We start from the raw sequence: 56,108 nt of genomic DNA on the forward strand, positions 1-56,108 counted from the left end.
GTGCAGGTCGGTCGGGCGCACGCCGAAGTCGGCCTCGATCTCATCGAGCGAGCCGTAGACATCCGTTCTGGGAAAGTTCGCGTCGTCGCTCTTCCAGACCGGGATCGGGGAACCCCAGTAGCGGTTGCGGCTGATCGACCAGTCGCGGGCGTTGCCGATCCACTTGCCGAACTGGCCGTGCTTGACGTTCTCGGGTACCCAGTTGATCTGCTCGTTGAGGTCGACCATGCGGTCACGGAATTCGGGCACGCGGATGAACCAGCTCGATACGGCCTTGTAGATCAGCGGGTTGCGGCAGCGCCAGCAGTGCGGGTAGGAGTGCTCGTAGCTGGCCTGGCGCAGCAGGCGCCCTTCGGCCTTGATCACCTGGGTGAGCGGCTTGTTCGCGTCTGACCAGAGCAGGCCGGCCACGTCGGTGACCTCGGGCAGGAACTTGCCGCCCTCGTCGACCGAGATGATCACCGGGATGCCTGCGGCCTCACAGATCCTCTGGTCTTCCTCACCGTATGCCGGTGACTGGTGCACGATACCCGTGCCGTCCTCGAGGGTCACGTAGTCGGCGACGAGGATTCTCCAGGCGTCCTGCATGCCGAACGCGTCGACATCCGAGTAGTAGTCGAACAGGCGGTCGTAGGACACGCCCTCGAGGTCGCGGCCGGAGACGGTGCGGCTGATCGCGGCGGTCGCGTCGGCGGCGCTCTCGTAGCCGAGGTCCTTGGCGTAGTTGCCGACGAGGGCCGTCGCGAGCAGGTATTCCCCGCCGAGCACCTCTGTGGTGCCGCCGGTGCCGTGCTTCTCACGCAGCACCGTGGCATCCGGTGTGCCGTGCGGGCCCGCTGGGATGACGGCGTATTCGATCTCGGGGCCGACCGCAAGGGCGGCGTTGGTGGGCAGCGTCCACGGCGTCGTCGTCCAGGCCAGCGCACGGACGGCGGTGAGGCCGAGCGCCTCGGCTTTCAAACCGGTCAGCGGGAAGGTGACGGTGACGGTCTGGTCCTGGCGCATCTTGTAGACGTCGTCGTCCATGCGCAGTTCGTGGTTGGACAGCGGGGTCTGGTCGCGCCAGCAGTACGGCAGCACGCGGTAGCCCTCGTAGGCGAGCCCCTTGGAGTGCAGCTGCTTGAACGCCCAGATGACGCTCTCCATGAAGGTGATGTCGAGGGTCTTGTAGTCGTTCTCGAAGTCGACCCAGCGGGCCTGGCGGGTGACGTAGCGCTCCCAGTCCTCGGTGTACGTGAGCACCGAGTCCTTCGCGGCAGCGTTGAAGGCGGCGATGCCCATCTCTTCGATCTGGCTCTTGTCGGTGATGCCCAGCTGACGCTCGGCTTCAAGCTCGGCCGGAAGCCCGTGGGTGTCCCAGCCGAAGCGGCGGTGCACCTGCTTGCCGCGCATACTCTGGTAGCGCGGGAACACATCCTTCGCATAACCGGTGAGCAGGTGACCGTAGTGCGGCAGGCCGTTCGCGAACGGGGGCCCGTCGTAGAAGACCCATTCGTCGGCGCCTTCACGCTGCGAGACGGATGCCTCGAAGGTCGCGTCGTTCTTCCAGAACGCGAGGACGTCGTTCTCGATCTCCGGGAACTTCGGCGACGGCGTCACGCCGAACGCGGCTCCGGTCTGGGGCGAGTCGTCGTGGGACTTGGGGTACGGCATATTTCTCCCGGCAGGTTTCGATGTTCACCTGCGAGGGCGGATCAGGTTCGATCCGCGGTACCACCTCGCTTGCCGCACGGAGCGGCCGCTCATTCTTTGGCTGTGACGGGCCAGACCCGCCCGGTTCTACTGGGCGACGAGAGTGCATGTCGCTGTTCTTCCGGAGACTCCCCGGTGATGGCCGGATCGCAGTCGTTGGTTCAAGGATAGCGGCTCGGCCGAGCCCGCGCCGCGACTTGCTGGACTTGGGGTGGTGCAAAGCCGCCAGTGACACCCCCTCAGAGTCGGCAACTCGCGGTCAGGAGAGGGCGGCAGCGAAGCCAGCGCAGACCGGAGCGACCGCCTCCGCCACATAGTCGGCCAGCGGCCGCCGAGCCAGGCCCGCGTTCGCCCACGCACCGGCTGCTGCGGCGGCAGCACCGAGGACGGCAAATGCCACGGCCTGCGGCAGGACATCGCCCGCTCCGGCACCCAGTCGCTGTGCGACGAACATCCGCACGACGGCGGCCTGCTTCATGAAACGCCTCAGCCCGGATGCCTCCAGGTCCTCGCGAGTGCCCATCAGGTCGACCTGGGTCAGCGCCCACGGCACCCGGTCGTCGGGGTGGGATGCGGCCACCCGCACGAGAGCGTCCCGGACGGCATCCATCACCGGCCCGTCCTGACCGGCGGCGGCGAGCTCGTCGGCGAGCCGCTCGATCGTCTCGTCGAAGTCGACCCAGAGCACGTCGGATTTCGAGGCGAAGTAGTTGAAGAACGTGTTTCGGCTCACGCCCGCCCGCGCGGCGATCTGGTCGACGGTCGTGCCCGCATAGGTCTGCTCGAGGAACAGCTCGGCGGCCGCCTCCTCGAGGGTGCGCTTCGACGAGCGCCGCGGACGCCCGATGTTGTGCAGGCTGTCGTTCATGTTGGCCCCTCCCCGGGAAAGCGTACCGACAGCGCCGACGGCGGCCAGGCGCTCCGGGAAGAAAATCGGGGCTAGAGTCGTTATTAGACCGCGTCCAAAAACGCACTTCGACCGCGAGCCCCCGCCACTCGCTCCCAGCCGCCAAGGAAACCGCTATGCACCTCCACGCACACTCGCGAGCCCGCCGCCGACTTGCATCCGTCGCCGCAGCAACCGGATTCGCCCTTCTCCTCGCCGGATGCCAGACCACCCCGGGCGCGTCAGGGTCTACGCCAGTCGCCGGGGGAACCCTCACCTACGCCAGCGGTGACGCCGAACCCACCTGTCTCGACCCTCACGTCGGGGGCAACTACCCGCAGGCTCTGATCGCCGGGCAGTTCCTCGACTCCCTCCTCTCGAGGGATGCCGACGGGACGATCATCCCCTGGCTCGCGACCGAGTGGTCGGTGTCGGACGACAACCTGAGCTGGGACTTCACCCTCAAGGACGACGTCACCTTCACCGACGGGACCCCGTTCGACGCCGAGGCTGTGAAAGCCAACGTCGAGCACCTGAAGGACCCAGCCACCGAGTCGTCGACCGGGTATCTCGCGCTCGGCAAGGTCGAGTCCGTCGAGGTCGTGTCTGACACCGTCGCGCGGTTCAACCTCAGCGCACCAGACAGCGCACTGCTCGAGTCCCTGTCGCAGCCATGGGTGGCCATCCAGTCCCCTGCCGGGATCGCCCGCGGCATGGAAGAGAACTGCCAGGCCCCGATCGGCACCGGCCCGTTCGTCGTTGACGAGTGGGTCAAGCAGGACCACGTCTCACTCGTCCGCAATGAGGACTACAACTCGCCCCCAGCAGACGCCAAGCATGACGGCGCCGCCTATCTCGACGCCATCGAATGGCGCTTCCTCCCGGACTCCGCATCACGGTATGCAGCGCTGCAGGGTGGTCAGGTCGACGTGATCGACAACGCCCAGCCGGACACCATCGCGGCCGCAGAGAAGACGAAGACCATCGCCCACCTCGATGCGCCACGGCCCGGCGCGTCGAACCGGATCGAGTTGAACTCCGGCACTGCGCCGTTCAACGACGTGGCCGTTCGAGAGGCGTTCCTTCGGGCTGTCGACGTCAACGACGGCATCGAGTCGCTTTTCTTCGGCTCAGCCGAACGCTCGTACTCCCCGCTGTCGAGCGTCGAAGCCACCGGGTACTCCGACGAGTCACTGTTCGGGACCGACCTCGACGCGGCGAACGCACTGCTTGACTCCGCCGGCTGGACCGAACGGGATGCCGACGGCTACCGGATGAAGGACGGCGAGCGCCTCTCGCTTGACTTCCCGGTGTCGACGAACCAGTCGATCCCGGCCGAGCAGTCTCTCTTCGAGCAGATCCAGGCGACGGCGAAGGCCGCCGGCTTCGAGGTGAACCTCAGCCTGCTTGACCTGTCGAGCTGGTACGGCGTGCTCGCCGAGAACGACTACGACCTCGTGAGCGCTCCGTACACGAAGGTCGGACCTGACGTACTCCGCATCCTGTACCACTCCGACGGCATCACGCCGGCGCCGAGCGGTTACTTCGCGAACCTCTCCCAGGTGAGCAACCCCGAGCTCGACGCCCTGCTGACCGAAGCGTCCGAGATCTCAGACGAGAACGAGCGGGCCGGCCTGTACGAGCAGGCTCAGAAGATCATCCTCGAGGGGTTCCACATCCTGCCGCTGTACGACCAGCAGAACCACTTCCTGCTCGGCACCCAGGTGAAGGACGCCCGCGCGCTTCCGACGGTCTCGACGCCAACGTTCTATGACGCCTGGCTCAGCGAAAACTAAACCCGCGCAGCGGTCGAGGAGCTTCCGGGCATCCCGGTGGCTCCTCGTCCGGCTGGGCGGCGCGGTTTTCGTGATGTGGGCGGTGGCCACGCTGACCTTCTTCGCGATCCGGCTGATCCCAGGCGACGCGGCCGAAGCGGTGCTCGGCGGGCCCGGCTCCCAAGCCTCACAGGAGACGCTCGACCAGGTCCGCCGGGACTACGGGCTCGACCTTCCCCTCGGCGTGCAGTACCTGAACGCGCTCGGCAGACTGCTCACCGGGGACCTCGGCAGCTCGTACGCCCTCAAGGTCCCGGTAGCCGACCTGCTCGGCGCCCAGGTCGGCGGCACTCTCGCCCTCGCCCTCGCGGCACTCGCGCTGGCCTGGCTCATCGCGCTCCTCCTCTCCCTCTGGTCCACCGGCGGCAGCCGCATCGCCGCCTCCCTCGGGCAGGGCATCGAACTGACGAGCGCAGCCCTCCCCCATTTCTGGCTCGCCACCGTGCTGATCGCGGTCTTCAGCAGCGCCCTCGGCTGGCTGCCCCCGGTCTCCACCGGCGGCCTCGCTGGTCTCGTACTCCCCACGATCACCCTGGCCATTCCCCTCGCCGGATTCCTGGCGCAGGTGATGCGCGAAACCCTGCTCGACACGCTCGACGCACCGTTCATCGTCTCGGCGAGGGCGAGAGGCGAGTCCGAGCGCGGCATCCGTCTTCGCCACGCACTCCGCCACGCGAGCCTGCCGGCGATCAGCCTCTCCGGCTGGGCACTCGGTTACCTGATCTCCGGTGCCGTCGTCGTCGAGACGATCTTCGCCCGCCCCGGCCTCGGCCGGACCCTGCTGCAGGCGGTCACTCTCCGCGACGTGCCCATCGTCACCGGGGTCGTTCTCCTCGTCGCCCTCGTCTACATCGTCATGACCATCGTCACGGATGCCGCGTCGCGGCTCGCCGACCCGCGACTGCGGAGTGCGGAGGCAGGACGATGAGCGAACTCGACCTGCGGACGGCTGCGGCGAGCGCGGCACCGGTCCGACGCGCGCGCCCGAGTCTCGGCGAGATCCTGTCCCTGGGCTTCGTCCTCTTCCTCCTGATCGCCACGGTTGCCCCCGGGGTCCTCTCCACGATCGACCCCAACGCGATCGCCGCTCGAGACGCCTTCCAGGGGCCGTCGCCCAGGCACTGGTTCGGCACCGACGAATCCGGAAGGGACATTTACAGCCGCGTCGTCGCCGGCACTTCGACTTCCCTGATGATCGGCGTCTCGGCGACGGCGATCGGGCTGCTGCTCGGCTTGATCCTCGGGGCGCTCGCCGGATTCGGCGGCCGGGTGCTCGACTTCACGGTGAACCGCACCATCGAAGTCCTCTTCGCTTTCCCCGGCCTGCTGTTGGCTCTCCTCGTGATCGTGATCGCCGGCCCGGGCCCGGTGACCGCGACCGTCGCCGTCGGTTTGTCGACCGCCCCCGGGTACGCGCGGATCATCCGCGGCCAGCTGGTCGGCATCCGCTCATCGGCGTACGTCGAATCCGCCCGTGTGCTCGGTCATGGACCCTGGCGGATCCTCACCCGTCACATCCTGCCCAACGCGCTCGCCCCGCTGATGGTGCTCGCGACACTCGGTATCGGGCAGGCCGTGGTGTGGGCTGCTGCACTGAGTTACCTCGGCCTCGGCGCGCAGCCACCGGCCGCCGAGTGGGGCGCGATGCTCTCAGCCGGGCGCACCTATCTCGGCTCGGCCTGGTGGCTGACGGTGTTCCCCGGCCTCATGATCGTGCTCACGACGATCGCGACGACCGTCCTCGGCCGCAGCCTCACCCGTCGAACGGCAGGACAGCGATGAACGCAGAGGATGCCCTCCTTGACGTCGACAAGCTCTCTGTTAGGTTCGGCACCAGCCAGGTGGTTCGGGACCTTTCCTTCCAGGTCGCCCGCGGTGAGTGCGTCGCGATCGTCGGAGAGTCCGGGTCGGGCAAGAGCGTCACGGCCCGGTCCCTTCTCGGCCTTGCCGGGCGAAGATCCACCGTCACCTCCTCCACGCTCAGCCTCGCAGGCCTCGACCTCCGCTCCGCTACCGAACGCGATTGGCGCACCATCCGGGGTTCCCGGATCGGCCTCGTGCTGCAGGACGCCCTCGTCTCCCTCGACCCGCTCCGACCCATCGGCAGGGAGATCGGCGATGCCCTGCGCCTGCACTCACCCCTGTCGGCGGATGACGCGCGGGCCCGCGTGCTCGCCCTCCTCGCCAGCGTCGGCATGCCGAACCCGGAGCGGGCCATCGGCCAGCGCTCAGGCGAACTCAGCGGCGGGCTGCGGCAGCGGGCGCTCATCGCCTCGGCGATCGCGCTCGACCCGCCCCTCCTCATCGCCGACGAACCGACCACCGCGCTCGACGTCACCATCCAGGCGCGCATTCTCGATCTGCTCACCGACGTGAAAAGGCGGGGAACCGGCATCCTGCTCATCAGCCACGACCTCGCCGTGGTGAGCGCCATCGCCGACCGGGTCCTGGTGATGAAGGGCGGCCGCGTCGTTGAGTCGGGCAACACGCAGGAACTCCTCGCCGACCCGCGTGAGGAATACACCCGCCGGCTGATCGCTGCCGTTCCCACCGACAAACCGCGTCACACGGCGCTGGTTCCAGGCACGATGCCGGTTCCCGCGACTCAGGCCACGTCAGCACCGGATGCCTCGGCGCCGGTCGTCCTCGAGGCTCGCGGTCTCGGAAAAACGTTCCCGTCGCCGACGGGCCGGTTCCGCGCCGTCGATGACGTCTCCTTCATACTTCGGCGGGGTGAGACCCTCGGGCTCGTCGGCGAATCCGGGTCAGGGAAAACAACGGTGGCGCGACTCGTCCTCGCCCTGGTCACAGCCGACGACGGAGACGTCCTGCTCGACGGCGGCAGGTTTTCGGAGCTTCGGGAACGCGACCGTCGGCCCGTTCGCCGGAGGATCGGCGCGATCTATCAGGACAGTCTGAGCTCGTTCGACCCGCGGCTGAGCGTTCGTCGCATCCTGGCCGATGCGAGCGCACTCGCCCCGGAATCCGATCGCTCGAGCGTCAGCGAACTGCTCGACGCGGTTGGGTTGTCGCCGGCCGTCGCCGGCTCGCGCCCGTTGCACCTCTCCGGAGGGCAGCGACAGCGCGTGTCGATCGCCCGCGCGTTGGCCGCACGTCCGGAGGTGATCGTCTGTGACGAGCCGGTGTCAGCTCTCGACGTCACCATTCAGGCGCAGGTCCTCGACCTCCTCGACCGGTTGCAGGCCGAACACGGCCTGAGCTACCTGTTCATCTCTCACGACCTCGGGGTGATCCGGCACATGAGTGACAGGATCGCGGTCATGAAGGACGGCCGGATCGTGGAGACCGGGGACGCGGCGAGCGTGTTCGACGACCCGCAGCATCCGTACACCGCTCGACTCGTCGCCGACGCCCCGCGGCTGGCGATCGCACAATAGCCCGCGAATTGCTGGGCACGACGCGAAGCGTCGTGGAAGGCGGCAGCCCTGACTCAGGCAATCTCGGAAACGAGACGGCGACCCGCAACCATCTTGCGTGGTTAGAACACCGCGTCGATCTCCTCGGCGAGGAAGGGCACGAGAGTGCTCGCGTACACCCAGCTGATGTGGTGAGAATCCCGATACGCCAGCACACCCCCGATCACCGGCCGGCACCACCCGTCAGGGCAGAAATATTCGGTGAGGTCGATGAGCCCAACCCTCGGGTCGGCGGAACCCGAAGCGGCCTCGGCCGCAGCATCCCTCTCGATCGCCGCGGACAACTCCACGGCGCAGCTCTCGGCCGCGTCCTCCCCTGATTCGGCGAGGCAGGGCAGGTAGTCGTCGTTCATGCGAGGAGTGTCGCGGAGAACGACGACCCGCTCGATGCTCGACGGCAGTCCGGCCCACCGCTGCCGATACTGCCGGATCGCGGTGTCCCGCCAGTCGGCATCCGTTTTTCCCGCGACGACGGCGTTCCTCGCCCGAGTCGCGGTGAACACGACGCTCACCTCGGGATGCTCAGCGAGCCAGCCGAGTGTCTGTTCGTTCCAGGCTGCGCAACTGTCGTTCATAACCGCGAGGACTTCGGCCGACATGTCCTCCTCGACTCTCTGATCGGGACCGAACGGGCATGAGCTCTTGGCGATGACCACGAGCGCCCAATTGCGCCGGGTGGCCAGTTCGGCGAACGCCGGCAGCCATTGTTCGGCGTGCGAGTCTCCGACGAGGGCGATGGTGCGGGTTGCGCGGTCAGGTGGGGCGCCGAAAGAGCACACCTTCAGTTCAGCGGAACGGATGCCGGCGATGCAACGTTCGGGGGACGCGTCGGCCAGCGACGGGTCGGGAATCACCGCCGCAACCGGTTCGATCGGCTCACAACCGTCACCCTCCAGCGCCGCCGCGCCGAGACACTCAGGGTCCGCGTCCACGAGAGCCTCGATCCGCTGCTGCTCCGCCTCGAGACGATCCTGGGCGTATCCGAGGGTCGACAACGGAAGGACCACTGCCACAGCCATCGCCGCCGCAACAGCAGCGAACGTGTCCCTGGGTTTGCGGGCAGCAAGAGCGCCGTTGCGGATCGGATTCTCCACCCAGCGCTCCGTCGCCGCGGCGAGCGCGATGCTCGCCACCCCGAGAACCAAGGAGTCGACGAACGAGAGACCGCGACCGAGCCACAACGGGGTGAGAACGATCAGCGGCCAGTGCCACAGGTAGGTCCCGTAGGACAGGTCACCGAGCCGCTGCACCGGGCCGAGAGCCAGCATCCGGGTGGGCGCGAATCGCCCGGCCGGCTCCGCTGCGACGATCACGGCAAGGGTGCCGAGAACGGGCAGCAGCGCCGCCGCCCCGGGGAAAGGCGTCGAAGGCCCGTACGCCACCGACGCCAGCACGATCGACGCCAATCCGCCCCACGCGGCGGCACAACGCACCACACGGGAGCCGGGCAGGGCCAGCCAACCGGTCAACGCCGGCGCCGCCACCGCCAGCAATCCACCGGCGCCGAACTCCCACGCCCTCGTCGTGGCGAGGAAGTAGGCGGGAGCCGGGTCGCGCGCCGTATAGATCACCGACCAGGCCAGGGAAGCGACAACCACGACGCCCAGAGCGAGAGCGATGACGCGACGCGGCGATTCACCGTCTGCCGCCCGAGGGAACCGCTTCCAGAGCACCACGGCACCGACGATCAGCACCGGCCACACCAGGTAAAACTGTTCCTCCGCCGACAACGACCAGAAGTGCTGCACCGGAGATGGGGCGGCCTCGGCTGCCAGGTAGTCGACCGAACTTCCGGCAAGGGCGATGTTTTCCACATATCCAGCGGATGCCATCACCTCACCGAGAAAGCGGCCGACGGCACCGGCCGGGGCCACGAGCCAGATGCCACACGTCGTGACCAGGAGTACCGTGAGCGACGCCGGAAGCAGCCGTCTGGCCCGGCGTGCCCAGAACCCCGGGAGCGACACCGACCCGGTGCGTTCGACCTCACGGACGAGGTGTGTCGTGATCAGGAAGCCGGAGAGCACGAAGAAGACGTCGACGCCCACATAACCACCGGGCAGAACGTGCGGCCACAGGTGGAAGAGGACGACGAGGGAAACGGCGAGCGCACGGAGGCCCTGGATGTCGGTGCGATGACCGGCATCCGTTCCGGGTCGTGCTGTCGTTGTCATGAGGAGCCCTCCACGGCGTCAGTTTAAGCAGGGCCCTCCCGCCTGTCAGGGGCTTGCGCCCGGTGCGTTTCCCAGCCCTGCCGCCTGGCTGTCCGATTTCTCGCCCGCCCGGCTCCGCTACCATTGAGGGACCCAGGACACTCAGGCACGTTCACACGGTGCCGCCTATATCGAAACCGGAGTACCCCATGACCGCGCACGTTCCAGACAAGCCGGCACTCGAAGGCCTCGAAGCCAAATGGGGTCCCGCCTGGGAGAATGCGGGCACCTACCGGTTCAACCGTGCCGCAGCCCTCGAGGGTGGACGCGACTGCGTCTACTCGATCGACACTCCGCCGCCGACCGCCTCCGGTTCACTGCACATCGGCCATGTCTTCAGCTACACCCACACGGATGTCGTCGCGCGGTTCCAGCGGATGTCGGGCAAGCAGGTCTTCTACCCGATGGGCTGGGACGACAACGGCCTGCCCACCGAACGTCGGGTGCAGAACTACTACGGAGTGCGCTGCGACCCGACACTCCCCTACGACACGGAGTTCGAGCCGCCGTTCGAGGGTGGAGACGGAAAGAGCTCCAAAGCCGCCGACCAGAAGCCGATCTCTCGCCGCAACTTCATCGAGCTGTGCGAACGCCTCACCGCTGAGGACGAGAAGCAGTTCGAGGCGCTCTGGCGCACGCTGGGGCTGTCCGTTGACTGGTCCCAGTCGTACCGCACCATCGGCGACGATTCCATCCGCATCAGCCAGCTCGCCTTCCTCCGGAACATCGAGCGCGGTGAGGCATACCAGGCCATGGCGCCGACGCTGTGGGATGTCACCTTCCGCACTGCGGTCGCACAGGCTGAGCTCGAAGACAAGGAACAGCCGGCCTCCTATCACCGGCTGGCCTTCGCCAAGCCAGACGGCGGAACGATAGAAATCGAGACCACCCGGCCCGAGCTGCTGCCCGCCTGCGTCGCCCTCGTGGCCCACCCCGACGACGAGCGTTTTCAGCCGTACTTCGGCACCACGGTGACGACGCCGCTCTTCGGTGTCGAGGTTCCCGTGCTCGCGCACCACCTGGCTCAGCCGGACAAGGGTGCCGGCATCGCCATGATCTGCACCTTCGGCGACGTCACCGACGTCGTCTGGTGGCGGGAACTGGACCTGCCCAACCGCACCATCATGGGCCGCGACGGTCGCATCATCCATGAAGCACCGGATGTCATCACCTCCGAGTCCGGTCTCGCCGCCTATCGTGAGCTGGCCGGCAAGACCGTGTTCAGCGCGAAGCAGGCTGTCGTGCAACTGCTGACCGACTCCGGCGACCTCATCGGCGACCCGAAACCGACCACCCACCAGGTCAAGTACTACGAGAAGGGCGACAAGCCGCTCGAGATCGTGTCCACCCGCCAGTGGTACATCAGGAACGGCGCCCGCGACGAGCAGCTCCGCGCTCGACTGATCGAGCTGGGCAAAGAACTCCAGTGGCACCCCGACTTCATGCGGGTGCGCTACGAGAATTGGGTCGGGGGCTTGACCGGCGACTGGCTGATCTCGCGCCAGCGTTTCTTCGGTGTGCCGATTCCCCTCTGGTATCCGCTCGACGGCCACGGTGAACCGATCCACGAGTCCCCCATTCTGCCCGATGCTGCGTCGCTCCCGGTCGACCCCTCGAGTGACACCGCGCCGGGCTATGACGAATCCCAGCGCAACGCGCCCGGCGGTTTCGTCGGCGAACTCGACATCATGGACACCTGGGCCACGTCCTCACTCACCCCGCAGCTCGCGGGCGGCTGGGAACGCGATGCCGAACTGTGGAACCTCGTCTTCCCGTTCTCCGTGCGTCCCCAGGGCCAGGACATCATCCGCACCTGGCTGTTCTCGACGATGCTCCGCTCAGCCCTCGAGTACAACGAGAAGCCCTGGGAGCATGCCGCTCTCTCCGGCTGGATCCTCGACCCCGACCGCAAGAAGATGTCGAAGTCGAAGGGCAACGTCGTCACCCCCGCCGACATCCTGGAGAAACACGGATCGGATGCCGTCCGGTATTGGGCCGCGTCGAGCCGCCTCGGAACGGACGCCGGTTTCGACCCGCAGAACCCGACCCAGATCAAGATCGGACGCCGCCTCGCCATCAAGGTGCTCAACGCGTCGAAGTTCATCCTCAGCTTCGAAGCGGCCGCGAACGCTCCGGTGACGGAGCCGGTCGACCTCAGCATGCTCGCCACGCTGCGGACCGTCGTCGCCGAGGCAACCGCCGCGTTCGAGGCGTACGACCACGCCCGCGCGCTCGAGACGACGGAGTCATTCTTCTGGACGTTCTGCGACGACTACCTCGAACTCGTGAAGGAACGCGCCTATGACGCGGAGCACCCCGGCCAGGCCTCAGCCGTCGCCGCGCTCCGTGAGGCGCTCAGCGTCCTGCTTCGACTTTTCGCTCCCTTCATCCCATTCGCGGCCGATGAATCGTGGTCCTGGTGGAACGAAGGATCCGTACACGCCGCCGCCTGGCCGACGAGTGACGAACTCACCGGCGCGGGCAACCCGGAACTCCTTGTGCTCACCGGGCAGGCGCTGACCAGCATCCGTCGCGCGAAAACCGACGCGAAAGCGTCACAGAAATCCACACTGAACGAGGCGACCATCACCGGAACCCCGGAACAGATCGCCCTTCTGACCCTCGCGGAAGGCGACCTCAAGGCCGTCGGTCGTATCGTTAGACTCAGTTTCACTCCGGCCGACGAATTGACCGTCACCGGAGTGGACTTCGCCCCGGTCGACGCCCCGACGTCGCACCACAGTTGAGGAGAAACCATGACGTTTGAGATTCGCAACACCCGAGACCGCGACTTCTTCAACTGGCTGCCCCTGTTCGCCGACTACGGCGACTTTTACGGCACACCGGTGCCCGATGAGAAGGCGCTGCTCGTGTGGAGCTGGATCACCGAGAACACTCATGGTCTGTCAGCCCTCGTCGCGCAGAACGAGGACGGCACTCTTGTCGGCCTCGCCCACTACCGCACCTTCGCTCGCCCGCTTGCCGGCGGCACCGGAATCTTCATCGACGACCTGTTCGTCACCCCAGGCGCCAGGGGCAACGGCATCGCGACCGCCCTCATCGAGCGCGTCACCGAGATCGCCCGGGCCCAGCGGTCGGGCATCGTTCGCTGGATCACAGCGCCGGACAATGACGAAGCGCAGGTGCTTTACGACAAGGTGGCCGATCGCACCAACTGGGTCACGTACGACCGCACCGTCTGACGGAGGCATCATGCGACTCGGGACGCGGTGGAGCGTCGGTGAAACACCGGCGGAGGGGCTCCCGGAGGTTGTGCTCGCGGCGGTACGAACGGTCGAGGACGAACTGCGCGCCGAGGACGTCGACGCGCGCACCTGGCGCTGGACACTGACCTGGCTCGAAGGTCGCCCCGTTCTCGAGCTCGATGACGGTACGGTCATCACGTACAACGACGTGGCGGATACGGCGACGATCCGTCAGCACGACGCCACTATCGCCGATGACGAAGAGGACTAGCCACCGGCCGGGTTCCGGGCAGCGTGAGCCGTCGACCAGCGGATGCCGCGTCGCCGGCGGGCGCGGCGGCATCCGTTCGCTACTTGCGGGCCAGGATTTCGCCGTGAGGCATCGCGTACCAGCCGCGGGGGTCGCCGACCCACGCGGTCCAGGCCGCTGAGATCTCCTCGAGGTCGGCCTGCGTTGCGGCGCCGGTCTCGATCGACTGCGGTGCGAAGCTGGATTCGAGGGCACGGACCGCCCATGCGCTCCCCCACCAGTCCCGGTCTCGGTCGTTGGAGAAGCACCAGATCGAGGCGGTGCTCTCCACCTCAGTGAAGCCGGCGTCGAGCGCCCAGGCCTTGAGCGAGCGGCCAGCGTCGGGCTCGCCGGCGTTCGACCGTGCGACCGACTGGTACACGCGCATCCACGTGTCGAGCCCCGGGAGCAGCGGGTACCAGGACGCAGCGCCGTAGATCACGTCACGGGCGGCCACGATACCGCCCGGTTTCACGACGCGGCGCATCTCGCGCAGCACGGCGACCGGATCGCCGACATGCTGCAACACCTGATGGGCGTGGACGATGTCGAAAGTGTTGTCCGGATAGTCGAGCGCGTAGGCATCCCCGGCGACGAAGTCGACGTTCAGCACGTCGCTGTCGCGAGCGAGGGTCGACGCCTGGACGCAGACGTCAGCGGAGGCATCCATCCCGATGACACTGCCGGGGAAAACCCGTTGGGCGATGTCGATGGTGATCGTCCCAGGACCGCTGCCGACGTCGAGGACCAGGGAGCCTCGAGTCAGGTGGGGTGCAAGGTATGCCGCTGAGTTGTCCACGGTGCGCCAACTGTGCGTGCGGAGGACGCTCTCGTGGTGCCCGTGCGTGTAGCGCTCGGAGGTAGCCATAGCTCCACCCTACGGGTGTGCCGGGGGTCGCCCGGCCCACATGTCGGCCCCTATGGTGGGTTCATGTCTGAGCCGTCGAACCCGTTCCTTGCACCCAGCGGGCTGCCGTACCAGCTGCCGCCGTTCGCCGACATCCGGGACGAGCATTACGCCGGCGCCTTCGAACGGGGCATGGCCGAGCAACTGGCTGAGATCGACGCCATCGTGACGTCGACGGATGGTCCGACCTTCGAGAACACCATCCTCGCGCTCGAACGGTCCGGTCGGATCCTGGAGCGGGTCGGCAACGTGTTCTTCAACAAGAGTTCCGCGGACTCCAACCCACTGACCCTCGCCTTGGAAGAGGAACTCGCTCCGTTGCTCGCGGCGCACTCCGACGCGATCCGGCTCAACCCCGCGCTCTACGCCAGAATTTCCGCCGTCCATGATCGGCTCGACGAACTGGGGCTCGACGATGAGGCCCGCTATCTCGTCAAGCGGCACCACACGCAGTTCACCCTTGCCGGCGCCGGGCTCGGCGACTCCGACAAGGAGCAGCTCCGCGCTCTCAACGGCACCCTGTCGACTCTGACGACCCGGTTCGAGAAAAACCTGCTGGCCGACACCAACGACCTCGCCGTGGTGTTCGACGACATGGCCGAACTCGACGGACTCAGCGCAGGCGAAATCGCCGCAGCTGCCCAGGCGGCGCGCGAGCGCGGGCTCGAGAACAGTTATCTCCTCAGCCTTGTTCTTCCCACCGGGCATCCGACCCTGACCAGTCTGACTCGCCGGGATGTGCGCGAACGGATCATGCGTGCGTCGCGGACGCGTGGCATCCGTGGTGGGGAACACGACAACCGGGGCCTTGTGCTGGAGATCACCCGGCTTCGTGCCGAGCGGGCGGAGCTGCTGGGCTTTGACTCGCACGCGGCGTTCGTGACGGCGGACGAGACTGCGGGAAACCCGGAGAACGTCGCTGCAATGCTCGGGTCGCTAGCGCCGGCCGCCGCGCGCAACGCCCGCGCCGAGCAAGCCGACCTCCAGGCGCTCGTCGATGCCGGCGAGGAAACCTATGACGTTGAAAGCTGGGACTGGGCGTTCCTCACCGAGCAGGTGCGCGCCGCCCGGTTCGCCGTCGACAAGGCGGCCATGCGACCGTACTTCGGGGCCGAGCGGGTTCTCTCCGACGGGATCTTCTTCGCGGCCGAGCAGCTTTACGGTGTGCGGTTCGCCGAGCGCACCGACCTGGTCGCCTACCATTCCGAGGTGCGCGTGTTCGAGGTGACCGAGGCAGACGGGACACCCGTCGGGCTCTACCTCCTCGACCTGCACACCCGGGACTCGAAGCGAGGCGGCGCCTGGATGAACCCGCTGATCGCGCAGAACACTCTGCTGGATCAGCCCACCGTTGTCGTGAACAACCTCAACGTGCCCAGGCCGGCGCCGGGTGCGCCGACCCTGCTCAGCTTCGACGAAGTGAGAACGTTGTTCCACGAGTTCGGTCACGCGCTGCACGGCCTCTTCGCCCGCGTCAGCTACCCTCGGTTCGCGGGGACGAACGTGTACCGCGATTTCGTCGAATTCCCGAGCCAGGTCAACGAGATGTGGATGCTGTGGCCTGAGGTCCTCGCCAATTATGCGGTGCACCACGAGACCGGCGAGCGGATGCCACAGGCTCTGGTCGACAACATCCGCCGGTCGGTCTCCTTCAACGAGGGATTCCTGACGAGTGAATACCTCGCAGCGGCCATGCTCGACCAGGCCTGGCACCGGATCGACTCAGGCACGATCGTCGACGATGTCGCGGCGTTCGAAAGCGACGCGCTTGCTGCCGCCGGGCTCGACAACCCAGCCGTACCGACGCGGTATTCGAGCACCTATTTCGCCCACACCTTCTCGGGCGGCTACGACGCGGGTTATTACTCGTACATCTGGAGCGAAGTTCTCGACGCGGATGCCGTGGAGTGGTTCACCGAGAACGGCGGGCTGACACGGGACAACGGAGATCGGTTCCGTTCGCTGGTGCTCGGCGTCGGCGGCAGCAAGGACCCGCTCGAGGCATACCGGGAGTTCCGGGGCCGCGACGCACGCATCGAGCCACTGCTGGTGCGGCGGGGGCTGGCGGAGTAGTCGCGCCGCGTCGGATGCTGCGGGCCCGCCGCAGTGTCGGCGCGGCATCCGCCCGCCCCTGCGGGGGCCCTACTTGTCGCGCAGAAACCCCGCGGACGACCACAAGGGACCCCTCACCGTCGCCGAACGACAACCTCGGACCCCTCACGGCCCGCACACGATCATTCAGCACCCATCCGGTCAGGAAACGACCGTCCGGGACGTGCAGGCACCGGACGAAAGGCTACGCCGACTTCTCCTGCCGGCGCGGCTTGTGCGGAACAATCGTCGGCGCCGCATTCTCCAGCACGGACTCACGAGTGATCACGACGCGCGCGACCTCTTCGGTCGACGGCACCTCGAACATGACCGGGCCGAGAACCTCTTCGAGGATCGCGCGAAGTCCACGGGCGCCCGTCTTGCGGAGCACCGCCAGGTCGGCAATCGCCTCGAGGGCGCTCTGCTCGAATTCGAGCTCCACACCGTCAATCTCGAACATGCGCTGGTACTGGCGAACAAGGGCGTTCCTGGGAACGGTGAGGATCTCCATCAGCGCGTGCTGGTCGAGCGGCGTCACCGTGGTGACGACCGGGAGGCGGCCGATGAACTCGGGGATGAGCCCGAACTTGTGCAGGTCCTCGGGCAGAACCTCACTGAACAGGTTCATGTCGTCGCCTTTGGAGTGCAGAGGTGCACCGAAACCGATGCCCTTCTTACCTGCACGTGACGAGATGATCTCTTCGAGCCCGGCGAATGCGCCAGCGACGATGAACAGCACATTCGTCGTGTCGATCTGGATGAACTCCTGGTGCGGATGCTTGCGCCCCCCCTGCGGGGGGACGGATGCGACGGTCCCCTCCAGGATTTTCAGCAGCGCCTGCTGGACACCTTCACCGGAAACATCACGGGTGATCGACGGGTTCTCGGCCTTTCGGGCGATCTTGTCGACCTCATCGATGTAGATGATGCCCGTTTCAGCGCGCTTGACGTCGTAGTCGGCGGCCTGAATCAGCTTGAGCAGGATGTTCTCGACGTCTTCGCCCACGTATCCGGCCTCGGTCAGCGCGGTGGCGTCGGCGACGGCGAACGGAACGTTCAATCGCTTCGCCAGCGTCTGCGCGAGGTAGGTCTTGCCGCAGCCGGTCGGGCCGATCAGCAGGATGTTGCTCTTGGCGATCTCGATGTCATCGGCGATCGAGTCGGCACTGGTGAGCGTGGTGCGGGCACGGGTGCGCTTGTAGTGGTTGTAGACGGCGACGGAAAGGGCCTTCTTCGCAGGCACCTGGCCGATGACGTACTCCTCAAGGAAGTTGAAGATCTCCTTGGGTTTGGGCAGTTCGAAGTCGGGGGCGGCTGCTTCGCCGGCCTCCGCCAGGCGCTCCTCAATGATCTCGTTGCACAACTCGACGCACTCGTCGCAGATGTACACGCCTGGCCCTGCAATGAGCTGCTGAACCTGCTTCTGGCTCTTGCCACAGAAGGAGCATTTGAGCAGGTCGGCGCTCTCACCGATTCGAGCCATCTGTCCACACTCCTCTTGCTGGCTGGTTGCCTACTGTGAGCCTAACCCGAACCGGAGACATCGCGACGCAGGCGAACTGCCGGGTGTCGAAAAACTCGAGAATGTGTCAGGCAAAACGAAAGACGGAGCCGGGGATCCCCGGCTCCGTCCACGAAACTGCTCTCAGGACGCGATGGCCCCTGATGCGGTCTTGTTCAGGGTCGGCAGGTGCTTGCGGCTCGTGAGGACCTGATCGATCAGGCCGTACTCGAGTGCTTCCGACGCCGACAGGATCTTGTCACGATCGATGTCCTTGTTGACCTGTTCGACACTCCGGTTGGAGTGAGCGGACAGCGTCTCTTCGAGCCAGACGCGCATGCGCAGAATCTCAGCAGCCTGGATCTCGATGTCGGATGCCTGCCCCTGGCCGGCCTCGCCGATGGCGGGCTGGTGGATCAAAATGCGGGCATTCGGCAGAGCAAGTCGTTTGCCAGGCGTGCCGGCCGCGGTGAGCACAGCAGCAGCTGAGGCTGCCTGGCCGAGCACGACAGTCTGGATATGCGGGCGGATGTACTGCATCGTGTCGTAGATCGCCGTCATCGCCGTGAACGAGCCACCCGGTGAGTTGATGTACATGACGATGTCACGGTCGGGGTCCATGCTCTCGAGCACGAGGAGCTGCGCCATCACGTCGTCGGCTGATGCGTCATCGACCTGGACGCCGAGGAAGATGATGCGGTCCTCGAAGAGCTTGGCGTACGGGTCCTGGCGCTTGTAGCCGTAGGCGGTGCGCTCTTCGAAGCTCGGCAGGATGTAGCGGGAGTTCGGCATGGCAGCCGTCGTTGCAGCGAAGTGGCCTGCGGCGCGGAAGGTCGGGGTTTCCATATGTTCTGTCCTCTGGTTTTCTTCGGCGCTTAGTCGGATTCAGTTCCGCCGCCGCCGGTGACGTCGGTGGCCGATTCGCGGATGTGGTCGACGAACCCGTACTCCAGGGCTTCCTGCGCGCTGAACCAGCGGTCGCGGTCGCCGTCGGCGTTGATCTGCTCGACGGTCTTGCCGGTCTGGGCAGCGGTGATCTCAGCCAGGCGGCGCTTCATGTCGAGGATCAGCTGGGCCTGGGTCTGGATGTCACTCGACGTTCCGCCGAATCCACCGTGCGGCTGGTGCAGCAGGACGCGGGCGTTCGGCGTGATGTACCGCTTGCCCTTCGTGCCGGCCGTCAGCAGGAGCTGGCCCATCGATGCCGCCATGCCGATGCCGACGGTGACGATGTCGTTCGGAACGAACTGCATGGTGTCGTAGATCGCCATGCCAGCGGTGATCGACCCACCGGGCGAGTTGATGTACAGGTAGATGTCCCGCTTGGAATCCTCAGCTGCGAGCAGCAACAGCTTCGCAGCGATCTCATTCGCGTTCTCATCGCGGACCTCGGCGCCGAGCCAGATGATGCGATCCTTCAGCAGTCGGTCAAAAACACTGTTGGGCAGTGTCAGTTCGGCCATGTCGCGCTCCATTTCAGTTGTTGCGTGTAATCGAATCTATCGGAGCCAACCCACCGGAACTGCTCTGTTCGCCGTGGGCAGATATCGCGCGGCTCCACGCGTTAAACGACGGATGCCCCGGAGTCGCTTCCGGGGCATCCTTCGTGGTTTCGAAACCTACTTCTTGGTGGCGCTGTCCTCGGCCGGAGCCTCGTCAGTCGCAGCCTCGTCGGCTGGGACCTCGTCGACCGAAACGTCTTCGGCGTCATCGTCGTCAGTCGGAACGAATCCGGTGAGGTCGACCGGCTTGCCGGTGGTGTCGACGACAGTGGTCTTCGCCAGCACGACGGCAAGGGCCTTGTTGCGGGCGACCTCTCCGACCATGGCGGGGATCTGACCGTTCTCGTCGAGAACCTTGATGAACTCACCCGGCTCCATGTTGTACTGCGCAGCGCCCTGGATCAGGTACTGGGTCAGTTCGTCCTGGCTGACCTGCACGTTCTCGGCCTCGGCGATGGTGTCGAGGAGCATCTGCTGCTTGAACGTGGCCTCGCTCGAGACGGTGACCTCGGCGCGGTGTTCGTCGTCTTCGAGGCGGCCTTCGCCCTCGAGGTGACGGTGAACTTCGTCCTCGACGAGCTTCTCCGGAACGGGAATCTCGACGAGCTCGACGAGCTTCTCGAGCAGTTTGGTGCGAGCAGCGGCGCCCTGGCCGAAGGCCTTCTGGCGCGCGACCTGCTCCTTGAGGCTCTCGGTGAGCTCGGTGATGGTGTCGAACTCGCTGGCAATCTGGGCGAAGTCGTCGTCAGCCGCGGGCATTTCGCGTTCCTTGACGGCACCGACGGTGACGGTGATCTCGGCGTTCTCGCCCTCGTGCTCGCCACCGAGCAGCGGTGCGCTGAACGTGGTGATCTCACCGGCGGTGAGCGACTCGAGTGCCTCGTCGATTCCCTCGATCAGGTCGCCTGAGCCGACCTCGTAGGAGATGCCCGTCGCGTTGTCGACTTCTTCGCCGTTGATGGTGGCGACGAGGTCGATCTGCACGAAGTCGCCGGTCTTGGCGGGGCGGTCGACGGTGGCGAGCGTGCCGAAGCGGGTGCGGAGCTTGTCGAGTTCGGCCGTGACATCCTCGTCGGTGATCTCGGCTTCGTCGACCTCAATGGTGATGTCGTCGTACGACGGCAGGGTGATCTCGGGGCGCACGTCGACCTCGATGGCGAGCTGCAGGTCTCCGGAGAAGTCCTTGTCGCTGGGCCACTCGACGATGTCGGCCTGGGGGCGGCCGAGGGTGCGGATGCTGTGCTCTTCGACAGCGGCACGGTAGAAGCCGTCGAGGCCTTCGTTGACGGCGTGCTCGAGGACGGCGCCCTTGCCCATGCGCTGGTCGATGATCGCCGGCGGAACCTTGCCCTTGCGGAATCCGGGGATGTTGACCTGTTCGGCGATGTGGCCGTAGGCGTGGGTGATGCTCGGCTTCAGGTCTTCAGGCGTCACCGAAATGGCGAGCTTGACACGAGTGGGGCTGAGCTTTTCGACCGTGGATTTCACGTTGGTGTGTTCTCCTGTGTTGTGGATTTTTCCTCGAGCTGAGGAGGACGGACTTGTCGGGGCGACAGGATTCGAACCTGCGACCTCCCGGTCCCAAACCGGGCGCTCTACCAAGCTGAGCTACGCCCCGGTAGGTGACTACCGGTATGGACTCACACACCAATCGAGCAGGCGGTAATGGAAGGCCTCCGACAGTCTAATGCACGGGTGCTGGTAAAAAACCGCCGCGACGGGTGGCGGCACATCCGACCCTCAAACGTGTACTACGATATTCGGGTGCCGGTCTTCCGGTGAAAACCGAAATCCTGACGGAAACCCGCCAGATTCGGGGCTGTAGCTTAGTGGTAAAGCCTCTGTCTTCCAAACAGATGATGCGAGTTCGATTCTCGTCAGCCCCTCCAGTTCCCCGTTCACCACCGGCAGTCAAAGGGCGAAGCGATGAAGATGCTCCGCCCATACTCGCTCTGGACCACCGCCGGCGTCGCGCTTTTTCTCGCGGCCGGTATTTTTCTGGGCACAGGACGTTTCGGAGCCGGTGTCGGCCTCATGGTGGCATCCGCCGTGTGCCTCGGCGCCGGGATGACCTCGCACCGCCGGTGGATCAAGAAGAACGGTTCAGACTAAACGGACCCGGTTTTCAGCGACTCGACGTGGTGCCGGGTGTGCTCGAGGTAGATGTCGGCGTTCCGACGGATGCCGTTCACCTCGTCGTCGGTCAGCTCCCTGCGCACCTTCGCAGGCACGCCGGCGACGAGCGACCGGGGCGGGATAACGGCGCCGGAGAGCACGACCGCTCCCCCGGCAATGAGGCATTCGTCGCCGATGACCGCCCCGCTGAGGACGACGGCTCCCATCCCGACGAGCACGGTGTCGCCGATGGTGCAGCCGTGCACGACGGCATTGTGCCCGATCGACACATTGCGGCCGATGACGACCGGTGACGAGGAATCCACGTGGACGGCGACACCGTCCTGGACGTTGCTGCCCTCTCCGAGTTCGATGGAGGCGGAGTCACCTCGAAGGACGGCGTTGTACCAGACGCTCGACGCGTCTCTCAGCGTGACATTGCCGACGATCCGGGCACCCGGAGCGACGAACGCCGTCTCAGCGATCACCGGTCCTTCCATGCCCGTGAGTCGGATGATGCTTGCTGCGTCTTCACTCGTCATGCCGTCACACTATCGCCACCGGATTCTCTCCACAGGCACGCTCTCTGCCCCCGAACGGGCGAACTTCGCCCACGCGGGATGCTGCTCTGCCACAATCGGGCCATGTCTTCGACCCCGGGCTTCCCAGCACCATCGACGCCACCGAGCCCTCCTTCCGGCTCGAGCGCGATTCCCGATCGTTGGCCGCTCAAGCCCGAGTTCCTGACGGACACAACGCTGTGCCCCGCCTGCTTCTCGGAGATCGCAATCGCATCCCTGCCGACCGCGTTGGACGGATCCCTCGGGCCGGTGTGCCCCGCCTGCGGTCTCGACCTCAGCGTCCCGGGCGCCCTGGCCCTCCTCGACGCCGGGAGAGCCGTTGTCTTCGCCGAATCCCAGAGGCGCGAGCTCCTTGCCCGCATGCGCAGAGCCCAGGCCGAGCGGGAACAGATTGTCGCGCGTGCTCGCGCGGCCGCTGCCCCCGTTCCTGCGTACCAGCCGCAGGCATCCGTCGTTCCTCAACCGCTCCCCGTCGCACAGCCGGTGAACGTCGAAGGGTCGTACACGCCCGCCCAGACCTACCCAGCGGGTTCGGTGCCGGGGCACATGGTGCCGCAGCCACCTCACCCGCCGACCGCGCGGCACCCTGGCGGATTCGCGAAGCCCCGACGCTCAGGGATTCAGGTCCTCATGCTCACCGTTGGCGTGATACTCGTCTCGGTCATGGCGTTGTTCTTCGTCCTCCTCGCTTACAGCGTGGCAAGCCTCGAGGTCCGGTCTCTGCTCACCGGCGCAGCGAGCGTCGTCGTCTTCGGCATCGCCGTGCTGCTGCAACGCCGCCGGTTGCAGGGCACCGCCGAGGGTATCGCCGCGCTAGCCGTCGTCCTCTTCCTGCTCGACCTGTGGATCATCCGGGCCAATGGCGTGTTCGGCTCTGGAGGAATCGATGGCTGGCTCTACATCGGACTCTCGGTGGGTGCCGTCACCGCACTTCTTGCACTGGCCGCCCGCACGATCCCGATCCGCACGCTGTCACTCTCCGCCGTTCTCCTCGCGCCGATCGCCGCGTTCGCCCTCGTGCAGGGAGCACTCGTCGGCGTCGACGCCTCGACTCGCGCGTGGACCGCGCTCACCGCCGTCGGCCTCGGCTCACTCGTCTGGACTCGCATTGCCCGGCCTCTGGAGCGGATGATCCTCCGCGTCGGCGGCATGCTGGCCACAGTTGCCGCAGCGTTCACCGCGTTCGGAGCGTTCCCCGACCTTGCCGCCGGCGGCAGCATCGCGTTCACCGTGCTGGCCGGAGTCTGGCTCGGCACCCTCGCCGCGACTCCGTCTTCGCCATCAACGAGCGGTCGGGATGCTGCGGCGCCGGTCCGGCTGGACGCCTGGAATGTACTCGCGGCCATCGGCCTCGGCCTCGCTGCCTCCGGAGCAGGCGTGTGCCTGTTCCTCTGGGGACGCGTCGAGGACGCCGTTGTCTGGCTGCCAGCGACCGTGACCGCGCTCGCGGCTCTCGTCGTCGCCTCCCTTTCCCGCATCCAGGGGCTCGCCCGGCTGGTCCCGGCTCTCCGGCTCGCCTCAGTTCTTCCGCTCGGCATCGCCGGGCTGGCTGCCGCACCCGCCTTCGCGTTCTCCGTTGCAACCTCCGCCTGGGGTGCCACCACAATCCCGTTCAGCGTTGCGGGTTTCGGGACCCCGACGAACCCGCTCGTCCAGATGGGCATGGAACCCCCACTCGCCCTCCTGCTCGTAGCCGCGATCGCCTTCGCCACCGTGGCGATGCTTGGCCGCACTCGTCGGTGGAGCTGGATTCCAGCCGGCGTCGGTGGACTGGGCCTCGTCGCCGGGAGCGCATCGATCGGCCAGCCGGTGGCATCCGCCGTGTGTCTCGGCTTCCTCGCCGCGGCGCTGCTCGCGTCAGTGGTGGTTCTGGAGCAGACGTCGTTGCGCGTTGCGTTCGGCTGTGTGTTCGCGGCTGCGGTCTTCGTCTTCGGCACCATCGGACTCACCAGCACGGCCACGTTCCCGGTGACCGCGATTGCGTCCGTTGTGCTGCTGGTGGCGGCCCGCCAGGTGATCGTCCGCGCGACGACGGCTCCCGCGGTCGTCGCGCTGGCGCCGGTCGCGACCGGGTCGGCCGCGGTCGCGCTGGTCCTCAGCGCGAGGACGGTGCCAGCCTGGTTCGAGTCGGTCACCGGCGCGACGGCGGGCGCGGGCGCACCGGCGCTGTGGATGGCTGTCGCCGCCCTGATCCTCGGTGCTGCGATCCCCTTCTCGGTCGATCTGCTCGCCCGGCCCGAAGCGGCCGTGCTCGCCGCCGTCGCCGCAGTCGCGGCCGGAAGCGGCGTGGCCGAACTCTTCACGGTGAGCAGTCCTGTTCTTCTTCTCGTGGTGCTGGGAACGGCCGCCGTCGCGGGCATGGCCTGGCAACTCCACCCAAAGGTGAGCGAGTGGCCGGAACGGTCCGTCGCGGCAGCGGTCGTTCCGCTTTCCATCGTCGGCGCTGTTGACAGTGCCTGGCGGGATTTCGGCCCGACGATCCCGTCCGGCGCCGCGCCGGATGACACGACGGGTGTCATTCTCGCGGCGACGGTGGTGATCCTGGCCGCCATCGCCCCCGGCGTCTTCCGTTGGAGGGACGGCCGGCGAGGCTCGTCGCCCGCTCGTTTCGCCTGGGACGGAGCCCTCGCGGTTGCGGCGGTCCTTCTGCTCGTCTCGGTCGCCATCCGGCCCGAGCTGGGTTGGCTCACTCTCGTCCTGCTCGCCGTCGCCGCGGTGCTCGTCGCCAGCGGCGACGGCGACATCGTCGGGCACTCGCGGCGGCGACACCTGGCCTGGCTCGGACTGCCTCTCGCGGTTGCCGGACTGTGGCTCGGACTCGCCCGCGCCGACGCCACCGTCGTCGAGCTCTACACCCTCCCTGTTGCCGGCCTCCTCCTGGCCATCCTTGGCGTCACCCTCGTTCGCCGACCAGTGTCAGGAGGAACGGTCCTGCCGGGGCGCTCCGCTCTTCTCGCCGCAGCCCTCGCGGTGGGACTCGGGCCGAGCGCTGTCGTCGCCGTCGGAGCTGAGCCGCTCCGCGCCGGAGCCGTGCTCGGGATCTCTGCGATCCTCGTCGTCGCGGGTGCACTGTCGCCTCTCCTGTTCCGCGGTCTTCGGCTTGCTGCACTCCTCTGGCTCGCGGGAATGCCGGGGGCGATCCTCGTCGGGGCGGGCCGAGCCATCCTGAACCCCGACGGAGACAGCATCCCGTTCGAGTATTGGTCGTCGTCAGCCGCCATCATCCTCCTGGCTGCTGGCCTGCTCTGGCATGATCGACGGCAGGCGCCCGCCGTGTTCGCCACGGCAGCGGTCGTGTCCTCCGTACTCGTCCTCTCGCTGCCGACGCTCAGCGCCCTCGTCATCTCCGAGGTCGACGCGTGGCGTGGGCTTCTCGTGCTCGCCGTGGTGTGCGGCTTCGTGGTCGCCGCATCTGTTCGCGACGAGTTCTCGCCGGCTCTCCGGTGGGTCTCGGCGGCGTGCGCCGTCGTGCTCGCGGGAGCGCTTCTGGCCACCGGGACCGCCGACCCATTTGAGCTGGCGACCGTTCCCCTCGCAGTTGCGCTGATCGTCGGTGGGAGTGTTCGGCTTAGCCGTGATCCGAGCCGCGGTTCCTGGGCTGAACTGGGACCTGGCCTCATCGTCCTTCTTGTACCGTCACTGCTGGCGAATTTCGATTTCTCGAACGAGCTCTGGCGCGTGGTCGCCCTCGGCGTTGTCGCTCTGCTTGTGCTCGGCGCCGGACTCGCGCTGAAACTGCAGGCCCCGACGCTGATCGGCGCTGTCGTGGTCGTGGCCCATGGGCTGGCGCAGCTGTGGCCGTGGATCTCCGGACTGTACGGCGAGGTGCCGTGGTGGCTCTGGGCCGGTCTCGGCGGAGTGATCATCATCGTGTGGGCGACGACCCTGGAGAGACGGATTCGAGACCTCAAGGCTGTGGCCCGCGGGATTTCGTCGCTGCGCTGACGACGCGGACCGAACTGCACTAGTTCAGAGTGCGCACATCGACCTCACCGGCCCTTGTCACATCGATTTGCGCACACCGAACGGCGAATGCGGCGAATCAGTCCTGAAGTTAGACGAGCCTTCGCTTCCTTGCGGAATGCGCGTAGCTGAGTAGCGTTGTTTCCAACAGCGCATCACGCGCACAGCGAAGGGGAACACTCATGACAGATCTCACCACCGTTTCATCCACCTCCGTCAGCCCCGACGTCGCAGCGGGAGTCGCCCAGTTCCTGAGCCCCGTGGTCATCGACCTGACCGCTCTCGTTGTGAACGGAAAGCAGGCTCACTGGCACGTTCGCGGGGCCAACTTCATCGGAGTGCACGAGCTCCTCGACACCATCGTCGACCACGCCCAGGACTGGGCCGACAGCGCCGCCGAGCGCATCGTCGCCCTTGGCCTTCCCGTCGACGCCCGACTGGCTACCGTCGCCGCGAAGACGACGACCGGCCAGCTGACGGCCGGCTTCCAGCAGTCGAACACCACGATTGCGGAGTTCGTCGCACAGATCGACGCCGCCCTTACCTCGATCAAGACGGCTGTCGACGAGCTTGACTCGATCGATCTCACCAGCCAGGACATCGCCATCGAGATCGCCCGTGGCCTCGAGAAGGACCGCTGGTTCCTCGTCGCCCACGTCTCGAAGTAGCAACCACTCGAAAAAGGAGGGCCGCCCCTGCCGGGCGGCCCTCCTTTTGCGTTACGGCGAGCCGGTCAGAGCGAGGTGAAGGTGTCCCTGCCGTTGAGGATTGTGGCGGACACCGGCATCCGTCTCAGCTCGTCGGCGGTCGCGGCGTAAGGGTCCCGGTCGACGAGGACGAGGTCGGCGACCTGTCCTGCTCGCACCGTTGTGCTCCCGTCCCGGGTGGATGCCGCGATCGCCTCGGCGACGGAGATCGACTGCTCCGGATGCCACGGGGCGCGTCCGTCTCGGCTGCGTGCGACGGCGGCCGAGATGGCGAGCCACGGATCGAGTGGCGCGACGGGCGCATCCGACCCCAGGGCGAGCGTTCCGCCGGCGTCGAGAATGCTCCGCAGGGTGAAAGCGCGGTCGGTCCGGCCTGCCCAATATCGTTCCGCGACGTCTCGATCGTCCATGGCGTGTTCCGGCTGCACACTCGCGGTCACCCCGAGTGCCGCGAACCGGGCGATGTCATCGGCCGAAAGAAGTTGCGCATGCTCGACGGACCCGCGTGCGCCCGTGGCGGCGAAGGCGTCGAGAACGTGCGTATTGGCCTGATCTCCGATCGCATGGATGGCGGACTCCAGGCCGGCGTCGCGGGCGCGGGACATGAGGGAGACCAGTTCGCCCGGCGGCACATTGAGGACACCGCGGGGATGCTCAGTTGCCGCCAGGCCCGGGTATTCGTCGACGCAGTATGCGGTCCGGGTGTTGAGGGATCCGTCGGTGATCACCTTGAGCGAGCCGACCTCGAGCAGCCCGTGGGTGTGCGGCAGGATCTGGCCGCTTCGCAGCCGTTCCTCGATCGCCCGGTCGAGGTGCTGCGGATAGATACCGAAGCGGGTGCGCAGGGCGATGGCGCCCGCAGCGATGCGTCTCGACCACGACTCCAGATTCCACGCCATTTCGAAGTCGACGATGCCGACGACGCCTCGGGCGGATGCTGCGTCCGCGGCGTCCCGGACCCAGCCATCCACGACGCTCTCCGGGGCGGAATCGATGCTCTGGAGCACCGCGAATGCATCCTCTTCGCGGAGGATCCCTGTTGCGGAATCGGAATGGCCGTACCGCCAGAGCGCTGCACTGTTCAGCCACACACAGTGGAGGTCTGCGGCGATGAGGATCGCGGCACGGCCGTGCGACACCCGGTCGAAGGCGGCGAGGTCTGCGGCGTCAGGCCAGAGCGCATTCCGAAACCCGAATCCGACGGCGGGTTCATCCGGACCGGTCGGAGCGTCGGAGGTCGGCGCGGTGTGCGAGTCGACGGCGGCGAGTACCTCAGCGGCTGTCCTCGTGCCGGACAGATCGAACCGGCGGGAGGTCTGCGCCCACTGCGTGAAGTGCACGTGGAAATCCCAGAGCCCGGGCAGAATCCACCGGCCGGCAGCATCCGTCACCTCTCCCTCGACCGGACCTGTTCCGGCTGGGCGCAGATCGGCGACAAGCCCGTCTTCGAGCACGACGTCGAGGGGCCGGCCATCTCCGCCGGCGAGACGCACCTCAGCGAGGGTACGACGGATGCCGGAACCCGGCCGGGCAGCACGCAGCCGGAGCTCGCTCACCGGCGAGCCCGCCGCATCTCAGCGGCAAGGGCGGCATTAGGGTACTCGGCACCGTTCTCGAGCTGATCGAGGATCCAGTCGACGGTCTCGGCGGGGCGGTTCTGGCTGAGTTTGCGCTTCGCGGTGACGCGGGTCGGGGTGAGCCGGAAGCCGACGGTTCCGCTGCTGATGCGGCGCGCGTACTCCGCGTTCGCCGGCGTTCCCTCCATGAGGCGGGGTTCGGGCATCCGCTTCTCGAAGTGTTCGACGAGCTGGCCGAGGACCCGGTAGTTCTCCTCGTCGCTGAGAATCTCGGGGACGCCGCGCAAGTGGGCGACGACGAAGTTCCAGGTGGGCACCGCGGGTTCGTCGTCGTACCAGCCCGGTGAGATGTAGCCGTGTGGGCCCTGCACGATGACGAGCAGTTCATGGGATCCGAGCTCGTGGATCGCTTCGTCCGGGCGGCCGACGTGACCGAGGATTGTGAGGTCGTCGCGGTCAGGATCGAGCACGACGGCATAGTGGGATGCGACGAGACCGTCGGCGGTGTCGCTCACGAGGGTGACCCACGGGTTCTGCTCGATCAGACGACGGAGTTCGGCGGTGTCGCCGAGAACGAAACTGGGGTTCTGTCTCATCGGGTCCTTCTCGCTTTCGTGGGAGTCAGCTCTGGCAGACCGGGCACCAGTACAGCTTGCGGGCGCCCATCTCTTCGAGCAGGATATGGGTTCCGCAGACCCGGCAGGGCAGCCCCTCGCGTTTGTAGACCCAGTGCCGGTCATCGCGGGAGGCCATCGCCTTGCGGTAGTCCTCACCGGTGAGGTTGTCCATGGTCATCATCTGGCCCGTCTCGACGCCGATTCGCAACAGCCGGGACCAGTCCCGCCAGATCTCCCGCACGGTCTCCTCCGGAACGAGCTTGCCTGGCGTGTGCGGGCTCACCCCGGCTCGGAACAGGAGCTCCGCCCGGTAGACGTTGCCGATGCCGGAGACGACGGACTGGTCCATCAGGAGCAGCCCGACCGGCGTCGGCTTTCGGCGCACGACGGCGGTGAACCGGTCCTCCGCCTCGTCGCTGTCGTCGAGCAGCGGGTCCGGCCCCAGCCTGCCGATCACCTCGCCGACACGGGCGTCATCGATGATCTCGCACGCGGTCGGCCCACGCAGGTCGGCGACGGCGTGCTCGGCGAGAAGCCGGACCCGGACCGCTCCGACCGGCTCCGGGGGAAAGGTTTCCCATTCAGAGCCCGCGAGGCCTTTCGTCTGCTCAGACATCCGCACGCGGGTCTTCCGCGGTGCGCCGATCGAACTCAACGAGTTCTCCCCTGCGTCATCGAGGATCGCCGACGCAAGGTCCGTTCCTCTCTGGTTCGTGTGCCCCATCCGGCCGTTCGCCGAGGCGATCGTCGCATCCTGGGTGATCTCACCAGCGAAGTCCCACGCGCCGTACATTCCGAGGTGCACCCGCAGCCAGACGCTGTCGTCGAAGTCGATGAACATCTGTTTGCCGACGGCCTTCACACCCGTGACGGTGCGCCCGTCGAGCAGCGCCGCGCCCTCCACGAACCGGCCCTGCGGTGAGGTGACCCGCACACGGTGACCGGCGAAGTTCTGCCGGAACTGCCGCGCGATGCGATGGACGGAATGGCCCTCGGGCATGTCAGTCTCGTTCGGGAAGAGCGTCGACGCCCTTGCCTGAGATCGTGCCCGTCTCCTCGAACTCCGCCAGCTGGGCGATGCGGCGCACGTGGCGCTCCTCAGCGGTGAACGGTTCGGCGATGAACGCGTCGATGAAGGAGATCACCTCATCAACGGAGTGCTGGCGTGCGCCGATCGAGATGACATTGGCGTCGTTGTGTTCGCGCGCAAGCTTGGCGGTGCTGAGATTCCAGACGAGGGCCGCCCGGATGCCGCGAACCTTGTTCGCGGCGATCTGCTCACCGTTGCCAGAGCCACCGAAGACGACACCGAGTGCCTCCACCCCGGCCGACTGGTCACGCACGACCGCCGATGCGGCGTTGATGCAGAACGCCGGGTAGTCGTCGAGCGCGTCGTACTCGGTCGGGCCGTGGTCGAGGACCTCATGCCCGTTGTCGCGAAGGTGCTGTTGCAGGTGCTGGCTGAAGTCGAGGCCGGCGTGATCGGTGGCGATATGGATGCGCATGCTCCCATTCTGCCGTTTCCCAGCACCGCCGGTGCCCGACACTCAGTTGAAGATCGGGCCGACGGTGCGACTCCGCTTGATCTCAAAGAAGCCGGGGTACGCTGCGACGGCGACGACGCCATCCCAGAGCCGAGCCGCTTCATCGCCGATCGGAGCCGGGGAGATGACCGGGCCGAAGAAGGCGACCCCGTTCACGGCGATGACCGGCGTTCCGACATCCTGACCCACCCGGCCGATGCCGTCGAAGTGGCTCGCACGCATCTGCGGGTCGTACGCGTCGCTCAGGGAGTGCTCGGCGAATTCGGGTGGCAGGCCGACCTCGGCGAGCGCCTGGGCGATCACCGTGTCGGGATCGGTCGACTCGCCCGGGTGGATCTGGGTTCCCAGCGCGTCATAGAGCGGCTTGACGATGGCCTGGCCGAATTCTTCCTGCGCGGCGGCGACGAGGCGGGTGTAACGGAGTGCCCGCGGGAAGAATGCGCGGTACTCCTCGCTGACGTCCTGGTCCTCGTTGAGCACCGCCAGGCTCATCACGTGCCAGGTGATGTCGAGGTTGCGCAGCACGGCGACCTCATCCACCCAGCGGGAGGTCATCCACGCCCAGGGGCAGGAGGGGTCGAACCAGAAGTCGACGGCGGTCGGGGCGGGAGTCTGCGTATCGGTGCTCATGCTTCCAGCCAACCATGAACGGACCCCCGGGCATTCCCTGACTCCTCCCCCGGGGCTCTGAGGCGAACGACTACGCTTGCAAGTCGGACACGATCCGATCGATTCGTTTCCGCCCATCACGCACAAAGGAGTTCAGCGTTGCCTGGAGAAAACCTCACCCGCGCCGAAGCACAGGAGCGGGCATCGCTCGTTTCCACCTCGAGCTACGAGATCGCGCTCGACCTCACCACCGGGCCGGAAACCTTCCGCTCGACGACGACGGTGCGCTTCGCAGCCACCCCAGGGGCCTCGACCTTCATCGACGCCATCACCCGCACGGTGCACTCGGTGACCCTCAACGGCACCAGCCTCGACCCTGCCGTCGTGAGCGACGGCATCCGGATCGCCCTGGACAACCTGCAGGCCGACAACGAACTTATCGTCGACGCCGACATGATCTATATGAACACCGGTGAGGGCCTCCACCGCTTCGTCGACCCCGTCGACGATGAGGTGTACCTCTACAGCCAGTTCGAAGTGCCTGACTCGCGCCGCATGTACGCCGTGTTCGAGCAGCCGGACCTCAAGGCGACGTTCCAGTTCACGGTGACGGCCCCAGCCCACTGGGACATCATCTCCAACGCGCCCACCCCGGAACCCGTTGAGGCCGGTGCCGAAAGCAAGACCTGGACGTTCGAGCCGACCCAGGTGATGTCGAGCTACATCACCTGCATCATCGCCGGCCCGTACGCCGTGGAGCGCAGTGAGCTCACGTCGAGCGATGGGCGCACGATTCCGCTCGGAGTGTTCTCGCGCAGGAGCCTGTCAGAATTCCTGGACGCCGACTACATCTTCGAGAAGACGCGTCAGGGCTTCGAATACTTCGAGTCGAAGTTCGACTACCCGTACCCGTTCGAGAAGTACGACCAGCTGTTCGTGCCCGAGTACAACGCCGGGGCGATGGAGCACGCGGGAGCGGTGACTTTCACCGAGGCGTACATCTTCCGCTCCAAGGTGACGGATGCCGTCAAGGAGCGTCGTGTCGTCACCATCCTGCACGAGCTCGCCCACATGTGGTTCGGTGACCTCGTCACCATGAAGTGGTGGAACGACCTGTGGCTGAACGAGTCCTTCGCGGAGTGGGCGTCGACCATCGCCGTCGCCGAGGCCACCGAATGGACCGGCGCGTGGACGACCTTCAACGCCATGGAGAAGAGCTGGGCGTACAAGCAGGACCAGCTGCCGTCGACCCACCCGATCGTTGCGACCATCAACGACCTCGAAGATGTGCAGGTCAACTTCGACGGCATCACCTACGCCAAGGGCGGATCGGTTCTCAAGCAGCTCGTCGCCTGGGTCGGGATCGACGCGTTCTACGCGGGCGTCTCCGCCTATTTCAAGAAACACGAGTGGGGCAACACCGAGCTCGTCGACCTGCTCACCGAACTGGAGACCGCATCCGGCCGCGACCTCACCGACTGGGGCAAGCTCTGGCTCGAGACCGCGGGCGTCAACACGCTCCGTCCCGAAATCAGCGTCGACGGCTCCGGCACGATCACGGCCTTCACGGTCCTGCAGAGCGCCGTACCCGAGTACCCGACGATCCGTCCGCACCGCCTCGCGATCGGCTTCTACAACTCGGTCGATGGAAAGCTCGTTCGGGAGCACCGGATCGAACTGGACGTCGACGGCGAACGGACGGATGTTCCGGAGCTGGTCGGCCAGAAGCGCCCGGACCTCGTGCTGCTCAACGATGACGACCTCGCCTACGCCAAGATCCGCCTGGACGACGCGTCGCTCGCGGTGGCCACGAAGTCCCTCTCGACGATCGAGGACCCGCTCGCCCGTTCGCTCGTCTGGGCAGCCGCCTGGGATGCGACCCGCGACGCTGAGACGCCGGCACGGGAGTATGTGCGCCTGGTGCTCGGCAACATCGCCAGCGAGACCGAGTCCACGACCATCCGCACGACCCTCACCCAGCTCGTGCTCGCTGCGACGCAGTACGTCGCCCCCGCGGTACGCGAGGACGTGCTCGTCGAGGTCGGCGACACGCTCTGGCAACTGGCTGAAGCAGCTGAGCCTGGTTCAGATGCGCAGTTCCAGTTCGTGAAGTTCTTCGCCGGAGTCGCGTCCACCGACGTGCACTTCGACATTCTCCGCGGCTTGCGCGCCGGCGAGCTGACGCTCGAAGGCCTGACCGTCGACACCGACCTTGACTGGGAACTCCTCACCGCGCTCACCGCGGGCGGCGTCGCCGGAAATGATGAGGTCGACGCGGCCCTCGCTGACGACAACACCGCCAACGGTGCCAAGGCTGCGGCACTCGCCCGGGCTGCGATCCCGACGCTGGAAGCGAAACGCGCCGCGTGGGCATCCGTCGTCGACACCGACACGGCGCCGAACGCGATCGTGCAGTGGACGGGCATCGGATTCCAGCGCGCCCGCGACAAGGACGTGCTCGCCTCGTTCATTCCGGACTACTTCGAGATGCTCCAGCGCATCTGGGATTCGCGCAGCTACAAGATCGCCGAGTACCTGGTGATGGGCCTGTACCCGGCGCCGCTGGCGAACGAGGAACTCCGCACGGCGACGCTCGCGTGGCTCGACGCCAACCCTGAGCCGCCCGCCCTCCGCCGCATCGTCGTCGAGAACCTCGCCGGCGTCGAGCGTGCACTCACGGCGCAGAAGCGCGACGCTCAGGAGTAACCCTCGCGAGATGGTTGCGAATCGCTGTTTCGTTCTGCAGATTGCCTTGGTCAGGGCTGCCGCCTTTCACGACGCTTCGCGTCGTGCCCGCAAACCCAGCGATTCGCGCCTGTCGGCATCCGTTCAGAGCACGCCGGTACAATCGAGGCAATGAATATGACTGACTTCTGGGCGAACGTTGAGGCGTTCTTCCTGTCGCCCCTCGGCACTCTTGTTTCCATTGCGCTGATCATCCTCGGCGCGGTCATCGCAGCGTGGCTGCTTCACTTCGTCATCCGTCGTGTCGTGCACCAGATCGTCTCCGGCGTGAAGAAGAACCAGGGCGCCGAAGACACCCAGGCGCTCAACGTCTCGCCGCTCGCAGCGGTGCGACTGGTCCAGCGAACCCGCACCCTCGGCACGGTCCTCGGCAATATCGTCAACGTCACAGTGGTCATCGTCACCATCGTGCTGATCGTCAACGAGATCAACGAGAACATCATCGGCTCCCTCGCGCTGCTAACCGCCGCGCTCCGTGCCGGCCTCGGTTTCGGCGCGCCGAACATCGTCAAGGACGTGCTCAACGGCCTGTTCATGGTGATGGAGGATCAACTCGGCGTCGGCGACGTCGTGGACCTCGGCCCGGCCACCGGTGTCGTCGAACGCGTCGGCATCCGGATCACCCAGGTGCGCGACGTCAACGGAACGCTCTGGTTCGTCCGCAACGGTGAGATCCTCCGCGTCGGAAACATGTCGCAGGGCTGGGCGCGGGTCATCATCGACCTCGCCATTCCGTACGACGCCGACGTCGAAGCCGTTCAGGACCGGATGATGGAAGCGGCGTCCTCCCTTGCACAGGACCCCAAGTGGCGTAGCCGGATCCTCGAACGCCCCGAACTCTGGGGCATCGAGTCGATCTCCGAGGAAGCCCTCGTCATCCGTCTCGTCGTGAAGACCCGTCCGCCGGCCAAGGACGACGTCGCCCGCGAACTCCGCGCCCGACTCAAAGCCGGCACCGACGCCATGGGTATTCAGCTTCCGTCGCTCAACAGCGTCGTCCTCGAAGGCTTCGACGGTGCAGCATCCGTCACCGGCGCTCGCCCGCCGCGGACGAAGCCGCTCAAGGTGGTCAACGAGGCCCCGCACGCAGCGCGGAAACCGCCGAGGAAGGCACCACAGAAGCCATGAGCGATCTTCTCTCCAGCACGTTCTACGCCGAAGTCGGTGGCCGCGCGACGTTCGAAAAGCTCTGCGTGGAGTTCTACAAGGGCGTCGCAGCGGACCCGGTGCTCCAGCCGATGTACCCCGAAGAGGATCTCGGTCCCGCCACTGAGCGACTCACGATGTTCCTCGAACAGTACTGGGGCGGCCCGTCCACCTATAGTGAGCAGCGCGGTCACCCCCGGCTGCGGATGCGGCACATGCCGTTCAAGGTCAACCCGGATGCCCGCGACCGCTGGCTGCTCCACATGCGTGCCGCGGTCGACACGCTCGGGCTGTCGCCCCTGCACGAGGCGACGCTCTGGGACTACCTCGAGCGCGCCGCCCAGGCGATGGTGAACACCTTCGACGAGTAACCTGCCCAACCGCTCCGGCAGCTGAGACACGGCCCGTCACGGGAATCGACGAATTGAACCCTTGCCGTCGGGCGTCTCAGGGTGTCCAATCGAGTCATATCGTGTGAGCGGCAGGTGAAGCAGGGAGATCCTCATGTCGACGAAAGGTACCAACGGCTCAGCGAAAGCCGCAGCCCGGGGCACGTCAGAACGAGCGGATGCGTCGCCCGGCGTGTGGGCCGGGCGACCGGAGAACATCCGCAACATCGTGCTGGTCGGCCGGTCCGGGTCGGGGAAGACGATGCTGACCGAAGCGCTGCTCGCCGCCACAGGCGCTCTCACGCGCATCGGCTCGATCGTCGACGGCACCACGGTGAGCGACTCGGACCCCTCGGAGATCCACCAGCAACGGTCTGTTGCCCTGTCAGTGCTGCCCATCGCCGTCGACGACGTCAAGGTGAATCTGCTTGACGCTCCGGGATACCCGGACTTCGTCGGCGATCTGCGCGCCGGGCTGCGGGCTGCGGATGCGGCACTGTTCGTGGTTTCTGCGGTCGACGGTGTCGACGCTGCCACCACCGCCCTGTGGGGTGAATGCGACCGGGTCGGGATGCCGCGCGCTGTGGTGATCAGCAGGATCGACCATCCGCGGGCCAACTATGAGGCTGTTCTCGCCGCTTGCCAGCACGCATTCGGCAACTCGGTGCTGCCGCTCTACCTCCCTGTCCGCACGTCCGGAGCGATCACCGGCCTGCGCGGGCTGCTGTCAGGCACGGTCTCGGACTATGGCGCAGAGAACAGAGCGCCAGTTCACCGACCGGCGAACGCGGGCGAGCTATCCGACGCCGAGGCGGCGCGCGGCACGCTGATCGAGGGCATCATCGCTGAGAGCGAGGACGAGACGCTGATGGACCGATACCTCGGCGGCGAAGAGATCGAACTCGACACCCTGATCGCTGACCTGGAAACCGCGGTGGCGGGTGGGTCGTTCTACCCGGTGCTGCCGACATCCGCTGAGACCGGAGTCGGCACCGCTGAACTGCTCGAGCTGATGACCCGGGCGTTTCCGTCTCCTGTGGAACGACCGGTCCCCCCGGTGACCGACCTCGGCGGCAGAACCGTCGGACAGCGCAGCTGCGATCCCGCCGGGCCGCTCATCGGTGAGGTGGTGCGCCCCACCATCGACTCATTCCTGGGCCGCGTCTGCCTGGTGCGAATCTTCTCGGGCACGTTGCGCGAAAACTCGAACATCCACGTCGGCGGGCATGGGCTCGCAGATCGCGGTCATCAGGACCACGACAGCGACGAACGGATCACCCACCTGCAATCCCCGCTCGGTTCCGCTCTGCGCCCGGTGCCGTCCTGCGTCGCCGGCGACATCTGCGCGCTCACCAAACTGAGCAGCGTCGAAACCGGTGACACGATCTCCGACCGGGAACGGCCGCTGCTGGTGGAGGGGTGGGACATGCCGGAGCCGCTGATGCCGGTTGCGGTCCAGGGGGCTTCCCGCGCGGATGACGACGCCCTGGCCAGGAGCATGGGAAAGGTTGCCGCGGTCGACCCGACGCTGCGGGTCGAACGCAACCCTGAAACCCATCAGCTCATTCTGTGGTGCATGGGTGAAGCCCACGCCGAGGTGGTGCTCGACCGGCTCCGCAACCAGGGCGTGAAGCTGCAGACCGTCGATGTCATCACACCGCTGCGGGAAACCTTCGCGATGCCGGCATCCGCCCGCGGACGCTACGTCAAGCAGTCCGGCGGGCACGGCCAGTACGCCATCAGCGAGATCGAGGTCGAACCGCTCGAACGCGGCGGCGGGTTCGAGTTCGTGAACAACGTGGTCGGCGGCGTGGTTCCCGGGCACTACATCGGTTCGGTGGAGAAGGGCATCCGGGAACAGATGCAGAAGGGGGTCTCAGCCGGCTTCCCCGTGGTGGACATCCGGGTGAGGCTCGTCGGTGGCAAAGCGCACAGCGTCGATTCGTCGGATGCCGCATTCCAGGCGGCTGGCGCGCTGGCGCTGCGGGAGGCCGCATCCGCGTCCCGCATCCAGCTGCTTGAACCGGTCTCCTCTGTCACGATCAGCGTGCCTGACATCTATGTCGGCGCGGTCATGACGGACCTGTCCTCCCGACGGGGCCACATGACCGGAACATCGTCGGCCGGGGGTGACCGCACCGAAATCAGTGCGGAGATTCCGGATGCTGAATTGCTGCGTTACGCGGTCGAGCTGCGCGCGCTGACCGCAGGCACTGGTGATTTCGGCCGCAGCTACCTGCGCCACGAACCTGTCCCGACGAAAACGGCCGTCAACGTGTGAACTGCCGCGTCGAGAACGCGCACCGCGGCATCCTCCTTGCATACTGGGACGATGGCCACAACACCGCCCGCCGAGGTCGAGATCTCGACGGCGCTCGTCCGGCGGCTGCTGGAGGAGCAGCATCCGGACCTGGCAAGCCAGGTGATCGAGCCCTTCGCCTCGGGGTGGGACAACTCGCTGTTCCGTCTCGGCTCGGATCTTCTCGTGCGGCTCCCGCGGCGCATGGTGTCATCTGGGCTGGTGGTGAAGGAGCAGAGGTGGCTACCGGGCATCGCCGTCCGGGTACGCGTGACCGTTCCCGTCCCGGTGCGGGTCGGCCTGCCAACGGCGTACTACCCGTGGCCGTGGAGCATCAGCCGCTGGATCACCGGGGACCTGGTCGCTGACCTGCCACGGTCCGCGCGTTCCGTGTTCGCTGAACCGCTGGCGGCGTTCCTGCGAGCACTCGGCACGGAAGCACCCGCCGGTGCGCCGGCGAACCCGTACCGGGGCGTCCGCCTCGGTGAACGGGATGCCGCCATGCAGGAGCGGTTCCGGTCCGGACTGATTCCTCACCCGGACGCTGCCATGCGCCTCTGGCAGCGCGCGCTGGCGCAACCGGTCTGGGACCGAGACCCAATATGGGTGCACGGTGACCTCCACCCGGCGAACCTGCTCACGGTCAACGGCGGGCTGCACGCGGTGATCGATTTCGGTGACCTCACGGCCGGGGATCCCGCCACTGACCTGGCCGCTGCGTGGCTCATCTTCGATCACGCCGGTCGCGGCCGTTTCCGAGCGGCCGTGGATGCGCGACCGGAGATCGACGACGCGACCTGGCTACGCGCTCAGGGTTGGGCGCTGAACATGGCTTCGGCGGTGCTGGTGTCCTCGGACGACTCACCCCTGCACCGGCGGATAGGAGAAGAGACGATCGCCGAACTCCTGACCTGAATCGAGTTCAGACGCCCCGACCGGTGCGGACGAGGACGTGCCCGCGTACCGGGCTGGCCCGGAACCACTGGCCGGAGCTGTAGAGCGGGATCTCCTCCTCACCGACAAGGAAGCCCAGACTTCCCGCGGCGAAAGCGACTCCTGACGGCACATCCGCGTACCCGTCGAGCGGGCGCGACCAGACCTGGGAGCGAACGCGCTGCACCCGGAGGTCGCCGGTGTTCTCCGGCACCGCACGGGATATCTCCCCTGCCCCGTCCCGCGCCGCGAGTTCGAGCGCCACGGAGCTGAGCGAGCCGATGCGCTCCCAACCGCCCCGCGGCGGAGCGATCCCGGACCAGCTGGTCCGGACGTCGCTGTCCGGCAGCGACACGGCGCCGGCTCGCTCGGACGCGTCGAGCGCGGCAAGCCGGTCGGAGATCGCGGCAGGGGGAACGACGCGGTCGAAGCGGGCTCCGGAAGTCTCCGCGAGCGTGCGCAGACCCAGGATCGTCGGGCTCGAATCGAGCAGCCCGCGCGGGTACAGCACAGCGCAATAGACGGCGAGCACTCCCCCTCCCGCGATCAGCCGCACCGCGGTGTCATCGACGACTCGGACCCGGGCCAGGTAGGTCCGAAGGTCGGCCGCGGTGTGGGCGTCTTGAAGCTCGAATGTGTTCGTCATCTGCTGTCTAAACTACCTAACAGGGCCGTGTCGCCCGCACCCCGCCCCACCGATCGGAGAACCATGACCGACCCCCTCGATTCCCTCCTGCGCGCGCTCGACCTGTCAGACACAGGCGCCAGGACCAGTGAAGACATCTTCACGGGTGAATCGCAATGGATGCCAGGGGGTCGCGTCTACGGAGGGCAGGTGCTTGCCCAGGCGGTGATGGCGGCGTCGAGGACGACCGAGGAGCACCGGGTCGTGCACTCGATGCACGGCTACTTCCTGCGCCCGGGCGACGTGAACCAGCCGATCACGTTCAGCGTTGACCGCATCCACGACGGCCGCTCCTTCTCCACGCGGAGGACGCAGGCCTACCAGAACGGTCTTCCCATCCTGTCGATGATCGCCTCGTTCCAGGACATCGACGAGGGGCTCGACCACTTCACGCCGATGCCGGAGGGCTACCCGGAGCCGGAGGAGCTGCCGACCACCGCGGAGCTGCTCGGTCACATCGACCACCCGGTGGCGCAGGCCTGGGCCGACGGCCGGCCGTTCGACATCCGCCATGTCCCATCACCGATCTACCTGTCGGTGGAGGGCGAGCACACGGCGACGAACGCGGTCTGGATCAAAGCCATCGGGGACCTTCCCGATGACGACGGTCTGCACCGCGCCGCTCTGGCGTATGCGAGCGACTATTCCCTGCTCGAATCGATTCTTCGCCGCCACGGGCTCCCGTGGATGACCCGTGATCTGAAAGTGGCAAGTCTCGACCACGGGATGTGGTGGCACCGGCCGGTGCGCGTCGACCAGTGGCTCCTGTACGTGCAGGAATCTCCGAGCGCGTCCGGCGGACGCGGGCTCGCACAGGGACGGTTCTATTCACGGGACGGTCAGCTGGTCGCGAGTGTCGCCCAGGAGGGCATGGTGCGGGTTCCGCCGGCCCTCTCCGCCGGCGGAATCGGCTAACGCCGTTTGGTGAACGGGACCGGGTCCTCGAGGTACCGGGTCCAGGCCGTGCGTTCCTCGTCGGTGATCCGGCGCGGGCGCGACGTCTCGGCGTCGACGAGCACGATGGTGCTCGACGCACGGGCGTAGAGAGGCTGGTCCGTCCCTACCGGCCCGTACACCTCGTAGCCGACCTCAAGACTGGCACCGCCGAGGTTGCCGATCCACACCTGCACGTCCAGAGGCTGGCGCTGGTAGGGGATCGGCAGCACGTATTCGACCTCATGCCGGGCGATGAGCGTGATCGTGTTCGAGCCCGCTTCGGCTTCGATCAGGGCCATGCCCGAATCGATGTCTCCGCCTTCACTGTCGTCGCGCCAGAACACGCGCACACGCGCCTCCTCGAGGAGGCGCATGAGCTCAACGTTGTTGACGTGGTTGTACGCGTCGAGGTCGCCCCATCGAAGATGGATCGGGACGTGGACCCGCATCAGTCTCGAGTGAGTTTGCGGTACGCGGAGCGGTGAGGCTTCGCGGCATCCGGTCCGAGGCGTTCGATCTTGTTCTCCTCGTACGACTCGAAGTTGCCCTCGAACCAGTACCAGTTGCCTGGGTCTTCCTCGGTGCCCTCATAGGAGAGGATGTGAGTCGCAATGCGGTCGAGGAACCACCGGTCGTGAGTGATGACCACGGCGCAACCGGGAAATTCGAGGAGCGCGTTCTCGAGGCTTCCGAGGGTTTCGACGTCGAGGTCGTTGGTCGGTTCGTCGAGGAGGAGGAGGTTTCCGCCCTGCTTGAGCGTGAGCGCCAGGTTGAGGCGGTTCCGCTCTCCACCGGAAAGCACGCCGGCCTTCTTCTGCTGGTCCGGTCCCTTGAAACCGAACTGCGAGACGTAGGCACGTGACGGGATCTCGGTCTTGCCCACCTGGATGTAGTCCTGGCCGTCAGAGACGACCTCCCACAGGTTCTTGTTGGGGTCGATGCCGCCGCGGCTCTGGTCGACGTACGAGATATCGACCGTCTCGCCGATCTTCAGGTCGCCCTCATCAAGTGGTTCAAGTCCGACGATGGTCTTGAACAGCGTCGTCTTACCGACACCGTTGGGGCCGATCACGCCGACGATGCCGTTGCGCGGCAGTGTGAAGCTCAGGTCGCTGATGAGGATGCGCTCGCCGAAGCCCTTCTGCAGCTTCTTCGCATCGATGACCTGGGCGCCGAGGCGAGGGCCGACGGGGATGACGATCTCTTCGAAGTCGAGCTTCCGAGTGCGCTCGGCTTCGGTCACCATCTCTTCGTACCGTGCGAGACGCGCCTTCGACTTGGCCTGGCGGCCCTTGGCGTTGGAGCGGACCCAGTCGAGCTCCTCGGCGAGGCGCTTGGAAAGCTTCTGGTCCTTCTTGCCCTGGATCTGAAGTCGTTCCTGCTTCTTCTCGAGGTAGGTGGAGTAGTTGCCCTCGTAGGGGTACAGGTGGCCGCGGTCGACTTCGGCGATCCACTCGGCGACGTGGTCGAGGAAGTACCGGTCGTGGGTGACGGCGAGGACGGCGCCGGGGTACTTGGCGAGGTGCTGCTCGAGCCAGAGAACACTTTCGGCGTCGAGGTGGTTGGTGGGCTCATCGAGAAGCAACAGGTCCGGCTTCTGAAGGAGGAGCTTGCAGAGGGCGACGCGGCGCTTCTCACCACCGGAGAGGTTCGAAACTTCGAGTTCACCCGGCGGGGTGCGAAGTGCGTCCATGGCCTGCTCGAGCTGTGAGTCGAGGTCCCACGCATCGGCGTGGTCGATCTCTTCCTGCAGGGTGCCCATCTCGGCAAGCAGGGCGTCGAAGTCGGCGTCAGGCTCAGCCATCGCGGCGGAGTTTTCGTTGAACCGGTCGACCTTGGCCTTGATCGGACCGACGCCCTCCTGGACGTTCTCGAGTACCGTCTTCGACTCGTCGAGTTCCGGTTCCTGCATCAGGATGCCGACGGTGTAACCGGGGGTCAGCTTCGCTTCACCGTTGCTCGGAGTGTCGAGCCCGGCCATGATCTTCAGGATGGTCGACTTTCCGGCGCCGTTGGGACCAACGACTCCGATTTTGGCACCGGGGAAAAACGACATCGTGACGTCGTCGAGGATGAGCTTGTCTCCGACCGCTTTGCGGGCGCGCACCATGGAGTAAATGTATTCAGCCATATTGCTACCAGTCTATCGGCCGGGTGCTGCCGATGAGGCATCGGCCCGTCCCGAGCACCGGGGCGAGCGTGGAGTGGTAGCCGCCGACCGCGGAACCGTTCTGACCGATCAGGCAGTTCTCGCCCCAGCGGACCGAGAACTGGATGGAATCGGCGGCATGCCCGATGGTCGTCTGGTCGGCAGTGAGCTCCATCGTCGCCGTGTCGAAACCGGCCGCGGCCAGGCCGTCGATGAATGCGCGGCCGTCCGCGTCGGCATCCGTGACAAGAGTCGCCGTGTTGACGCTGTCGAAGAACGCCAGAGCTTCGTCCGCCGACGCGCCCGGGTCGAAGGTCGGCGCCGGTGTCGACGTCGGCGTGCCTGATGCGGAGGAGCCCGGCCCGACCGGGCCCGATTCCGCCGGAGCCGCGCATCCGGTCAGCAGGAGTGCCACCGCCATGGCCGCGGGGAGAACGCGGATGGGCGTGCCGATGCTGGAGCGCATACCGTGGTCCCCCGCCTGATCCCGGCGCAGGTCCCGCGCCCACTCCATCGTAGGCGCGCTGTGCCTGCGTGTCAGAACGGGGTGTCGGCCACGTCAGCGGACGCGCCCACCAGGTCGTCGATCTGCCGCCCGGGGGTGGTGACATCCCATGCCTCCTGCGTCGCGGGTGTAGCAGCCGGAGCTCCGCCGGGAACCGTCGTGTCGGCATCCGTCGACGGTGTCACGGGCACGTCTGGCGCCGGCGACGCGTCCCGCTGAGCCGCGCGCTCGAAGCGGGCCGTGCCCCAGACGAGGTCGTGGCCGATGCTGTCCGCCTCGACATCAACCGAGAGGCCGTTCTTCTCGCCGGCTTCCCAGCGCCGGATCTTCAACCGTCCGGTCACGAGAACGCGGTCGCCCTTGTGGACGGATGCCGCCGCGTGAATCGCGAGGGCTCGGAACGCGGTCACCGTGTACCAGTTGGTGTCACCGGCGACCCACTGGGAGGTGCGCCGGTCGAAGTACCGCTGGCTGGACGCCAGCCGGAAACTCAAAAAGGGGACCTTGTCGTCCTGATCCACCACGTAGGGAACAGTCGCGACGAGCCCGGTCAGGGTGATGGTGTCGGTCATGGGATGCTCCGTCCTCGCTGAAACACGCACGGAACCTCCGGCGTGGGTGTGGTTCCCGGGCCGGCCCTCGTGCCGGATCGCCGACTCCGGGAACCACACACCGAGTGTGTGCCCGGGGATGGTTCGGGAACCGGAGTGCGATGGGTCCGTGGACAAGCGCCACACGATCATCCGTTGTGGAGGACATTTCCGAGGGCGTGCGGCGGGGAATCCGGACGGTCCCACTCACTAGCATTGCGTCATGAGCTATGTTGCCTCCGAGAACCGCTACGACACCATGCAGTACGCCAGGACGGGGAGGAGCGGTCTGCTTCTGCCTCGCGTGAGCCTCGGCTTCTGGCACAACTTCGGCGATGCCCGAGGGCTGGACACCCAGCGAGCCATCGTCCGCCGCGCGTTCGACCTCGGCATCACCCACTTCGACCTCGCCAACAACTACGGGCCTCCTCCCGGCTCCGCCGAGAGCAACTTCGGCCGAATCCTCGCCGACGACCTCGCTTCTCACCGTGACGAGATCATCGTGTCCAGCAAAGCCGGATACGACATGGCTCCTGGACCGTATGGCGAGTGGGGTTCGCGCAAGACGCTGCTGTCCTCGCTCGATGCGAGCCTCGGTCGGCTCGGTCTCGACTATGTCGACATTTTCTATTCCCACCGCCCAGACCCGGACACCCCCATCGAGGAGACAATGGGAGCACTTGCCACCGCGGTGACGTCCGGGCGTGCGTTGTACGCTGGTATCTCCAACTACTCCCCCGAGCAGACCAGGAAGGCTGCGGCGGCGCTGGCTGAGCACCGGATCCCATTGCTCATCCACCAGCCCAGCTATTCGATGTTCAACCGTCATGTCGAAAACGGGCTCCTCGACGTGCTCGATGAGGTCGGTGCCGGGTCGATCGTCTTCTCGCCGCTCGCCCAGGGCATGCTCACGGACCGCTACCTCGACGGGAACGTCCCGGCCGGGTCTCGCGCCGCTACGAGCCACTTCCTGCCCCAGGATCGCCTGAGCGAGACCTACCTGGAGCGTGCCCGCGCACTGGACGGCATCGCCCGGGATCGTGGCCAGACTCTCGCCCAGCTCGCACTGACCTGGGTGCTGCGGCACCCGCAGGTCACGTCGGCGCTCATCGGCGCAAGCTCGGTGACACAGCTGGAGCAGAACGTCGGGGCGCTCGAAGCGCCGCCTCTCACGGAAGCCGAGCTGGCGGCTATCGAACCCTTCGCCATCGACGGCACCGGTCTGAACTGACACCGGGCGGTTCCTCCGTCTGCTGCCTCCCCGGGTGCACCAGCGCCGTCACGCCGATGTCGGTGGTGCCCTTTAGTGTGAGAGCGCAAGATCGATCCGGGGCCGGCCGCAGGCAAGGAGGAACCATGACACTCACCCATCCGACTGTGCTGCAGCCCGTCAGCGCGCTGGCGAGCGGTCCGGTCGACGTGGCACGCCACCGAACGGGACTGGACCTCGTCCGGGTGAAGGACGACCTGTGGCGGGCGACCGTGGCTGATGGCCGGATCCTCGGGCACATCGAACGCCGGGACGCCGACGATGGCACGATGTTCATCGCGAAACGCCTCGCTCCCCACTCGGCGCGATTCCAGACGCTGGGTGAGTTCTGGCGAATCGACGATGCGATGGACTGCCTTCACGCGCTGTGACCGGTCCGGCTTTCGCCGAGGGTGACAATCCGCGACACGGCGCGAATTTCGCCGGTCCTGGCTCGGTTGCCCGGTAACGTTCGGCACATGGAATGGTGGAATGAATTCGTAGCCTGGCTGACCGCACCCGACACCCGACCGGTGCTTTTCTTGGCCGCGGTCGTCGCTGTCGCAATACTCGTCTCGGCGCTTCTCGCCGCGGCCGTGACGAAAGCCGCCGTGCGTCGACTGGTCAACCAGCGAGACCGCGATCTCAAGGCATCCGCGATCGCAGCGCTTGTCGACGCGTCGACCGAGGCAGCATCGTGGAACTCGTTGAGCCCTCAGGAGCAATTGCTCGCCGACCGGGCCGCCGGGCAGGCTGACATCCAGCTTCGACTGTTACCGATCAAGGGATCGGCAGTTGCCGCGAACTGGGCTGCCCACCAGCTGGCCGAGATGAAGCGCGATTCCGCCACATTCGGTTTCGAACTCGCCGCCGTTCGGTCGGAGTTCCGCGACCGGCTCCTCGAATGGCAGGCTCGCCCGTCACGCACCCGTCGTGTTTTCGAAAGCGACCTGGAGCGGTGGAAGTTCGACGTCACCGCGTCCGAGAAGACACTCGTGGCCGAGCAGGATGCGTGGGCTGCCCGTGAACAGCGGGAGACGTTCTCGTCGACGGATGCCGGCGAACCGTCGGTGACACCGGCTGCGTTCTCCAGTGCAGACACCACCACCCAGAGACTCATCGACGACGTCGCCGCGATGGATGTCAAGCGCGCGGCCGCCGACCTCGAGGCTGAGAAGAAACTCGCCTGACAAGTTCCCGGACGACAGAGGCAGTGCCGCGTGATCGCGGCACCGCCTCTGTCGTTAACCTGGGCGCTCGGCTCAGCGCCACCAGGCGTCGACGGGAGTGACGGGAGTTGTGCGCTTGTGTCGGGTCGCAAGGAAACGGGCTTCGATGGATGCGGCGATGTCGTCCGGAACCGTCTTGCCTTCGAGGTAATCGTCGATGTCCTCGTACTCCAGGCCAAGATCCGCTTCGTCGGTCTGACCCGGTTTGCGGTCCAGCAGGTCTGCGGTCGGCGGTTTCTGGTGCAACCGGTCGGGAGCGTCGAGATGCATGAGGATTTCTCTGCCCTGCCGCTTGGACAGGCCACTCAGCGGCAGCAGATCCGCGCCGCCGTCGCCGAACTTCGTGAAGAAACCGGTGACCGCTTCCGCGGCGTGATCGGTTCCGACGACGAGGCATCCTTCTTCACCAGCGATCGCATATTGCGCGATCATCCGGGTACGGGCCTTGACGTTTCCTTTATGGAAGTCGGTGAGCTGTTTGCCGGCGACGTCCTCATATTCGTCCTCGACGGCATCCACGGCGCTGCTCACATTGAATGTGATCACCCGAGCCGGGCGGATGAAATCCAGCGCCAGCTGCGCGTCGTCTTCATCGTGCTGGACGGCATACGGCAACCGCACGGCGATGAATGTCGCTGGAGTGCCTTCATCAGCCAACTTCTCCACCGCAAGCTGGCAGAGCCGGCCGGCGAGGCTCGAATCCTGTCCCCCGCTGATGCCGAGGACGAGACCCTTGGTGGACGTGGCACGCAGGTAGTCGACCAGAAATCCGACCCTCCTGCTCACCTCGGCGGCCGGGTCGATGGTGGGCTGGACGTTCAGCTCTGCAATGATCTGTGCCTGTAGCGCTCGCATCCTCCTAACGTACCGCCGTCCGGTTACCGACATGTGTCACTGCGCGTTGCGCTACCAGCCCATCGTCCCCGGCGCACCTTTGAACGGTCCAACGATTCGGGAGGTCACCCATCCTCCATAGAAGTTCCCCTCCTGCGGCCGCACGAGCTCGTCGCCGACGTGGCACGAATCCATCAGACCGGGATAAACGGCAACCATGCCGACGAGCTGTTCGAACCCCGCGCTGGGTGCCGGGTAGTGCCAGGCGCCACGACGGACAACGGCGTTCCCAGCCGACACATCGAAATATGCGGCCTGGCCTTTGAACTCACACCAGCTCGATCCGCTTGCCGGAGCGAGGACTCCGCTCGAGAAGGATGCCTTCGGCACGTAATAGACCGGCGGATGACTTGTCTCCAGGACCCGCAGCGCCCCGCTGGTTTCCGCGATGACCTGGCCTCCAAGGCGGATGATCACGCGATCCGGACTCGCCTCCACGCGCGGCGGGCGCGGGTAGTCCCAGACAGACTCCTGACCGGGGCCTGCCGGCAGCGGAACGGGACGACGCGAGCGAGGTGATGGGGTCATCGCAACATGGTGACCGAGCCGGCTGGAGAATCGCCGAGCGCCGTCATTTTAGGATGCGAGTTACTTCCCTGGCGCGAGGGCATCGCCGGGTGAATCGGGCCGGAATGGGCGGTGACTCCCAGGGCGCACGAGCGTAATCTGCTCCTGTGACGGAGCAGTTGCGCATCTGGGCCGGCCTGCAGGGCTTCCTGAGCCTCGCGGCCCTGGTCGCGCTCGCCCTGTTTTTCGCTCTGGCCACGCCGTTCACGACTGAACAGTCCCGGTGGTCGTGGCTCGGGCCCGTCAACGACTGGCTTTCAGTCCTCGGCGCCGTGCCGTGGATCGTGGCAATGATCCTGGTCACGTTGCGCATGCAGGCGGGAGCCGCAATGTGGGTGTTCACGATCGTTGCATCCGTCGGCGTCACCGCGCTCGCGACGGTCACCTTGCTCATGCTGGCTGGTCGCGCGGACTTGCAGGCTCAGACCATCGTTGCGATTCCTGCGACGGTCATCGCCTTCGCCTGGATCGCTGGAGTGGCACCTGCGTTGCGAGCGGTCTCTGCTATTCCCCCGTGGGTGTCGGTACTGGCGATCGTCTTGTTCGTGGCCCTCCTCGTCGGCGCGGCCGCCGCCGGGGTCGGCTTTCTCGCGCCATCCGGCTCGCCCGTGCAGACGGGCTTCTACACCGCCGGAGCCGTGATCGGCGGACTGGCCTGGTTCGCTTTCCCGATCTGGTGGCTGGCTGTCGCGTCGACAGCAGCGTGAACAAAAGTGCCCCCGGCAGGATTCGAACCTGCGACCAAGAGATGAGAAGCACCACGAGATGCCTGACAAAGTGCCCCCGGCAGGATTCGAACCTGCGACCAAGAGATTAGAAGGCTCCTGCTCTATCCCCTGAGCTACGGAGGCGGGCAGAACCCAGAATACCGCAGCGACCAGAGCCTTTCCCACCGGGGAGTTCGCCGGTGGTCCGGATGCCGGGCGGGAGCGTCGCACGTCGCAAGTAGCATTAGGGCATGAGTAATGTGAGCGACCGCCTGGTATGGATCGACTGCGAAATGACCGGGCTCGACCTTGCCGTCGATGAATTGGTGGAGATAGCGGTGGTGATCACCGATTTCGACCTGAAGCCGATCGACGACGGAATCAGCATCGTCATCAAGCCCGACGCGTCCGCGCTCGAGAACATGGGCGAGTTCGTGACGAACATGCACCGCTCATCCGGACTCCTTGAGGAGATTCCTCACGGTGTCAGCCTTGCGGATGCCGAGTACCAGGCCCTCGAATACATCCTCAGCCATGTTCCCGAGGAGCAGAAAGCACCACTCGCCGGCAACTCGATCGGCACCGACCGCGCGTTCCTCGCGAAGTTCATGCCCCGTCTTGATTCGCACCTGCACTACCGCAACGTGGATGTGTCATCCATCAAGGAACTGGCTCGTCGCTGGTACCCGCGGATCTACTTCAACGCCCCCGCGAAAGACGGCGGCCACCGTGCCCTCGCTGACATCCTGGAGTCGATCCGTGAGCTGGCGTACTACCGGGAAGCCGCGTTCGTTCCGCTGCCCGGCCCGACGTCAGACGAAGCCAAGTCCGTCGCGGCGGCAGTGGTGAACAACTACACCCAGATTGTGTAATAGACTCTCATAGTCGCAATCGCACGACTCCGGTCGTACGGTGCACATGGTGGGTATAGCTCAGTTGGTAGAGCGCCTGGTTGTGGTCCAGGAGGTCGCGGGTTCAAGCCCCGTTACTCACCCCAAGTTCCCCTCTCTCGCGGAGAGATTTCAGAACGGTGTAAGCACATGGTCGACATGGATGCGGACACCTTCGAAGCTCTCGTCGGCGACGTCTTCGATGACCTCCCCGACGACATGGTCGACGGGCTCGTCAACGTCGCCATCGTGATCGAGGACCGTCCGGAGGATGGATCGCTCGACCTGCTCGGCCTGTACCACGGCGTCGCGCTCACCGACCGGGACCAGTACGGGTTCGGCGAACTGCCCGACATGATCAGCATCTACCGGGAGCCACTCCTCAATGTCGTCGAGGACGCGGCCGAACTCCGTGAACAGGTGCGCATCACCCTGGTGCACGAAATCGCTCATTTCTACGGAATCGATGATGACGAATTGCACGCTCTTGGGTGGGGCTGATGACCGATGCTTCCCCGCGGGGTTAGCCTGAGCCCGTGATAGTTTCCAGGTGCCTCCAGTGGGCGTAGCACGCGGGATCGGTATCCTCGTCGGCACCGTGGTGATCCTCGGAATCGGGATTTACGGGCCGGCGACACTTCTCGGGCCGCTTCCGGCGGCATCCGTCTCGCGGATCGCGCTCGACGAGCCGGAACCCACCACCCCTCCGGCGCTCCCGACAGCGGGAGCCAGCGCCATCACGCTCGCGGCGAGCGGTGCACCGTTCGCCGCGAGCGGAAGTGCCGAGGCTGTGCCGATGGCCAGCATCACCAAGACGATCACCGCACTCGTCGTTCTTGACAGGCACCCGCTCGGTGAGAACTCACCCGGGCAGACGGTTCCCATCACCAGCGACGATTATCTCTCTTACATCGACTACCGGGATGCCGGAACCCGCACGGTGACCGTGTACACCGCCGACGCGTGGACCGAGCGCGAGATGCTCCAGGCGATGCTGCTCGGGTCGAGCAACAACCACGCCGACACCCTCGCCCGGTGGGCTTTCGGATCCGTCGACGACTACGTCATCGCCGCGAATGCCTGGCTCGCTGAGAACGGGCTCGCCGACACCGTCGTCGTCGATGCCACCGGGCTCAGCGACCGAAGCGTCGGCACAGCCGCCGATCTGGCCCGCCTGTCAGCACTCGCGCTCGAGACACCGGCGATCGCCACGGTCCTGTCCGAGCCGGTGACGGGCCTGCCCAGCCGCCGGGGCGTGATCAACACCACGACGTACATGCCCGAAAACGGGGTTATCGGAGTTTCGCGCAGCTACACGGATGCTGCCGGCATCTGCCTCCAGTTCGGACTCGACGTGCACGTGGAGGGTGCCGAAGAACCGCTCAGGGTCTATGGCGTGTTCCTCGGCCAGCCCGACTGGGACACCCTCGACGCCGGAATGCTGGCGCTCGTGGAAAGCGCCAAAGCAGGCGTGTCGGCCCAGCCCGTCATTGCCGAAGGCACCCCTGTGGCGACCTTCACGACCGCGTGGGGTGACACGGCACGAGGAGTCGCCGGGCTGTCCCCGGAGACGGTGCGCTGGGGCCAGGTCACGCCGAAGGTCACTGTCGACACCGATCAGGTGACCACCGCAGGAGCCGGCGCCACAGTCGGGAGCATCCTCGTGGATGACGGCTCCGGGACCGAGCGGACCGTTTCACTGAAGCTGGATTCCTCGATCCACGACCCGGACTTCCTCTGGCGGTTGTCGCATCCTGTCGTACTTGTCGGCACGTGGATCGACTCGTTCTGAACCGTCACGCCCTCGTCAGGGCAACCGGATGTGGAGGTCCGCCGCTTCTCTCGGGGTTTCGGCGGCAACGAACTCGGTGAACTGCTGGTGCCAGCGGTCCCAATGGGCGTCGAAGCCGCCCTGGTCTCTGGCCAGCGCCCGCTGCTTGCGAACCTCGTCATCGGCGTCCAGCCAGATCCTGAGCGTCGCCAGCGGTGCGTTGCTGCGCGACAGCGCACCGCAACCCTCCAGGACGAGTGAGCGATCGGCCGGCACGGTATGCCACTCGGCCGCCCTGTCGGTTTCCCAGTCGTGCCTGCGCCAGCGCGAGTCCGCGCCGCGACGCCGGGGTACGAGCAGACTGTCGTGCACGTGCCGACTCGCGGCGGACAGCCCATCCCAGCCGGGATAGATGTCGTCCATCCGCACGAGGTTGACCGCGCCGGGCCATGTGGCGACGAGCGCGTCCGCGAGCGTCGACTTGCCCGCCCCGCTCGGCCCGTCGATCAGGACGGTCTCGACGGGCAGGGAACGGCACGCAACGATCCGGATCACTGCGTCGTCAAGGCTGAGCAGCTCGGGAGACCTCGAGCCGGCGGGGTCACGACCGGTCAAGGATGAAGCTCCAGGTTCCTGCGTGCACCGCGGCGGCAACGGACGCCGCCGCAATGACGACCCCGATCGCGATGAGAACGGCTTCGGCGAATCCGAACCGAGACGGCCGCGCCCAGGTCCTCGGGAGGTCGGATCCGAATCCCTTCGCTTCCATCGCCGTCGCCAGTTTGCTGCCTCGCCGAATCGCGAGGACCAGCAGAGCGAACGCCTGAGTTCCAAGGCGCACGAGCACATGGGCGTCACCGACGCCACGGGCCCGCCGAGCCTGGCCGAGCGCCCGCCAGTCGTCAAGGAACAAGCCGATCATCCGCATCCCGGCGAGACCGCCGAGAACGAACCGTGCGGGCAAGCGCAACACCTGGGCGAGGCCGTCAGCGAGGTCGGTGGGATCGGTTGTGGCGAACAGCACGATGCTCGGAAGCCCGATCGCCAGCACCCTGAGTGTGATCGCCGAGCCGAGGGTGAGGGAACCGTCCGTGACGGAGATCAGCCCCCACTCCAGCAACAGGGCACCGCTGTCCTGCCCGTACAGCACGGTCGTCAGCCCAGCAAACGGCGCCGCAAGCCACAGAGGTGCGGTCCGCATCCAGAACTGGCGGGCATCGAGCCCCGACCAGAACAGGAGGATGCCGACGAGCAGCAGCGCGACGGATGCCGAAACGACGTCGATCGAGAGCAGGAGAGTGACACTGAGGAACACAGCGACGGCGAGCTTGGCGACCGGGTTGACCCGTGCGATCGCGGAATCGCGGATCTCGGGAAGGAGTACGCTCATGCCCTCACCTCGGTCGCTGCGCCGAGGACGAGCTCTCGGTCCGCGAACGCCTCGACGAGAGCAAGGTCATGCGTCACAGTGACGATGGAACTGCCGCCGTCGACCAGTTCACCGAGCAGCGAGACGAGCTCACCCCAGGTCACGGCATCCTGGCCGAAGGTGGGCTCGTCCAGGAGGAGCACCTGCGGCCGCGTTGCCAGAACAGTCGCGACCGAGAGCCGGCGTTTCTCTCCTCCGGAGAGCGTGAACGGGTTCGCGTCGGCGAGGTGGGCCAGCCGCAGCCGCTCGAGCAGGTCGTCGACACGAGAGGAGATCTCGCTCCGCGCCAGTTTCAACGCCGTCGGCCCGATGGCGAGTTCACGGCGCACCGTCGACGCGAGGAACTGGTGCTCTGGTTCCTGGAACACGGTGCCCAACCGGGTCAGCAGCGAGCGGGACTTCCAGCGGATCGGCGAAGCGGGCAGCCCCCTGGCCAGGGCGCCCGTCGCACTCAGTGACCCGCTGACCGGCTCCAGCAGCCCGGCTAGAGTCAGGGCAAGCGTCGACTTGCCGGTTCCATTCGCTCCGGTGACGGCCGTTCCGGTGCCCTCAGCGAGAGTGAGATCGAGATCGGATGCCGCGACGGCCGGGACCTTGGAAGCGAACGGGGTCCGGCCGACGGTGAGCCCGGAAGCGTGCAGCAGGTCGAGCCCAGGGGACGCGCGGTGTGGACGGGCCGCGACCCGAGGTGGAATGCCCGGCACCCAGACACCGGCGGCAGCCAGGCGTGACCCCTCCCGCTCGAGCACGATGCCCGGGTCCCCGTCGGCGAGGACCCCGCCCGCTGGGTCCAGGACGATGACGCGGTCCACCACATCCCGCCACACCGCGACACGGTGTTCGACGACGACGAGCGTTGCCGCAGTGTCGGAAACCACACGGTCGACGACATCCCGGATTTCCCGCACGCCGCCGGGATCGAGATTCGCCGTCGGCTCGTCGAGGAGGAGCAGCCCCGGCTGCATGGCAAGGACACCCGCCAGCGCGAGCCGCTGTTTCTGGCCGCCGGACAGGTTCGATGACGAGTGGCGGAGCGGCAAGTCGAGCCCGACAGCGTCCAACGCCCACCGCACCCGTCGCCAGATCTCCTCCCGCCCGACACCCAGGTTCTCTGCCGAGAACGCGACGTCATCACCGATCCGCGCCAGGACGATCTGTGAATCGGGGTCCTGGAGGACCAGCCCGGCCCGGCCGCGCGCATCCGCCGGCCGTCGTCCGTCGAGCAGGAGGGAGCCGAACTCATCGCCCTCCTCCTCGCCCCCGAGTACCCCGGCCATCGCCTGCAGCAACGTCGATTTGCCCGCACCGGACGCCCCGAGGAGCAGCACCCGCTCCCCCGGTTCGATCTCGAGGTCGAGGGCGGAAACGGCGGGCGTGCTCCGGCCGGCGTGCCGCCATCCCCAGTTCCTGGCGCGCAGGTGTGCGCCAGGAACGGGGTGGGCTGCAAAGGCGGCGGTCATCGACCGCTGGTGTCCGGGACCGTTCGGGCCTGCCTGCCCGAGGCGAAGCGGCTGAGCGCTCCCGTGGCGGCGAGCCCCCGAACGGCGAGCCAGGAAAGGAGCCCGGCCAGGACCACACCGGACACGATGGCACTGACGACGTAGGTGGTTTTCGCTGCGACGTCGAGCGCCGCGTAGCTGGTGAATGTCGTGTCGAGAAGCCCAACCGCCAGACCGGTAGTCGCTCCGGCGAGGAGAGCGACACCGATGCGCCAGTTCGCGTAGAAGAACAGGGCGAAGACGATCTCAGCCCCGATGCCTTGCACGAGCCCCCAGATGAGGGTTTCGAAGCCCCAGACGGTTCCGATCAGCGCCGAGACCGCGGCGGCCACCAGTTCGGTGTAGATGGCGGCTCCGGGCTTGCGGATGACGAGCCCGCCGAGGACACCGGCGAACAGCCAGCCGCCGGCGAGCAGGCCGCCGAGCCCGGGGCTGAATGCCAGTGCCGCGCTGAGCGGCCCCCAGGCCAGACCCCACGCCCAGAAGATGACGCCGGCGGCGACACCGAGAACGCTGGCCACGACGATGTCGACGACCCGCCAGCGAAGGTTCCGCTTCGGTGTGACCGATTCGGGAAATGGTCGAGATGTGTTGATGGTTGAGTGCACGATACGCGCCCTTCTGTGGGCACGGGTGGTGAGATAGTCTGCCTCCCTGCGCTGGCATGACCCAGATCAGGTTCGACGGTCGAAGATTATGGAATCTTCCTCTCAGCCCGGTTCACCGGACTCCCGTGTTACTACCGCCAGTGTACTCAGTACCGTCGGACTGGGCGATTCCTACTTCTTCACTGCGCGGATGATGAGCGAGAGCGCTTTGCCGACCACCCAGATGAAGGGGATGCCGACCGTCACGAGGGAGACGATGTTCGGTTCGAATTTCAGGCCCTCGCGGGTCTTGATGTACGCGCCGATCGGCATGGCGAATCCGCCGCCACCGCCGCCGGAACCGGCACCGTTGCCGTGTACGGTGACGGACGAGGCGTCACCTTCCCCTTCGGCTTCACCGGCTCCGAAACCGTACCAGGCGAGGGCGACGGGGACGAGCTTCTCACCGTCGACGTCGACGGGGTCGCCGTAGACGGTGGTCACTCCGACAGCTTTGAATGAATCGGCCAGTTCGAGCGCAAGTTTTGTCATACCGCCACGCTATCGGGCCGGGCGGGACGAACCAAGGGGTTGCATCCGACGTCAGTCCCGCGGAGCACGGGTTCCGCCGGCGGTTTCACCGCTCGGCCGGGTGAGCATCGAGGCGCGTCTCACCGCCGCTCCCCCGAATCGCGCCCGCAGGGAGTCGATCGTCGTCTCGGCCTCGCGCCATTCCTCATCCGGATCCCAGAGGGACGCCATCTGGCCGTCTCCGTCGACGAGTTGCTCCGCGCGTACCCCGACGAGGCGCACCGGGCGTCCGTCGACCTGAAGTGCGGTGAAGAGGTCGTTCGCTTCTTCATAGAGCCGGCGGCCGACGTTGGACGGTTCGGGGAGCGTGTGGGACCGGGTGAGCGTGGTGAAATCCTCGAATCGGATTTTGATGGCTACGGTCCGGGCCAGGAAACCGGCCTTCCGCAGGCGGACAGCCACCTGGTCGGCCAGCCTCAGCAGTTCCAGGCGCAGCCGGGTTTCGTCGCTGACATCCTCGTGGAAAGTCACTTCGTGGCCGATGCTCTTCTCCGCCGTCGCGGTGACGACCGAACGCGGGTCGCGCCCGTGCGCCAGCTCGTGCAGTTTCATGCCCGTCGCATCGCCCACGGCCTTCCGCAGGGTCGCGAGCGGGGTGTCAGCGACGTCACCGACGGTGTGCAGCCCGATGCGCAGCAGCGACTCCTCGGTCTTCGCCCCGACACCCCACAGCGCCCGGATGGGAAGGGGATGAAGGAACGCGAGCGTCTCCGCGGGTGGGATGACGAGCAACCCATCCGGTTTGGCCCTGCCGGATGCCACCTTCGCTACGAACTTCGTCGCCGCCGCGCCGACGGAACAGGTGAGCCCTGTTTCGCGGTGCACACGTTCCCGGATCAGCTGCCCCACCTGGGCCGGAGAGCCGAGGAGCCTCCGCGCGCCGGACACGTCGAGGAACGCCTCATCGATGCTCAGCGCCTCAACCAGCGGCGTCGCATCCCGGAAGATGCCGATCACCTGGCGTGAGAAGTGGGAGTACCGCTCGTGATGCGGGGGCAGGACGACGGCCTGCGGGCACAACCGCATCGCCTTCGACACCGGCATCG

General features: G+C 66.5%; 51 protein-coding genes, 4 tRNA genes and 1 riboswitch (1 of these 56 running past the window's edge). Of the genes, 26 read left to right on the forward strand and 29 right to left on the reverse strand.

The genetic code is table 11. The features are described 5' to 3' along the window. On the reverse strand, positions 1–1,653 hold a 1,653-nt coding region (locus ACLQ62_RS15240; protein WP_411722478.1), incomplete at its 3' end, for a class I tRNA ligase family protein. A 298-nt stretch (positions 1,654–1,951) separates the two neighbouring features. Then, positions 1,952–2,560: a TetR family transcriptional regulator gene (locus ACLQ62_RS15245; protein WP_411722479.1), complete on the reverse strand. Its 609-nt coding sequence runs from the start codon at positions 2,558–2,560 to the stop codon at positions 1,952–1,954. A 155-nt stretch (positions 2,561–2,715) separates the two neighbouring features. Between ACLQ62_RS15245 and ACLQ62_RS15250 the strand changes: the two genes are divergently transcribed. From ACLQ62_RS15250 to ACLQ62_RS15265, 4 genes are read left to right on the forward strand one after another with little or no spacing between them, the layout of a single operon-like run. After that, a complete protein-coding gene (locus ACLQ62_RS15250) occupies positions 2,716–4,374 on the forward strand; it encodes an ABC transporter substrate-binding protein (RefSeq protein ID WP_411722480.1) in 1,659 nt (552 codons plus the stop codon). Beyond that, positions 4,349–5,341: an ABC transporter permease gene (locus ACLQ62_RS15255; protein ID WP_411722481.1), complete on the forward strand. Its 993-nt coding sequence runs from the start codon at positions 4,349–4,351 to the stop codon at positions 5,339–5,341. Before ACLQ62_RS15250 ends, ACLQ62_RS15255 begins: the two co-directional genes overlap by 26 nt. Next, entirely contained in the window at positions 5,338–6,195 is an 858-nt protein-coding gene (locus ACLQ62_RS15260) for an ABC transporter permease (RefSeq protein WP_411722482.1), read from the forward strand. Before ACLQ62_RS15255 ends, ACLQ62_RS15260 begins: the two co-directional genes overlap by 4 nt. Further along, positions 6,192–7,811 carry a dipeptide ABC transporter ATP-binding protein gene (locus ACLQ62_RS15265; RefSeq protein ID WP_411722483.1) on the forward strand — a complete coding sequence of 540 codons (1,620 nt, stop codon included), beginning with the start codon at positions 6,192–6,194 and terminating at the stop codon, positions 7,809–7,811. The genes ACLQ62_RS15260 and ACLQ62_RS15265 overlap by 4 nt, the downstream gene beginning before the upstream one ends. Before the next feature lie 101 nt (positions 7,812–7,912). Here the strand turns inward: ACLQ62_RS15265 and ACLQ62_RS15270 are convergent, their stop codons facing one another. Continuing rightward, positions 7,913–10,024, reverse strand: a complete 2,112-nt coding sequence (locus ACLQ62_RS15270) for an acyltransferase family protein (protein ID WP_411722484.1) — start codon at positions 10,022–10,024, stop codon at positions 7,913–7,915. Positions 10,025–10,212: 188 nt separating this feature from the next. Here ACLQ62_RS15270 and valS point away from each other — a divergent pair, with 188 nt between their 5' ends. Genes valS through ACLQ62_RS15285 form a run of 3 tightly spaced genes read left to right on the forward strand, consistent with a single transcriptional unit; the run spans position 10,213 to position 13,540 of the window. After that, complete coding sequence (valS, locus tag ACLQ62_RS15275; RefSeq protein ID WP_411722485.1) at positions 10,213–12,810, forward strand: valine--tRNA ligase; 2,598 nt, start codon at positions 10,213–10,215, stop codon at positions 12,808–12,810. Positions 12,811–12,819: 9 nt separating this feature from the next. Further along, entirely contained in the window at positions 12,820–13,266 is a 447-nt protein-coding gene (locus tag ACLQ62_RS15280) for an N-acetyltransferase family protein (RefSeq protein ID WP_411722486.1), read from the forward strand. A gap of 10 nt (positions 13,267–13,276) precedes the next feature. Next, entirely contained in the window at positions 13,277–13,540 is a 264-nt protein-coding gene (locus tag ACLQ62_RS15285) for a hypothetical protein (RefSeq protein WP_411722487.1), read from the forward strand. A 79-nt stretch (positions 13,541–13,619) separates the two neighbouring features. Here the strand turns inward: ACLQ62_RS15285 and ACLQ62_RS15290 are convergent, their stop codons facing one another. Continuing rightward, positions 13,620–14,426: a class I SAM-dependent methyltransferase gene (locus ACLQ62_RS15290; protein ID WP_411722488.1), complete on the reverse strand. Its 807-nt coding sequence runs from the start codon at positions 14,424–14,426 to the stop codon at positions 13,620–13,622. A gap of 63 nt (positions 14,427–14,489) precedes the next feature. On the opposite strand from ACLQ62_RS15290, the gene ACLQ62_RS15295 reads away from it, so the two are divergent. Then, positions 14,490–16,538 carry a M3 family metallopeptidase gene (locus ACLQ62_RS15295; RefSeq protein WP_411722489.1) on the forward strand — a complete coding sequence of 683 codons (2,049 nt, stop codon included), beginning with the start codon at positions 14,490–14,492 and terminating at the stop codon, positions 16,536–16,538. 223 nt (positions 16,539–16,761) lie between these two features. Here the strand turns inward: ACLQ62_RS15295 and clpX are convergent, their stop codons facing one another. The 5 genes from clpX to ACLQ62_RS15320 form a co-directional block, all read right to left on the reverse strand. Continuing rightward, on the reverse strand, positions 16,762–18,039 hold the full coding sequence (gene clpX, locus ACLQ62_RS15300) for an ATP-dependent Clp protease ATP-binding subunit ClpX (RefSeq protein WP_411722490.1): 1,278 nt from the start codon (positions 18,037–18,039) through the stop codon (positions 16,762–16,764). 162 nt (positions 18,040–18,201) lie between these two features. After that, on the reverse strand, positions 18,202–18,903 hold the full coding sequence (locus ACLQ62_RS15305; RefSeq protein WP_411722491.1) for an ATP-dependent Clp protease proteolytic subunit: 702 nt from the start codon (positions 18,901–18,903) through the stop codon (positions 18,202–18,204). Between the two features lie 29 nt (positions 18,904–18,932). After that, entirely contained in the window at positions 18,933–19,520 is a 588-nt protein-coding gene (locus tag ACLQ62_RS15310; RefSeq protein ID WP_411722492.1) for an ATP-dependent Clp protease proteolytic subunit, read from the reverse strand. Positions 19,521–19,676: 156 nt separating this feature from the next. Further along, on the reverse strand, positions 19,677–21,047 hold the full coding sequence (gene tig / locus ACLQ62_RS15315) for a trigger factor (RefSeq protein WP_411722493.1): 1,371 nt from the start codon (positions 21,045–21,047) through the stop codon (positions 19,677–19,679). Positions 21,048–21,103: 56 nt separating this feature from the next. Beyond that, positions 21,104–21,177 (reverse strand) — tRNA-Pro (locus tag ACLQ62_RS15320). Positions 21,178–21,374: 197 nt separating this feature from the next. Here ACLQ62_RS15320 and ACLQ62_RS15325 point away from each other — a divergent pair. Both ACLQ62_RS15325 and ACLQ62_RS15330 read left to right on the forward strand, forming a co-directional pair. Beyond that, positions 21,375–21,448 (forward strand) — tRNA-Gly (locus ACLQ62_RS15325). 37 nt (positions 21,449–21,485) lie between these two features. Further along, complete coding sequence (locus ACLQ62_RS15330) at positions 21,486–21,671, forward strand: hypothetical protein (RefSeq protein ID WP_411722494.1); 186 nt, start codon at positions 21,486–21,488, stop codon at positions 21,669–21,671. On the opposite strand, the gene ACLQ62_RS15335 is transcribed toward ACLQ62_RS15330, so the two are convergent. After that, positions 21,668–22,216: a gamma carbonic anhydrase family protein gene (locus ACLQ62_RS15335; RefSeq protein WP_411722495.1), complete on the reverse strand. Its 549-nt coding sequence runs from the start codon at positions 22,214–22,216 to the stop codon at positions 21,668–21,670. The two genes, ACLQ62_RS15330 and ACLQ62_RS15335, sit on opposite strands and share 4 nt — an antisense overlap. Positions 22,217–22,318: 102 nt before the next feature. On the opposite strand from ACLQ62_RS15335, the gene ACLQ62_RS15340 reads away from it, so the two are divergent. Both ACLQ62_RS15340 and ACLQ62_RS15345 read left to right on the forward strand, forming a co-directional pair. Continuing rightward, positions 22,319–26,200 carry an SCO7613 C-terminal domain-containing membrane protein gene (locus tag ACLQ62_RS15340; RefSeq protein WP_411722496.1) on the forward strand — a complete coding sequence of 1,294 codons (3,882 nt, stop codon included), beginning with the start codon at positions 22,319–22,321 and terminating at the stop codon, positions 26,198–26,200. 200 nt (positions 26,201–26,400) lie between these two features. Next, positions 26,401–26,886: a Dps family protein gene (locus ACLQ62_RS15345; RefSeq protein ID WP_411722497.1), complete on the forward strand. Its 486-nt coding sequence runs from the start codon at positions 26,401–26,403 to the stop codon at positions 26,884–26,886. Positions 26,887–26,951: 65 nt separating this feature from the next. Here ACLQ62_RS15345 and ACLQ62_RS15350 read toward each other — a convergent pair whose 3' ends face one another. From ACLQ62_RS15350 to ACLQ62_RS15370, 5 genes are read right to left on the reverse strand one after another with little or no spacing between them, the layout of a single operon-like run. After that, entirely contained in the window at positions 26,952–28,481 is a 1,530-nt protein-coding gene (locus ACLQ62_RS15350) for an amidohydrolase family protein (protein ID WP_411722498.1), read from the reverse strand. Further along, positions 28,478–29,098: an FMN-binding negative transcriptional regulator gene (locus ACLQ62_RS15355; RefSeq protein WP_411722499.1), complete on the reverse strand. Its 621-nt coding sequence runs from the start codon at positions 29,096–29,098 to the stop codon at positions 28,478–28,480. Before ACLQ62_RS15355 ends, ACLQ62_RS15350 begins: the two co-directional genes overlap by 4 nt. Before the next feature lie 25 nt (positions 29,099–29,123). Then, positions 29,124–30,119, reverse strand: coding sequence for an Fpg/Nei family DNA glycosylase (locus ACLQ62_RS15360; protein WP_411722500.1), 996 nt, complete (start codon positions 30,117–30,119; stop codon positions 29,124–29,126). Between the two features lies 1 nt (position 30,120). Next, positions 30,121–30,624: a ribose-5-phosphate isomerase gene (locus ACLQ62_RS15365; protein WP_411722501.1), complete on the reverse strand. Its 504-nt coding sequence runs from the start codon at positions 30,622–30,624 to the stop codon at positions 30,121–30,123. Between the two features lie 42 nt (positions 30,625–30,666). Next, positions 30,667–31,293, reverse strand: a complete 627-nt coding sequence (locus tag ACLQ62_RS15370) for a DsbA family protein (RefSeq protein WP_411722502.1) — start codon at positions 31,291–31,293, stop codon at positions 30,667–30,669. A gap of 138 nt (positions 31,294–31,431) precedes the next feature. On the opposite strand from ACLQ62_RS15370, the gene pepN reads away from it, so the two are divergent. The 5 genes from pepN to ACLQ62_RS15395 all read left to right on the forward strand — a co-directional run bounded on the left by pepN (position 31,432) and on the right by ACLQ62_RS15395 (position 38,766). Next, positions 31,432–33,978 carry an aminopeptidase N gene (pepN, locus tag ACLQ62_RS15375; protein ID WP_411722503.1) on the forward strand — a complete coding sequence of 849 codons (2,547 nt, stop codon included), beginning with the start codon at positions 31,432–31,434 and terminating at the stop codon, positions 33,976–33,978. Between the two features lie 150 nt (positions 33,979–34,128). Further along, positions 34,129–35,145 carry a mechanosensitive ion channel family protein gene (locus ACLQ62_RS15380; RefSeq protein WP_411722504.1) on the forward strand — a complete coding sequence of 339 codons (1,017 nt, stop codon included), beginning with the start codon at positions 34,129–34,131 and terminating at the stop codon, positions 35,143–35,145. Next, positions 35,142–35,534: a globin gene (locus ACLQ62_RS15385; RefSeq protein ID WP_411722505.1), complete on the forward strand. Its 393-nt coding sequence runs from the start codon at positions 35,142–35,144 to the stop codon at positions 35,532–35,534. The genes ACLQ62_RS15380 and ACLQ62_RS15385 overlap by 4 nt, the downstream gene beginning before the upstream one ends. Positions 35,535–35,667: 133 nt before the next feature. Further along, complete coding sequence (locus ACLQ62_RS15390) at positions 35,668–37,833, forward strand: elongation factor G-like protein EF-G2 (RefSeq protein WP_411722506.1); 2,166 nt, start codon at positions 35,668–35,670, stop codon at positions 37,831–37,833. A 51-nt stretch (positions 37,834–37,884) separates the two neighbouring features. Then, positions 37,885–38,766: an aminoglycoside phosphotransferase family protein gene (locus tag ACLQ62_RS15395; RefSeq protein WP_411722507.1), complete on the forward strand. Its 882-nt coding sequence runs from the start codon at positions 37,885–37,887 to the stop codon at positions 38,764–38,766. Positions 38,767–38,773: 7 nt separating this feature from the next. On the opposite strand, the gene ACLQ62_RS15400 is transcribed toward ACLQ62_RS15395, so the two are convergent. Continuing rightward, positions 38,774–39,430: a hypothetical protein gene (locus ACLQ62_RS15400; RefSeq protein ID WP_411722508.1), complete on the reverse strand. Its 657-nt coding sequence runs from the start codon at positions 39,428–39,430 to the stop codon at positions 38,774–38,776. 63 nt (positions 39,431–39,493) lie between these two features. Here ACLQ62_RS15400 and ACLQ62_RS15405 point away from each other — a divergent pair, with 63 nt between their 5' ends. After that, the gene (locus ACLQ62_RS15405) at positions 39,494–40,384 is read left to right on the forward strand and encodes an acyl-CoA thioesterase (protein ID WP_411722509.1); all 891 of its coding nucleotides are present in this window, start codon (positions 39,494–39,496) and stop codon (positions 40,382–40,384) included. On the opposite strand, the gene ACLQ62_RS15410 is transcribed toward ACLQ62_RS15405, so the two are convergent. From ACLQ62_RS15410 to ACLQ62_RS15425, 4 genes are all read right to left on the reverse strand, one after another. Next, the gene (locus tag ACLQ62_RS15410) at positions 40,381–40,854 is read right to left on the reverse strand and encodes an acyl-CoA thioesterase (RefSeq protein ID WP_411722510.1); all 474 of its coding nucleotides are present in this window, start codon (positions 40,852–40,854) and stop codon (positions 40,381–40,383) included. The two genes, ACLQ62_RS15405 and ACLQ62_RS15410, sit on opposite strands and share 4 nt — an antisense overlap. Beyond that, positions 40,854–42,536: an energy-dependent translational throttle protein EttA gene (ettA, locus tag ACLQ62_RS15415; RefSeq protein WP_411722511.1), complete on the reverse strand. Its 1,683-nt coding sequence runs from the start codon at positions 42,534–42,536 to the stop codon at positions 40,854–40,856. Before ettA ends, ACLQ62_RS15410 begins: the two co-directional genes overlap by 1 nt. 4 nt (positions 42,537–42,540) lie before the next feature. Next, entirely contained in the window at positions 42,541–43,020 is a 480-nt protein-coding gene (locus tag ACLQ62_RS15420) for a DUF6993 domain-containing protein (protein ID WP_411722512.1), read from the reverse strand. A 71-nt stretch (positions 43,021–43,091) separates the two neighbouring features. Continuing rightward, positions 43,092–43,631: a single-stranded DNA-binding protein gene (locus tag ACLQ62_RS15425; protein WP_411722513.1), complete on the reverse strand. Its 540-nt coding sequence runs from the start codon at positions 43,629–43,631 to the stop codon at positions 43,092–43,094. A gap of 241 nt (positions 43,632–43,872) precedes the next feature. Between ACLQ62_RS15425 and ACLQ62_RS15430 the strand changes: the two genes are divergently transcribed. The 3 genes from ACLQ62_RS15430 to ACLQ62_RS15440 all read left to right on the forward strand — a co-directional run bounded on the left by ACLQ62_RS15430 (position 43,873) and on the right by ACLQ62_RS15440 (position 46,088). Further along, positions 43,873–44,880: an aldo/keto reductase gene (locus ACLQ62_RS15430; RefSeq protein ID WP_411722514.1), complete on the forward strand. Its 1,008-nt coding sequence runs from the start codon at positions 43,873–43,875 to the stop codon at positions 44,878–44,880. Positions 44,881–45,005: 125 nt separating this feature from the next. Further along, positions 45,006–45,290: a hypothetical protein gene (locus tag ACLQ62_RS15435; protein WP_411722515.1), complete on the forward strand. Its 285-nt coding sequence runs from the start codon at positions 45,006–45,008 to the stop codon at positions 45,288–45,290. Between the two features lie 87 nt (positions 45,291–45,377). Continuing rightward, complete coding sequence (locus tag ACLQ62_RS15440; RefSeq protein ID WP_411722516.1) at positions 45,378–46,088, forward strand: hypothetical protein; 711 nt, start codon at positions 45,378–45,380, stop codon at positions 46,086–46,088. Positions 46,089–46,160: 72 nt separating this feature from the next. Here ACLQ62_RS15440 and nadE read toward each other — a convergent pair whose 3' ends face one another. Both nadE and ACLQ62_RS15450 read right to left on the reverse strand, forming a co-directional pair. After that, positions 46,161–46,982, reverse strand: a complete 822-nt coding sequence (gene nadE / locus ACLQ62_RS15445) for an ammonia-dependent NAD(+) synthetase (RefSeq protein ID WP_411722517.1) — start codon at positions 46,980–46,982, stop codon at positions 46,161–46,163. A 51-nt stretch (positions 46,983–47,033) separates the two neighbouring features. Further along, positions 47,034–47,549 carry a DUF427 domain-containing protein gene (locus ACLQ62_RS15450; protein ID WP_411722518.1) on the reverse strand — a complete coding sequence of 172 codons (516 nt, stop codon included), beginning with the start codon at positions 47,547–47,549 and terminating at the stop codon, positions 47,034–47,036. Positions 47,550–47,695: 146 nt separating this feature from the next. On the opposite strand from ACLQ62_RS15450, the gene ACLQ62_RS15455 reads away from it, so the two are divergent. Next, on the forward strand, positions 47,696–48,295 hold the full coding sequence (locus ACLQ62_RS15455) for a hypothetical protein (protein ID WP_411722519.1): 600 nt from the start codon (positions 47,696–47,698) through the stop codon (positions 48,293–48,295). Between the two features lie 71 nt (positions 48,296–48,366). Here the strand turns inward: ACLQ62_RS15455 and ACLQ62_RS15460 are convergent. Next, a tRNA-Arg gene (locus ACLQ62_RS15460) sits at positions 48,367–48,439 on the reverse strand. Between the two features lie 107 nt (positions 48,440–48,546). On the opposite strand from ACLQ62_RS15460, the gene orn reads away from it, so the two are divergent. The 4 genes from orn to ACLQ62_RS15480 all read left to right on the forward strand — a co-directional run bounded on the left by orn (position 48,547) and on the right by ACLQ62_RS15480 (position 50,977). Further along, on the forward strand, positions 48,547–49,167 hold the full coding sequence (gene orn / locus ACLQ62_RS15465; RefSeq protein ID WP_411722520.1) for an oligoribonuclease: 621 nt from the start codon (positions 48,547–48,549) through the stop codon (positions 49,165–49,167). Positions 49,168–49,216: 49 nt separating this feature from the next. Continuing rightward, a tRNA-His gene (locus ACLQ62_RS15470) sits at positions 49,217–49,292 on the forward strand. Positions 49,293–49,335: 43 nt separating this feature from the next. Further along, positions 49,336–49,686 carry a metallopeptidase family protein gene (locus tag ACLQ62_RS15475; RefSeq protein WP_411722521.1) on the forward strand — a complete coding sequence of 117 codons (351 nt, stop codon included), beginning with the start codon at positions 49,336–49,338 and terminating at the stop codon, positions 49,684–49,686. A 58-nt stretch (positions 49,687–49,744) separates the two neighbouring features. Next, on the forward strand, positions 49,745–50,977 hold the full coding sequence (locus tag ACLQ62_RS15480; RefSeq protein WP_411722522.1) for a D-alanyl-D-alanine carboxypeptidase family protein: 1,233 nt from the start codon (positions 49,745–49,747) through the stop codon (positions 50,975–50,977). Between the two features lie 15 nt (positions 50,978–50,992). Here ACLQ62_RS15480 and ACLQ62_RS15485 read toward each other — a convergent pair whose 3' ends face one another. The 6 genes from ACLQ62_RS15485 to ACLQ62_RS15510 form a co-directional block, all read right to left on the reverse strand. Further along, the gene (locus ACLQ62_RS15485) at positions 50,993–51,571 is read right to left on the reverse strand and encodes an ATP-binding protein (protein ID WP_411722523.1); all 579 of its coding nucleotides are present in this window, start codon (positions 51,569–51,571) and stop codon (positions 50,993–50,995) included. Beyond that, the gene (locus tag ACLQ62_RS15490) at positions 51,558–52,346 is read right to left on the reverse strand and encodes an energy-coupling factor transporter transmembrane component T family protein (protein WP_411722524.1); all 789 of its coding nucleotides are present in this window, start codon (positions 52,344–52,346) and stop codon (positions 51,558–51,560) included. The genes ACLQ62_RS15485 and ACLQ62_RS15490 overlap by 14 nt, the downstream gene beginning before the upstream one ends. Beyond that, positions 52,343–53,845 carry an ABC transporter ATP-binding protein gene (locus tag ACLQ62_RS15495; protein ID WP_411722525.1) on the reverse strand — a complete coding sequence of 501 codons (1,503 nt, stop codon included), beginning with the start codon at positions 53,843–53,845 and terminating at the stop codon, positions 52,343–52,345. Before ACLQ62_RS15495 ends, ACLQ62_RS15490 begins: the two co-directional genes overlap by 4 nt. Beyond that, positions 53,842–54,492, reverse strand: a complete 651-nt coding sequence (locus tag ACLQ62_RS15500; protein ID WP_411722526.1) for an ECF transporter S component — start codon at positions 54,490–54,492, stop codon at positions 53,842–53,844. The genes ACLQ62_RS15495 and ACLQ62_RS15500 overlap by 4 nt, the downstream gene beginning before the upstream one ends. Positions 54,493–54,518: 26 nt before the next feature. Beyond that, positions 54,519–54,629, reverse strand: a riboswitch (TPP riboswitch). A gap of 34 nt (positions 54,630–54,663) precedes the next feature. Next, positions 54,664–55,023 (reverse strand): hypothetical protein, encoded by a 360-nt coding sequence (locus ACLQ62_RS15505; protein WP_411722527.1) that lies wholly within the window; start codon positions 55,021–55,023, stop codon positions 54,664–54,666. 51 nt (positions 55,024–55,074) lie between these two features. Next, positions 55,075–56,108 carry the 3' portion of a DNA polymerase IV gene (locus tag ACLQ62_RS15510; protein WP_411722528.1) on the reverse strand. 214 nt of this gene lie beyond the right edge of the window, so 1,034 of the gene's 1,248 nt are visible here — the last part of the coding sequence; the start codon falls outside the window, past its right edge; the stop codon is at positions 55,075–55,077.

The organism is Mycetocola sp., from assembly GCF_046716805.1.
In the GTDB taxonomy this organism is placed as follows: domain Bacteria; phylum Actinomycetota; class Actinomycetes; order Actinomycetales; family Microbacteriaceae; genus Mycetocola_A.

Bases quoted from the DNA above. Each gene is read 5' to 3' on its own strand.
- ACLQ62_RS15490 (WP_411722524.1), bottom strand. From the start codon at position 52,346: ATGAGCGTACTCCTTCCCGAGATCCGCGATTCCGCGATCGCACGGGTC.
- ACLQ62_RS15420 (WP_411722512.1), bottom strand. From the start codon at position 43,020: ATGCGCTCCAGCATCGGCACGCCCATCCGCGTTCTCCCCGCGGCCATG.
- ACLQ62_RS15395 (WP_411722507.1), top strand. From the start codon at position 37,885: ATGGCCACAACACCGCCCGCCGAGGTCGAGATCTCGACGGCGCTCGTC.
- ACLQ62_RS15330 (WP_411722494.1), top strand. From the start codon at position 21,486: ATGAAGATGCTCCGCCCATACTCGCTCTGGACCACCGCCGGCGTCGCG.
- ACLQ62_RS15475 (WP_411722521.1), top strand. From the start codon at position 49,336: ATGGTCGACATGGATGCGGACACCTTCGAAGCTCTCGTCGGCGACGTC.
- orn (WP_411722520.1), top strand. From the start codon at position 48,547: ATGAGTAATGTGAGCGACCGCCTGGTATGGATCGACTGCGAAATGACC.
- ACLQ62_RS15405 (WP_411722509.1), top strand. From the start codon at position 39,494: ATGACCGACCCCCTCGATTCCCTCCTGCGCGCGCTCGACCTGTCAGAC.
- valS (WP_411722485.1), top strand. From the start codon at position 10,213: ATGACCGCGCACGTTCCAGACAAGCCGGCACTCGAAGGCCTCGAAGCC.
- ACLQ62_RS15505 (WP_411722527.1), bottom strand. From the start codon at position 55,023: ATGACAAAACTTGCGCTCGAACTGGCCGATTCATTCAAAGCTGTCGGA.
- ACLQ62_RS15255 (WP_411722481.1), top strand. From the start codon at position 4,349: ATGACGCCTGGCTCAGCGAAAACTAAACCCGCGCAGCGGTCGAGGAGC.
- ACLQ62_RS15385 (WP_411722505.1), top strand. From the start codon at position 35,142: ATGAGCGATCTTCTCTCCAGCACGTTCTACGCCGAAGTCGGTGGCCGC.
- ACLQ62_RS15335 (WP_411722495.1), bottom strand. From the start codon at position 22,216: ATGACGAGTGAAGACGCAGCAAGCATCATCCGACTCACGGGCATGGAA.
- ACLQ62_RS15310 (WP_411722492.1), bottom strand. From the start codon at position 19,520: ATGGCCGAACTGACACTGCCCAACAGTGTTTTTGACCGACTGCTGAAG.
- ACLQ62_RS15305 (WP_411722491.1), bottom strand. From the start codon at position 18,903: ATGGAAACCCCGACCTTCCGCGCCGCAGGCCACTTCGCTGCAACGACG.
- ACLQ62_RS15265 (WP_411722483.1), top strand. From the start codon at position 6,192: ATGAACGCAGAGGATGCCCTCCTTGACGTCGACAAGCTCTCTGTTAGG.
- ACLQ62_RS15440 (WP_411722516.1), top strand. From the start codon at position 45,378: ATGGAATGGTGGAATGAATTCGTAGCCTGGCTGACCGCACCCGACACC.
- ACLQ62_RS15390 (WP_411722506.1), top strand. From the start codon at position 35,668: ATGTCGACGAAAGGTACCAACGGCTCAGCGAAAGCCGCAGCCCGGGGC.
- ettA (WP_411722511.1), bottom strand. From the start codon at position 42,536: ATGGCTGAATACATTTACTCCATGGTGCGCGCCCGCAAAGCGGTCGGA.
- ACLQ62_RS15495 (WP_411722525.1), bottom strand. From the start codon at position 53,845: ATGACCGCCGCCTTTGCAGCCCACCCCGTTCCTGGCGCACACCTGCGC.
- ACLQ62_RS15435 (WP_411722515.1), top strand. From the start codon at position 45,006: ATGACACTCACCCATCCGACTGTGCTGCAGCCCGTCAGCGCGCTGGCG.
- ACLQ62_RS15280 (WP_411722486.1), top strand. From the start codon at position 12,820: ATGACGTTTGAGATTCGCAACACCCGAGACCGCGACTTCTTCAACTGG.
- ACLQ62_RS15340 (WP_411722496.1), top strand. From the start codon at position 22,319: ATGTCTTCGACCCCGGGCTTCCCAGCACCATCGACGCCACCGAGCCCT.
- ACLQ62_RS15245 (WP_411722479.1), bottom strand. From the start codon at position 2,560: ATGAACGACAGCCTGCACAACATCGGGCGTCCGCGGCGCTCGTCGAAG.
- ACLQ62_RS15250 (WP_411722480.1), top strand. From the start codon at position 2,716: ATGCACCTCCACGCACACTCGCGAGCCCGCCGCCGACTTGCATCCGTC.
- ACLQ62_RS15425 (WP_411722513.1), bottom strand. From the start codon at position 43,631: ATGACCGACACCATCACCCTGACCGGGCTCGTCGCGACTGTTCCCTAC.
- ACLQ62_RS15410 (WP_411722510.1), bottom strand. From the start codon at position 40,854: ATGCGGGTCCACGTCCCGATCCATCTTCGATGGGGCGACCTCGACGCG.
- ACLQ62_RS15295 (WP_411722489.1), top strand. From the start codon at position 14,490: ATGTCTGAGCCGTCGAACCCGTTCCTTGCACCCAGCGGGCTGCCGTAC.
- ACLQ62_RS15260 (WP_411722482.1), top strand. From the start codon at position 5,338: ATGAGCGAACTCGACCTGCGGACGGCTGCGGCGAGCGCGGCACCGGTC.
- ACLQ62_RS15345 (WP_411722497.1), top strand. From the start codon at position 26,401: ATGACAGATCTCACCACCGTTTCATCCACCTCCGTCAGCCCCGACGTC.
- nadE (WP_411722517.1), bottom strand. From the start codon at position 46,982: ATGCGAGCGCTACAGGCACAGATCATTGCAGAGCTGAACGTCCAGCCC.
- ACLQ62_RS15400 (WP_411722508.1), bottom strand. From the start codon at position 39,430: ATGACGAACACATTCGAGCTTCAAGACGCCCACACCGCGGCCGACCTT.
- ACLQ62_RS15365 (WP_411722501.1), bottom strand. From the start codon at position 30,624: ATGCGCATCCATATCGCCACCGATCACGCCGGCCTCGACTTCAGCCAG.
- ACLQ62_RS15360 (WP_411722500.1), bottom strand. From the start codon at position 30,119: ATGCCCGAGGGCCATTCCGTCCATCGCATCGCGCGGCAGTTCCGGCAG.
- ACLQ62_RS15355 (WP_411722499.1), bottom strand. From the start codon at position 29,098: ATGAGACAGAACCCCAGTTTCGTTCTCGGCGACACCGCCGAACTCCGT.
- ACLQ62_RS15290 (WP_411722488.1), bottom strand. From the start codon at position 14,426: ATGGCTACCTCCGAGCGCTACACGCACGGGCACCACGAGAGCGTCCTC.
- ACLQ62_RS15430 (WP_411722514.1), top strand. From the start codon at position 43,873: ATGAGCTATGTTGCCTCCGAGAACCGCTACGACACCATGCAGTACGCC.
- ACLQ62_RS15270 (WP_411722484.1), bottom strand. From the start codon at position 10,024: ATGACAACGACAGCACGACCCGGAACGGATGCCGGTCATCGCACCGAC.
- ACLQ62_RS15450 (WP_411722518.1), bottom strand. From the start codon at position 47,549: ATGACCCCATCACCTCGCTCGCGTCGTCCCGTTCCGCTGCCGGCAGGC.
- ACLQ62_RS15285 (WP_411722487.1), top strand. From the start codon at position 13,277: ATGCGACTCGGGACGCGGTGGAGCGTCGGTGAAACACCGGCGGAGGGG.
- clpX (WP_411722490.1), bottom strand. From the start codon at position 18,039: ATGGCTCGAATCGGTGAGAGCGCCGACCTGCTCAAATGCTCCTTCTGT.
- ACLQ62_RS15370 (WP_411722502.1), bottom strand. From the start codon at position 31,293: ATGAGCACCGATACGCAGACTCCCGCCCCGACCGCCGTCGACTTCTGG.
- ACLQ62_RS15380 (WP_411722504.1), top strand. From the start codon at position 34,129: ATGAATATGACTGACTTCTGGGCGAACGTTGAGGCGTTCTTCCTGTCG.